The organism is Fontimonas sp. SYSU GA230001 (assembly GCF_040066175.1).
GTDB lineage: Bacteria > Pseudomonadota > Gammaproteobacteria > Nevskiales > Nevskiaceae > Solimonas.
Genome location: NZ_JBEAAM010000020.1, coordinates 1 through 57,270 on the forward strand (window position 1 = coordinate 1; position 57,270 = coordinate 57,270).

A 57,270-nucleotide genomic window follows, 5' to 3' on the forward strand; every position below is an offset into this window, starting at 1 on the left:
TGGCGTGAAGCCATGAATCAGTTCGCGATCGCCTACGGCGATCGCTTCGTCCGAGGTACCGTGTGAAATCGCTTCACACACAAAAATTCAGACAGGCCCCCATTGGACGCACTGCGGCATACCTGCACAAGGCCCCAGCGTTGCCGGACAACCATGTCACGATTTTGCGTCCGAACGGCGATCTGGACCCGGTTTATCTGGCGATCTTCCTGAACTCGTTGGCGGGACAACTTCAAGTCGAACAGCGGCTTCGGGGCTCATCGGGACAGATCGAGCTTTATCCGAACGACATCGCCGAGTTTCTGGTTTGGGTAGCACCCCAATCGCTGCAACAGCATGTTCGAGCGTTGGTGGAGCAAAGCTTCGCGCAGCGCCAGCGCGCAACCCGTCTCCTCGACGCCGCCAAACGCGCGGTCGAGATCGCCATCGAGGACTCGGAAGCCGCGGCACTGGCGTATCTGGCCGCCGCCAACCCGGCCGAGGCGGCCACGTAATCCTGGTCCATGGACCACGCCACCCTCAGCGCCTTGCGCGACCGCCATCCCGCCTGGCGCTTGCTGGTTTCGCCGCACGCGCCGCTGGTGGCGAGCTTCCTGCATCGGGTGTTCGTGGCGCCGAATGTGCGGGTGATGAGCGAGGCCGATCTTGCGGAAGCTTTGGAGGACGAGCTGTTCACCCTGCGTGAGCAGTTGGGGACCGAGGCCTACCCCAAGGGCGCGCAGGACTACCTGAACGACTGGGCCGCGCCCGACAAGGGCTGGCTGCGCAAGTTCTACAAGCCGGGCACGGACGAGGCGCAGTTCGACCTGACGCCGGCCACCGAGAAGGCCATCGCCTGGTTGCTGACGCTGACCGAGCGCCCCTTCGTCGGCACCGAATCGCGCCTGCTCACGCTGTTCGCGTTGCTGGAGCAGATCAGCGCCGGCACCGAGGCCGACCCGATCAAGCGCGTGACCGACCTGCGCAAGAAGCGCGACGAGCTGGATGCCGAAATCGCCCGCGTGCTGGCGGGCGACGTACCGCTGCTGGACGACACGGCGGTCAAGGACCGCTTCCAGCAGTTCCAGCAACTGGCGCGCGAGCTGCTGGCCGACTTCCGCGAGGTGGAACACAACTTCCGCCTGCTCGACCGGAAGGTGCGCGAGAAGATCGCGCTGTGGGAAGGCGCCAAGGGTGCGCTGCTCGACGAGATCATGGGCGAGCGCGATGCCATCGGCGACTCCGACCAGGGCCGCAGCTTCCGCGCCTTTTGGGACTTCCTGATGTCCAGCCGGCGGCAGGAGGAGCTCTCCGAGCGGCTGGATCAGGTGCTGGCGCTGCCCGCCGTCGCTCAGCTTTCGCCCGACCCCCGCACCCGCCGCGTGCATCACGACTGGCTGGAGGCAGGCGAACACACGCAGCGCACGGTGGCCCAGCTGTCGCAGCAGTTGCGCCGCTTTCTGGACGACCGGGCCTTTCTGGAGAACCGCCGCATCCTGGACCTGCTGCACGGCGTCGAGAACAAGGCACTGGCGCTACGCACTGCTGCGCCCGCTGGCACCGTGATGCACATCGACGCCATGGGCGCGGACATCGAACTGCCGCTGGAGAGGCCGCTGTTCACGCCGAGCGTGAAGCCGCGCCTGGTTGATCTGGCGCTCGTCGCTGGCGAGAACGACATCGATACCGCACGCCTGTTCGAGCAGATCGTGGTGGACAAGGCGCGTCTGCGCGCCGCCGTGCAACGCGCCCTGCGCCAAAAGGCACAGATCACGCTGCGCGAGCTGGTGGAAACCGAGCCGCTCAAACAAGGCTTGGCCGAACTGGTGGCCTACCTGGAGCTGGCCCACGCCGGAGTCGGTGGCGACGGTCTGGAAGGCCTGCGCGCGCTGGTGGACGATGCTGTGCAGGAGCCCATCCGCTGGCAGGCCGAGAGCGCCGCGGGCGAGGCCGTGGTGCGCGAGGCGCACTTGCCGCGCGTGATTTTCACGCGCTGACGGGATCGGGCGGTCAAAGGGAGAAAAGAACATGGACGAGGCGCGCGACGAGAACGATTCGGTAGAGCCGCCGCCCAGCGCGCTGCCGGCGGTGCCAGAGTTGTCGCAGCTGATGGTGCACCTGCTCAAGGGTGTGCTCTACCGTGACGACGACGAGCGCCTGTGGGCCAGCCTGCTGCGCCTGCAGGCACGGGTGCGGGAACAGGCCGCCGTGCTGCTGCTCGACCTGGTGCTGGACGAGGCCGAAGGCCACGCCTTTCTGAAGAGCCGCCCGGACCCGGACGAGGCAGAGGGCGCGCCGCGCCTGCCACGGCTCGTCGCACGCCGGCCGCTTTCCTATCCGGTGAGCCTGATGCTGGCGCTGCTGCGCAAGCGCATGGCCGAGTTCGACGCCGGTGGTGGGGACACCCGACTGGTGCTCTCGCGTGACGACATCGCCGAGCTGATGCGGGTGTTTCTGCCCGATGGCACGAACGAGGCTCGGCTGATCGACCAGGTGGACGCGACCATCACCAAGGTGGTCGATCTGGGCTTTCTGCGCCGGCTCAAGCCTGCCGCCGGCAGTGCGCAGGACCGAGGCCACTACGAGGTGCGGCGCATCCTGAAGGCTTTCGTCGACGCGCAGTGGCTGGCGGAGTTCGACGCGCGGCTGGAGGTCTACCGCAAGGCGCTGTCGGGCGGCGCGGGTCTGGGTACCGGCCACGAGAAGGCCGATGCGTGAGGCACCGATGGACGCTGGGACATTGGGGCTGGACTTCGTGGCCGACGACACCCGGGTGGGCTTTCGGCTGCAGCGGCTGGAAGTTCTGAACTGGGGCACCTTCGACAAGCGTGTCTGGCGCTACGAGCTCGACGGGCGCAATGGCCTGCTCACGGGCGACATCGGTTCGGGCAAGTCCACGCTGGTCGATGCCATCACCACCCTGCTCGTGCCGGCGCATCGCGTGGCCTACAACAAGGCGGCAGGGGCAGACTCCCGCGAGCGCTCCTTGCGGTCCTACGTGCTGGGCCACTACAAGAGCGAGCGCAATGAGGTCACGGGGAGTAGCAGGCCCGTGGCGCTGCGCGATGCGTCGAGCTACTCGGTCATCCTCGGTGTCTTCCGCAACGAGGGCTATGACCAGGCCGTGACGCTGGCCCAGGTCTTCTGGCTGAAGGACCCGCAGGGCCAACCCGCACGCCTGTTTGTGACGGCTGAGCGGGCGCTGACCATCACGGATGACTTCAGCGGCTTCGGCAGTGACATCACTGCCCTGCGCAAGAAGCTGCGGGGCGCGGGCTGCGAACTGTTCGACAGCTTCCCGCCGTATGGGGCTTGGTTCCGCCGGCGCTTCGGCATCGAGCACGAGCAGGCCTTGGAGCTGTTCCACCAGACGGTCTCGATGAAGTCGGTGGGCAACCTCACTGACTTCGTGCGCAGCCACATGCTGGAACCCTTCGACGTGGGCAGCCGCATCGAGGCCCTGATCCGCCACTTCGACGACCTGGACCGGGCGCATCAGGCCGTGCTCAAGGCCAAGCGGCAGGTGGACTTGCTGACGCCCTTGGTCGATGACGGCGCACGCCATAAGCTACTCGTGGCCGAGATTCAAGGCTGGCGGGATGCACGCGATCAGCTCCGGCCTTACTTCGCCCGGCTCAAGGGCGAGCTGCTGGACCGCCGCCTAGGCTTGCTGGCGCAAGACGCGGCCCGGCTCGATGCGCACATCGAGCGCCTTGAGGCGCAGCGCGAGGCCGAGCGCATCGAGCTTGGCCGCCTGGAGCGGGCGCTACGCGACAACGGCGGCGACCGCCTGGAGGAGCTGGCGGCGGAGATTCGCCGGCTGGAAGAGGACAAGCTCCAGCGCCAGAAAAAATCCGACCGCTTCCACGCGCTGCTGGCCCGCATCGATCCCAAGGCGCCCGAGGATGAGGCGGGCTTCCTTGCCCTGCAACAAAGCATCACCCAGCGTGCCGAAGGCTTGCGTGAGCGCGTTGCCGACTTGGACAACCGCGAGCGCGAAGAGGACTTTGCTTTTCGCAAGGGGCGTGAAGAACACACTGCCCTGTCGGAGGAAATCGAGAGTCTGGCACGGCGCAAGAGCAATATCGACGCCGCCCAGGTCCGCATCCGCGCTGCGCTATGTGCGGCCCTCGCCATCCCTGAAGATGAGCTGCCTTTCGCGGGCGAGCTCATCCAGGTGCGCGACGATGAGCGCGACTGGGAGGGCGCTGCCGAGCGTCTGCTGCGCGGATTCGGCCTCTCGTTGCTGGTGCCGGATGCGCACTATCAGGCCGTGGCGGACTGGGTGGACCGTCAGCATCTGGGCACGCGGCTGGTGTACTTCCATGTGCGGCCGAGGAAGGCGGTTCCTGGCGCGACCCTGCATCCGCAGTCGCTGGTAAAGAAACTCGTCATCAGGCCGGATTCACCCCATTACGAGTGGCTGGAACAGGAGCTTCGCCAGCGCTTCGACGTGGCCTGCTGCGACAGTATCGAGCAGTTTCGCCGCGAGCTGCGCGCCATCACCCGCGCCGGACAAATCAAGGACCCGAGCGGACGCCACGAGAAGGACGACCGCCACGCTATCTCCGACCGCAGCCGCTATGTGCTGGGCTGGAGCAATGCCGATAAGCTGCGGGTGCTGCGCGAGCAGCGGCAGCGTCTTGAAGCCAAGCTCGGCCTGCTGGCGCAGCGCATCGGGGAAATCCAACAGGCGCGCAATGAGCTGCGGGGTCGGCTGGATGCACTCAGCAAGCTGGAAGAGTTCACCCGCTTTGCGGACATCGACTGGAGGAGCCTGGCCCGGCGCATTGCCGAACTGGCCGGGGAGCGCGCACGGCTGGAAGCCGCATCCGACACCCTGCAAGAGCTGGGGCGCCAGCTCAAGGCCGCGCAGGAACGGCTGGGCGAACTGGAAGCGAAGCGCTCCGACGCCTTGGGCAAGCGGGGCGAGATCAAGAGCAAGCGCGAGACGGCCCAGGCGATGCGCGATCAGGCCGCAGGCGTATGGAACGCTGCGCCGCTGACCGATGCGCAGATCGCGCTTCTGGATGGCTTACGCTCGCAGGCGCTGGGCGAGCATCAACTGTCGGTCGAGTCTTGCGACAACCGCGAGCAGGACATGCGCCAATGGTTGCAGCAGCGCATCGACGCCGAGGACAAAAAGCTGGCGCGGCTCGTCGAGCGCATCGTCAATGCCATGCGCGGCTTCAAGGAGGAATTCAAGGCGGAGACGGTCGAGATGGACGTCGCGCTTGCGACGCTGCCCGAATACGAGCGGCTGCTCACCGATTTGAAGCGCGATGACCTGCCGCGCTTCGAGGCGCGCTTCAAGGAGCTGTTGAACGTCAACACCATCAACGAAATCGCCAACTTCAACGCCCAGCTCGCGCGCGAGCGCGAGATCATCAAAGAGCGCATCGACGTCATCAACCGCTCCCTCGAAGCCATCGACTACAACCCCGGCCGGTTCATCCGCCTGATGGCGCAGCCAAACCCCGATGCCGAGATCCGCGACTTTCTGCAGGACTTGCGCGCATGTACCGAGGGCGTGCTGACGGGATCAAACGATGAACAGTATTCGGAGGCCAAGTTCCTGCAGGTCAAGGCCATCATCGTCCGCTTCCGGGGTCGTGAAGGACTGGCGGATGCCGACCGGCGCTGGACGGCCAAGGTCAGCGACGTGCGCAACTGGTTCCAGTTCTCGGCCAGCGAGCGCTGGCGCGCCGACGGCACCGAGCACGAACACTATTCGGACTCGGGCGGCAAGTCGGGCGGTCAGAAGGAGAAGCTGGCCTACACCGTGCTGGCTGCAAGCCTGGCTTACCAATTCGGATTGGAGTCGGGCGAGGTCCGCTCGCGCAGTTTCCGCTTCGTCGTGATCGACGAAGCTTTTGGGCGTGGGTCGGACGAGTCGGCGCAATACGGCTTGCGCCTATTCCAAGAGCTCCATCTGCAGCTGTTGATCGTCACGCCGCTACAGAAGATCCACATCATCGAGCCCTTCGTGGCCAGCGTCGGCTTCGTGCACAACGAGGGCGGGCGCGACTCGCGGCTGCGCTGCCTGTCGATCGAGGAATACCGGGCGCAGAAGGCGGAAGCCATGGGTGAAACCAGGGCTGATAGAGAGGGCGCGGCACCATGAGCTGGACTACGCAGGTCGATCTGCGCGCCCAGGTCCAGCGTTTGTGGGACCGGGGCGACTTGCTGCGGGCGGCGGTGACGGACTCCGTATCGTGGCCGCTGCACCTTACCCTGAAGGCCCCCTCGGCGGCCGACCTGTCCGATCGCTTCGAGGCCGTGCGCGACTGGGTGCGCACCATCGCTGACACGCCGCAGGTGCGCATCGAATGGCGCGAGTGGAAGCACCGTGTCCAGGGCCTGCAGCGGCTCCCGGCGGCGGTCTGGATCGACACCCTGCAAAACGCCTTGGCCTTCATCGGTAAGGCTGGCCAAGCGCAGAGCTTCGTGGCGCTGTGGCAGCAGACGGCGGACGCGCAGCCGGCGCTGCTGGCGTGGCTGTCTCGGCGGCCGATTCAGGCGCTGGATCTGGCCGACCGCTGGGATCGTTTGCTGGCCGTCGTCGCATGGCTGCAGGCCCATCCTCGGCCGGCCGTGTACCTGCGCCAGGTCGATGTGCCTGGCGTGGACAGCAAGTTCATCGAGGCCAATCGCGGCGTGTTGACCGAGCTGCTCGATCTGGCCCTGCCCCCCGAAGTCATCGAGCGTGACGCCACCGGCGTCGCCCAGTTCACGCGCCGATTCGGCTTTCTGGAAAAACCCGTGCGGATTCGATTGCGCCTGCTCGACCCCGCGCTTCCCAGCCTTCCAGGCTGCGGAGGGCTGCCCGACATCACGCTGGACACGGCGAGCTTCGCGGCGCTGGCGCTCCCCGCACGGCGCGTCTTCATCACCGAAAACGAGACCAACTTCCTCGCCTTCCCGCCGGCTGCGGGCGCCATCGTCATCTTCGGCGCGGGCTACGGCTGGGAAGCGCTGGCGCGCGCCGCATGGCTTTATCGCTGCGATCTGCATTACTGGGGCGACATCGACACCCACGGATTCGCCATCCTCGACCAACTGCGCGGCTACTTTCCCAGCGTGGCCTCTTTCCTCATGGACCGGGAGACGCTCGTTGCCCACCGCCAGCACTGGGGCGAGGAGCCCGACCCAGCGCGCCACGACCTGGCGCGTCTCACGCCCGCGGAGGCCGCCGTCTATGACGACCTTCGGTTCGATCGCCTCCAGCCCTGGCTGCGTCTGGAGCAAGAGCGGGTGGGATTTGGCTGGCTGTGCGAGCGGCTGGCGGGAATCCTCTCGGAAGCCCACGTAGATCCGCCTCCTGACTCGTAAGCTCGGGAGGCTGGTCACTGCATGGTCAGCCACCCACCGCCCATAACAAAACCCCAACCGCTCCCGGTTGGGGTTTTTCTTGCTGATCGCGCCGATCCCCTCGCGCTGTTGGGGGCATGCGGAAGCCGGCGGACTACTTGATCGGCCAGTTGATCCGCGTGATCCGTTCGGCTGCGGGTGTAGTGCCGGGGTCGGAGACGTATTCCTCCCAGGAGTCGCCGTTGTCCTCGAAGCCGGCGACGGTGCGCCACGCGGTCAGTGCGCCGTATGTGGTTTCCATCGTCGCGTAAGGTCCGACGTGGGTGACGCGCAGGATATCGCCGGCGTAGCTGCGGCCGGACTGGATGCCGGATTCGGGTGCGCCGGGCGGGTCGTCGCGATCGACCATCAGCGCGGCGTCGAAGCGCCAGTTCCGCGTTTCTTCGTTGAATGCGCGGGTGATGGCGATCGGTGGCGCGACCTGTTTCAGACCATGGGCGGCCAGATGCGCGGACAGCTTGGCGTAGGCCGCGTTGAGCAGTCCGGCGGCCTCGTCGATCGGTGCCGCCGCCGACACATACACGATCGGCTGCGCCTGGACACGCAGCACCTCGGCGCGGATCGCGGACAGGTCGTCCCTGGGCAGATTCTCGACCAGCGTCTTGAGCTCGGCGAGTCCGCGTTCGTAGTCCGGGCCGAGCATGCGGTCCAGCATCAGTCCGAAATAGCGCGCGAGCAGATCGCCTTTGAACGTGCTGTCGTAGCTCCAGGTGATGCGCGTGCCCTCGCCTTCCGGCCGCAGCGTGTACACGGCGAGGTTGTCGCTGTCGAAGCCCTCGAACACCAGCTTGACCACGATGCGCTCGAACGGCACCGCTTCGAGGATCTCCTGGCTGCCGGCGCCAACCGATGGGTCTTCGCTGCGCCAGCTCTGCTTGGCACCCGGTCCGACCAGCGGTCCTTCGACGGTGTAGGTCGTGCGCGGATCGAGTGCCGCCCACGGCGACCACTTGTTGAATTGCTTGAAACCGTTGAGCACGGTGAACACCGTCGCCGGCTTCGCGTCGATCACGATCGAGCGTTCCACATGCGCCTGGTCCGGCAGGACCAGGCCGACGGCGACGGCCCCGACGATCAGCACGACGATGGCGATCAACAGCCACTTGAGCAGACGCACGTCACTTCCCCCGGTTCTTCGTGATGTCCTGCGTGCGGGCACCTTAGCGATGCGGCAGTCGCGACTCAAGTCGATCAGATCCGTGAGGCCCCGAGCTGGACATCGGCATGCGCCCAGGCGCGCTCGAAACGGCGCTGCACCTGCTCGGCATCGGCGTCACGGCCCTGGCGGCGCAGGCTCTGCGCGAGTCCGAACAGCGACCAGCCGTTGTCCGGATGGCGGCGCAGGTCCTCGCGATAGATGCGTTCCGCGTCCGCGGCACGGCCGTCCTGCAGCAGCGCCTCGCCCAGCGTCGCGCGCAGCGGTGCGTGCCACAGTGGCGGCTCGAAGTAGGCTGTGGCGTCCTCGAGTGCGACGCCGGCTTCGAGTGCGGCGATCGCAGCGGCGTGGTCGCCGTCGGCCAGGGCCACGGTGCCGGCAAGCAGCCGTTCGGCGATCTTGAGCGTCGCCGACAGGGGGTGTTGTGGACCGACCATCAGACTGTCGAAGGCCGGGTCGGCGGCGGCGCGCGCGAGCGCTTCGAGATGCGCCTGCGCCGTGTCCGGCAGACCGGTGCGCGCCGCCGCCATGCCGCGCGCGAAATGCCAGATCGCGATCGGGTAGCGCAGATCCTCCGGCGGCACCGGCGTGGCCATGATCTCGTCCCAGCGTCCGAACTGGACCCTGGCCTTGAGTGGCGTCACCCAGTAGTCCTGCAGGACGGCGAGTTCCGGCGTGCGGATCAGATCGGGGATCCACGCCCGCTTCGCCGTCTCCTCGGCCGCGGCCAGCGCCGTCGCGCTCGCGCCCTGCATCGATGCCGCCCACCACAGGAAATGGTGGTTGTGCGGCACGTAGCCGAGTGGATAGACGCCGGGCGCGGGGCGGCAGACCGCCAGATAGGCGTCGTCCGCCGCGATCGCCTTGCGGTTGGCGGTGACCGCGTCGTGGTAACGGCCGACGCGGGTATAGATGTGCGCCGGCATGTGCACCAGGTGCCCGGCGCCGGGCAGCAGGTCGCGCAGGCGATCGGCGGCTTCGGCGCCGCGCTGCGGGTCGGTCGAGGCCTCCACCGCGTGCACGTACAGGTGCAAGGCGCCGGGATGGCGCGGATCGCGGGCGATCACCGATTCCAGCGTGGCGACGATCTCCGCCGTCGCGCCCTTGGGCAGGCCGTCGCGGTCGTAGTAGTCCCAGGGCTGCAGGTCCATCAGTGCTTCGGCGTGCAGCGTCGCGGCGTCCAGATCGTCCGGGAAGCGTGCGACCAGCAGCGCCGTCGCTTCCGCCCAGGCGCGGTCGAGGGCACTGCGGTCGGCGTCGGCATCGGGCGCGTAGCGCTGCGCGAGTGCTTCGATATAGGCACGTTCCCGTGCGGACACCTTGTCGGCCAGCCGGAGCGCGTTCTGCACGCGCGCCCAGGCCCTGGGCACGTCGCCGGGTTCCATCGTCGCGTTCACGTGCGGGCCGAGCACCAGTGCGGCACCCCACCAGCACATCGCGCAGTCCGGATCGGCGCGGACCCCCATCAGGAAAGAGCGTGCGGCCGCATCGTGGTTGAAGCCCCAGGTCAGCACCATGCCCTGGTCGAACCAGCGCTGCGCCTCGGCGGTGGCGGTGATCGGATAGTGGAAGCCGCCGAGGCCGTCGAGCAGCACCGCGCCGGGAATCGAACCGTCCGGCACGGTGTCGGGTTGGGTTCTGGGTTGCAGCAGATACCACAGCAGGCCGGCGACGAGGCACGACACCGCCAGCAGACCGACCGCGCGCCGACCGTCCATGGAATGTCTCCGCAGAGGCGGATTCTCTTACTCCGAAGCGCGGCCGGCCGCAAGCCGTGCGGCAAATTGAACTTCGGTGGGCTGCGGCGTCTAATGCCGGCATGCGCCGTCCCGCGTCCGCGATTTTCATGTTGCTGTTGGCGTGCTGCCTCGCCGTGCAGCCGTCTGCCGTGGCCGGCGCCTGCGCGCATCGCCCGCCGGTGCAGTCCGGTGAAACCGCGCCGGTGCATCAGGCCCATCAGCATCATCAGGCGACGGGCGGTGCGGTGGATTCCGGCGCCGCGGCAGGGGCTGCGACGGTGACCGATCCCGGCTGTCATTGCGGCTGTCCCTGCAGCGACGGCGGCTGCTTCTACGCCGCACCGGCGCTGCCGTTGGCCACGGCGGCCGACACCCTCGTGTCACGGGGGACGGGCGGCCACGCCGCCGAACGCGTCGTGCGCCGGCGCCCGGCACACGCGATTGACCTGCTCCGACCTCCCCGCGCCGCCTGAGTCGGTGGCTGCCGTGCGCAGCCGCGTCTGTCGTCGCGCGTCGCGCGACCTTCCACTCACGGCTTCCGGGAGGTGTCGAGGTGTCCCGAATTCGTTCTGTCGTTTTCTCCGTGTCGTGCGCGGCGCTGGGCGCCTGCGCCGGCCTGCCGCCCGATCATGGCCGCGGCGAGGTCGCGCGGCTGGTGGGCGCGCGCGGTGTCGATCTGCCGGTCACGGCCGATGCGCGCGCCGACACCGAGGCCGCGCTCCAGTCCCCGCTGACGGTCGCTGCCGCGGTACAGCTGGCGCTGATCAACAATCCCCAGCTGCGCATCGAACTGGCGCGCCTGGGCTTCGCCGCGGCTGAGGTCTATGAGGCCGCCCGCCTCGCCAACCCGGTGCTGTCGGCTGCGCGGCTGGCGTCCGCCGACGGCGCGCCGCATGCACAGCTGACGCTGGGGCTTGCCTTCGACTTCGTCCACCTGCTGTTCCTGCCGGCACGGCGCCGTTTCGCGGAAGCCGGCTACGAAGCCGCACGGCTCGACGCCGCCGCGGCGATCTACGACCTCGCCACCGAGGTCGAGTCGGCGTGGTACCGGACCGCCGGCGCGGAACAGCGGGCGCAGCTGCGCGAGCGGATCGCGCAGGCGGCGACGGCGTCGGCGGATCTCGCGCAACGCTATGTCGATGCCGGCAACCTGGGCCGGCGCGCGCTGGCGGCCGAGAGGGCGGCGGCGAGCCAGGCCAGCCTGGCGGCGCTCGCCGCGCGTGCCCAGGCGGTCGAGGAGCGCGCGACGCTCAATCGCCTGATGGGACTCGATGCCGGACAGAACCGCTGGACGCTCGCGGGACCGCTGGCAGAGCCGTTGCCGCAGGACGACGGGCTGGAAGTCTTGCTGCCGATGGCCCGCGACAACCGCCTCGATGTCGCGGCACTGAGGCGCCGTGCGCAGCTGCTCGCCGACCGCCATGGCCTGGTCCGCCGTACCCGGCTGGTCGGGGGAATCGAGCTGGGGGTCGAGCGCGAACGCGATTTCGATGGCGCGCTCAGCGCCGGTCCGACGCTGTCGCTGGAACTGCCGCTGTTCAACTGGGGCGGCGGGCGCACCGCCGCTGCGCAGGCCGCGCTGGATCTCGCCGAAGCGGAACTCGATGCGCGGATGCTGGACGTCGCCAACGCCGTCCAGCTCGGTGTCGCCCGCGTCGCGGCGGCGCGCGCGCAGGCGCTGGAGCACCGGGACACGCTGATTCCCCAGCGCGAGGCCGTCGTCGCGCAGATGCAGCTCGAACACAACTACATGCTGGCGGGCGTGTTCGATCTACTGCTGGCCCGGCAGCAGGCGTACGACGCCTATGCCGGCTACATCGACGCCGTGCGCGACTACTGGGTCGCGCGCGCGCAGCTGGCGCGTGCCGTCGGCCACAGCCTGCCGAGCAGCGCGCAGACGGCCCAGCCGATCGATACGCCGCCGCCGGCGCTGCCGCAGGCAGACGAGGCCGATCACGGCCGGCATCCGCACCACGGAGGACACCACTGATGCTTTCCCGACGCAATCTGCTCCAGGCGCTGACGCTCAGCGGCGCCGGCCTGCTCGCCGGCGCACCGCGTCGCGCGCGCGCCCAGCACGGCGGCCACACGCCGACCGCAGCCGCTTCCGGCGCAGGCCCCGTCTATCAGCCGGTGCGCACGCTCAACGGCTGGACCCTGCCCCATCGCATGAAGGATGGCGTCAAGGAGTTCCACCTGGTCGCCGAGGAGATCGAACACGAGTTCGCGCCCGGCTGCCGCGCCAGGTGCTGGGGCTACAACGGCACGACGCCGGGCCCGACCATCGAGGCGGTCGAGGGCGACCGCGTGCGCATCTACGTGACCAACCGGCTCGGCGAATGGACCAGCGTGCACTGGCACGGCATCGACCTGCCGTCCGGCTACGACGGTGTCGGCGGGCTCAACCAGCCGCACATCAAGCCCGGCGAGACCTACGTCTATGAGTTCACGCTGCGCCAGCACGGCACGCACATGTACCACCCGCACGCCGACGAGATGACGCAGCTCGCCTTCGGCATGATGGGCCTGTTCGTCATCCATCCGCGGGATGGCGAGGAGGTACGCATCGACCGCGACTATGCCTTCCTGCTGCACAACTGGGCGCTGCATCCGGGCACCTACCGCCCGGATCCGTCGATCATGCAGGAGTTCGACCTGTGGACCTTCAACAGCAAGGTCTTCCCCGCGATCGAGCACCTGGTGATGCGCACCGGCGAACGCCTGCGCCTCCGCATCGGCAACCTGTCGATGTGGAATCACCCGATCCACCTGCACAGCAACCCGTTCTGGGTCACCGGCAGCGACGGCGGACGCTGGCCGCAGTCGCAGTGGCGCCGCGAAGTCACCGAGATCATCGGCGTCGGCCAGATGCGCGACATCGAGTTCGTCGCGACCGAACCCGGCGACTGGGCGCTGCACTGCCACATGTCGCACCACACGATGGGGCCGATGGGACACGGTCTGCCCAATCCCGTCGGCGTGGATCAGAGCGGGCTGGAGTCGCAGATCCGCGCGCTGCTGCCGGGCTACATGGCCATGGGCGCGAACGGCATGGCCGAGCATGGACAGCACGTCGCGATGGGCATGCCGGGGCCGGACAACACGCTGCCGATGATGGCCGGAGAAGGTCCGTTCGGTCCGCTCGAGATGGGCGGCATGTTCACGATCGTCAAGGTGCGCGACGACCAGAAGCCCGGCGACTACACCGATCCCGGCTGGTACCGTTCTCCGGAAGGGCGACGCGCGCGCCGCGTCAGCAGCGACCCCGATTTCGGCAGTCCGCCGCGCCGCCATCCCTACGGCACCGGCCGCGTGGACCGCGCGCCTCCGGTCGCGCCGGCCGATCACGCGCATCACGGCGGCTGAGCGGCGCAAAGCAGAAGGGGGCATCGCTCGCGCGACGCCCCCTTCGGACTGCTCATTCCACCCTCACCCGCACCGGCGTGACGGTGGCCGACTTTGGCTTCAGTGGAACTGTTCCTCTTCCGTCGAGCCGGTCAGCGCCTTGACCGAGGAGCTGCCGCCCTGGATCACGGTGGTGACGTCGTCGAAGTAGCCGGCGCCGACTTCCTGCTGGTGCGACACGAAGGTGTAACCCTGCTCGCGCGCCTTGAACTCCGGCTCCTGCACCATGTTCACGTAGTGCTTCATGCCTTCGCCGCGCGCGTAGTTGTACGCGAACTGGAAGGTGTTGAACCAGTTGATGTGGATGCCCGCCAGCGTGATGAACTGGTACTTGTAGCCCAGCGCGGACAGCTCGTCCTGGAACTTGGCGATGGTCTTGTCGTCCAGGTTCTTCTTCCAGTTGAACGACGGCGAGCAGTTGTACGACAGCAGCTTGCCGGGGCAGGCCTTGTGCACGGCCTGCGCGAACTCGCGGGCGAAGCCCAGGTCCGGCGTGCCGGTCTCGCACCACACCAGATCCGCGTACGGTGCGTAGGCGACCCCGCGCGAGATCGCCTGTTCGAGGCCGTTCTTCACGCGGTAGAAGCCTTCCTGGGTGCGCTCGCCGGTGAGGAAAGGCTTGTCGTTCGGGTGATAGTCGGAGGTCAGCAGGTTGGACGCTTCCGCGTCGGTGCGCGCGAGCACGATGGTCGGCACGCCCATGACGTCGGCGGCGAAGCGCGCGGCGATCAGCTTTTCGATCGCCTCCTGCGTCGGCACCAGCACCTTGCCGCCCATGTGGCCGCACTTCTTCACGGCCGCGAGCTGGTCTTCGAAGTGCACACCGGCGGCACCGGCGGCGATCATGTTCTTCATCAGCTCGAAGGCGTTGAGCACGCCGCCGAAACCGGCTTCCGCGTCGGCGACGATCGGCAGGAAGTAGTCGATGTAGTCCTTGTCGCCGGGGCCGACGCCGCGCGACCACTGGATCTCGTCGGCGCGCTTGAAGGTGTTGTTGATGCGACGGACCATCGTCGGCACCGAGTCATACGCATACAGCGACTGGTCCGGGTACATGGTCTCGGAGGTGTTGCCGTCGGCGGCGACCTGCCAGCCCGACAGATACACGGCCTCGAGGCCAGCCTTGGCCTGCTGCATCGCCTGGCCGGCGGTGATCGCACCAAAGGCATTGACGTAGCCCTTCTTGGCGCCGCCGTTGACCAGCTTCCAGAGCTTCTCGGCGCCACGCTTGGCGAGCGTGTACTCGACCTGCACGCTGCCGCGCAGGCGGACGACGTCGGCCGCGGAGTAACCGCGCTTGACGTTCTTCCAGCGGGGGTTGGTCGCCCAGTCCTGTTCCAGGGCCTTGATTTGCTCGTCGCGAGTCATGTGCAGCAGTCCTCTCGGGGTGAAAGAAACCGATCGCGGCCTCTATCCAAACGAGGCCTTGCGGCGACCGACCGAGCGTTCAGGCTGAACGGCGGACCGGGGGGTGCCGCTTTTAGGGGGCGCGATTATAGCGGCAATCATTTTGCGCTGCACAAGGAATTGCCGGGGTCTGCGCGCCTCACTCCGCAGCGGGCTTGGACCCGGTGTCACCGTCGCCGGCACGGGCCGCGCGCACGCGCCGGTCCTGCATCGCCTGCAGTTCTTCCGGTGACAGTGCGCCATCGCCGTCGGTGTCGATCTCGTCGAAGTGGCGCAGCAGCGACGTCGGCAGTCCGGCTGCCTCGATCTCCGCTCGGCTCAGCGAGCGGCTTTGATCGCGGTCCGCGTCGCGGAACTGCTGTTCCCGTTTCTGCCGCAGCCGCTCGCGGCGCTGTTCGACCGCAGCATCGCTCGCGGCGTGAACCGGTGGCGCCGGCAGCGCCGCCAAAACTGGCAGAATGATTGCAATCAGACGTTTCATCGGATGGGCTCGGCGGCCGCCGAACCCATCGTCTGGGTCGCGATGGGCTTGGCCGGCCCGGCCCATGCTACGCCAACCCACTCGTCCCGTAGTCAGCGCGTGATCGACATCGAGCAACTGCACAAACGGTATCCCGGTGCGGCACGCCCCGCGCTGGCCGGACTCGATCTGCGCGTGCCCGACGGCTGCGTGTTCGGCCTGCTCGGCCCCAACGGCGCCGGCAAGACCACGCTGATTTCGATCCTGACCACCACGCTGTCCGCCGATCGCGGCCGCGTCGTCATCGACGGATGCGATGTCGCGACCCAGGCCGCTGCCGTGCGCGCGCGTGTGGCCTATGCGCCGCAGGAGCTGGCCTTCTATCCGGGCCTGAGCGTGAGCGAGAACCTGGAGCTGTTCGCGGCGCTGACGCCGGGCGCGAGCGCGGAGACCGTGGCTGCGGCGATCCGCATCGGCGATCTGTCGGCGCATCTGGACAAGCGCGCGCTGTCGCTGTCCGGCGGACTCAAGCGGCGCCTGAACTTCTGCATCGCCCTGCTCGGCAAACCGCGGCTGCTGTGCCTGGACGAGCCCACCGCGGGTGTGGATCCGCAGTCGCGCAACTTCCTGCTCGACGCCGTGCTGCGCCTGCGTGCGACCGGCGTGACCGTGCTGTACAGCACGCATTACATGGAAGAGGTCGAGCGCGTCTGTGACCGCGTGGCGATCCTCGACGAAGGCCGGCTGCTGGCCTGCGACACGCCAGATGCGTTGCGCGCCCGCCCCGACGAGCGCCTCGAATCGGTCTTCCTGCGCCTGACCGACACGGCGCTGAGGGACGGCTGATGCACGGTTTCGTCGCGCTGTGTCGCAAGGAGCTGCTGCTGCTGTCGCGCGACCGCCACGGCCTGCTCGTGCTGTTCGCGGTGCCGACGCTGTTCATCCTGTTGATGTCGCTGGCGCTGCGCGATGCCTTCCGTGCCGATGCCGCGCTCGGGCTGCCGCTGACCATCATCGACCGCGACGGCGGTCATCTGGCGCAGGACTTCGCCGCCGCACTGCTGCGGTCGGGTGCGTTCGTCGTGCAGGACCGAGCCGACGTGCGCGTGATCGTGCACGCGGGATTCTCGGAGCTGCTGGCGACGCGCAACGAACTGGCCGCCGACTTCCGCGGCGGCGAGCCGGAGCCGGCGTTGATCGATGTCGAGATCTCGCCGGGCGTGCCGCCGCAGATCAAGGCTGCGGCGAGTCTCGCGGTCCGTCAGGCCCTGCTCGCGGTGCAGTCCGAGTTCCTGCTTGAGCACGTCCTCGCAACGCCGCCGGACGAGCGCGACAACCTGCGCTATCTGACCGACCCGCGCCATCTGCCAGTCATGGAGCGCTTCGTCGGCAGTGACGGCACGACGATCGAGGCCCCCACGTCCGTGCAGCAGAACGTGCCGGCCTGGCTGATCTTCGCGATGTTCTTCGCCGTGATTCCGCTGGCGACCGCCTTCGTCATCGAGCGTTCGGAAGGCAGCCTGCTGCGGCTGCGCGCGCTGGGCGTGCGCGGCGGCGTCCTGCTGGCGTCCAAGGCCCTGCCTTATTACCTGGTCAACCTGACGCAGATGGTGCTGATGCTGGCGATCGGCGTGTGGATCGTGCCGCTGCTCGGCGGCGACCGTCTGACGCTGGGAGACAGCCCGTTCGGACTGTGGCTGATCGGCAGCGCAACCAGCCTGGCGGCGATCGGGCTGGCGCTGTGCGTGGCCGTGGCAGTCCGCTCGACGCTGCAGGCCACCGTCGCCGGCGGCGCGATCAGCCTGCTGCTCGCGGCGGTCGGCGGCGTGATGGTGCCGAAGATGGTCATGCCGGACACGATGCAGGCGCTCACCCGGCTGTCGCCGATGGCTTGGAGCCTCGAAGGCTTTTGGGATATCGTCCTGCGCCGCGGCGGCTGGCGCGAGGCACTGCCGGAGGCGCTGGCGCTGTCGGCGTTCGGACTGGTCTGCCTGGGCCTCGCCGCCCTGCAGCTGCGCCGCAGCGAGACAACCATGCACAGGACACCATGAAGGGCTCCGAGGACGCCGCGCTCAAGGCGCGGCTCAAGCAGCTGATCGTCACCGAGACCGACAAGCAGGTCGATCCCGAGCAGATTCCGGACGATCAGCCGCTGTTCGGTCCCAGGTCGGCGCTCGAACTCGATTCGGTGGACGGCCTGCAGATCTCGATGGCCTTGCAGATGCAGTTCGGCCTGCGCATCGAGGATCCCAAGGAGATGCGCCGCGTGCTGGCCAGCGTGAACACCCTGGCCGACTTCATCCAGCCGGCCTGACGTGACGAGTGCATCGTCCATGGCGCCCGGCGCGCGTCCCGTCTATCTGCGCGCCGGCGACGTGCTGTGCGCGGCCGGCCGCGGAGCGGCCGCGGCCGCCGAGGCGTGCCTGCAGCAATCGACGCACCCGGCCCGGATCGAGTTCAGCAGCCTGGGCGTTCCGGTCCAGCTGCCCTACTTCCGCATTGACGGTGCCCGTGGTGCGCCCGACGCCGATCTGCTGCGCCTGGCCCGCGACGTGATCGATGCCGCGCAGATCGACGACGCGCGGCGCCGGCGCATGGGCCTGTTCCTCGGCACCTCGTCGGGTGGCATCGCCCAGCACGAGCATGACTACGCGGAGGCGGTCGCACGCGACCCCGATGCGCTGGCGATCTTCAACCCGGACCAGTCCCGCTCGGCGACGCGCCTGTACTCCGCGCTCGGGCTGCAGGGCCCCAATTTCACGCTCAGCACGGCCTGCTCCAGTGCCGCGAACGCCCTGCTCTATGCGACCTGGGCGGTGCGCGAGGGCCACGTCGATGATGCCCTGGTGGTCGGAATCGAGTTCGAGAACCGCGTGTCGCAGCAGGGCTTCCACAGCTTGCTGCTGGCCACGCGCGAGCTGTCGCGGCCGTTCGACCTGCGCCGCGACGGCATCATGCTCGGCGAAGGCGCGGCGGTGGCAGTCATCAGCCGCGATCCGCCGCGCCGTGGACCCGTCTGGCGCCTGCGCGGCGGCGGCACCTTCTGCGACACGACGCATCCGACCAACCCGTCCGCTGCGCAGATCGCGCACACCATCCGCCTGGCGCTGACCGATGCCGGCGTCGCGGCGGAGCAGATCGGCGCGATCAAGGCGCACGGCACCGGTACGCGCGCCAACGACCTGTCCGAGGGTCTGGGCCTGCGCGAGGTCTTCGGCGAGCGGGTGCCGCCGTTCACGACGATCAAGCCGGTACTGGGCCACACGCTCGGCGCCTGCGGCCTGCTGGAGACGCTGGCCTTCGCGGCCTGCCTCGATCGCGGCCGGATCCCGGCGACCCGCCACTTCGAGCAACCCGATCCCGAGATCGGCATCGCCCCCCTGACGGCGCCGGCGCCGTGGACCGGCGGCCCGGTGCTGCTCAACACCTTTGGCTTCGGCGGCAACAACTGCGCACTGGTGCTGGAGCGCGACGGATGCTGAAGATCGCCGCGGTGTATCACCACGAGCGGCTGCTGACCGAGGTGTCGGCCGATCTGCGCGCCGAGCTGCAGGCGCTGACCGGCCAGGCGTTCCGGCGCATCAACCGCTTCATCGAGCTGGCGATCTTCGGCGCACTGCACTGCGGCCGCAGCGGCGGAGGTGTTGGCGCCGATACCGCGTTGTATCTGGCCTCGGAAGCACCGATGCTGGTCGATTGCGTGCGCGCGCTGCGCGGTGTCGTCGCCGAGGGCCGCCCGCCCAAACCATTCGAGTTCATGAATATCTCCGGCAACATGGCCGGGTTCTACATCGCCCAGCACCTGCGCATGAGCGGTCCGCAGCTGGCCACGCACCGCAAGGGCGCGGCACTGGAGGCCGTCTGCGAACTGCTGCAGCTGGGCAGCGCCCACCACCGCCGCGCACTGCTCGGCTATGTCGAGGAAGGCGTCTGGCCACTGAACGAACAGCGCGTGCGCCTGAACCTGCCGGCAGATGCGCCGATCCTGGAATGCAGCCACTGGTTCTATGTCGATGCCGACTGCGTGCAGCCGAAGGCGTTGCTCCGGGTCGCCCCGCGCTGCGCGCGTCTCGATGAAGCCGCGGACGTGCTGCGCCAGCTCCCCGCCGGATGGCGCGTGATCGCCGGCCATGGCTGCGGTGATGCTGAACTCGACCGCCTCGTGGCGGCGGGCATCGCCGCATCCGGTCTCCCTGCGCAACGGCCGTACAGCACCGGCGAAACCGCTGGCCTGATCGCGCGTTTCGTGGAACGGCCCGACGCGCCGGGGCTGGCGCACCTGAGCCGTGGCGGCGACGGGGGGTACTATCCCGTGCTGGTGCAGGCGTGCTGAGCCGCGGCGACGCTCAGTGCAGCAGCACGAAGTACGCGAAGATGTAAACCACCAGCAGCAGCATGATCATCGCCGCGGTGACGATGACGATGTCGAGCAGATCCTGGACCCAGCGCGCCGACTCGCCGAGCCGCATGGCGAATTCCGTTTCCAGCGGATCGATCGCGGCGCTGATGCGGCTGATCTCCGCATCGAGCGCGCGCAGTTGCTCGGGCGCGATGGCCCCCGCCGCGTGGCGCTGGCGGATGTCCAGGCCGAGCCGTTCGAGTTCGAGGATGTGGACGTCGGCCGCAACCCAGACCTCGACGACCCGCTGCAGGCGTTCGTGCCAGCCGAGCCAGCGGTAGAGCCGGATCAGTGCCGGCACGTCGGCCGGGTGATTGCGGCCGGCAACGAAGGACGAGAAGGCCCTCTCGTAGTCGAAATCGGCACGGTCCATTTCCAGCCGCGCCGCGCGGTCGGCCAGCGGCACCGCGAGTCCGGTCTGGTAGTCGAGCCAGTGCTTGTCCTCGCCGCTGAACAGGTACAGCTCCAGGGCGTGGATGGCGTCCTTGCGGCCCTTGGACCAGAGGCTCTCGCCCGTCGCATAGGCGCGCACGCCCTTGTCGATGACGAAGGCCGAGTACATCAACCCGACCAGCGCACCGATCAACAGGCACAGCGCCGCGAACGGCCACACGGGGCGCCGGACCGCCGTGCGTGCGGGCTGCATCAGGTCTCCCTTGGGCACCGTGTCTCGACTCCTGCCATCCGTGGCCGACGAGATTAGACCATGGGGCGGGCCGCGCCAGCATGGGCCGGCGAGGGGCGGCATCTCGCGCGATGAACGGCCAGTCCGCGGCCGGCTGCGCGTATCATCCGGACACGTTTTTGCGTGATTCCTCCCGTGTGGATCTCCGACACCTCCGTCAAGCGCCCGGTCCTGGCCACCGTGATCAATCTGCTGCTGATCGTGTTCGGCCTGTTCGGCCTGCAGAACACATCGGTGCGCGAGTACCCCGACATCGACCCGCCCGTGGTCTCGGTGCGCACGACCTATGCCGGGGCCTCCGCGCAGATCATCGAAAGCCAGATCACGCAGATCCTCGAGGACGGGATCTCCGGGATTGAAGGTATCCGCTCGATCTCGTCGTCGTCGCGTGCCGGCAGTTCGCAGATCACCATCGAGTTCACCCTGGCGCGCGACATCGACGCCGCCGCCAATGACGTGCGCGACCGCGTCTCCCGCCTGCTCAGTCGCCTGCCCGACCAGGCCGACCCGCCGGAAGTCGTCAAGGCCGACAGCGATGCGACACCGATCCTGTGGATGGTCCTGACCAGCGATCGCCTCGACCAGCTGGCGCTGACCGATTACGCGGACCGCTATCTGGTCGATCGCTTCACTTCGATCAGCGGCGTATCGGAGCTGCGCCTCGGCGGTGCGCAGCGTTACGCGATGCGCGTCTGGCTCGACCGCAGCCGCCTCGCCGCGCGCGGCCTGACCGCCGAGGACGTCGAAACCGCGCTGCGCCAGCAGAACATCGAGCGCCCGGCCGGTCGCATCGAGTCCGCCGACCGGGAGTTCAGCCTGCGCGCGCGGCGCCCGTTCCAGTCGGTCGAGGACTTCCGGGACCTGGTCGTCGCGCGCGGTGCCGACGGTTTCCCGGTGCGCCTGGGTGACATCGCCCGAATCGACCTCGGCGCGGAGGATCCGCGCGGATCGTTCCGGGCCAACGGCGTCAATTCCCTGGGCCTGGGCATCGTCAAGACTTCCAAGGCCAACACGCTGGAGGTCGCCGAGGCGGTCAAGGAGCGGATGCGCCAGCTGCAGGCCACGCTGCCGGCGGGCATGCGCCTGCAGGTGAACTACGATTCGTCCGAGTTCATCGCCGCCTCGCTGGACGAGGTCGTCCGCACGCTGTTCATCGCCGCGCTGAGCGTGATCGCGGTGCTGTTCCTGTTTCTCGGCAGCCCGCGCGCGACGCTGATCCCGGCGGTCACGGTGCCGATCTCGCTGATCGCGTCGTTCCTGTTCCTGTACCTGTTCGGCTTCTCGATCAACATCCTGACCCTGCTGGCGCTGGTGCTGGCGATCGGCCTGGTGGTGGACGACGCCATCGTCGTCGTCGAGAACATCCACCGTCGCCTGGAGCTCGGCGAGCCGCCGCTGCTGGCGGCGTTTCGCGGCACGCGCGAAGTGGGATTCGCGGTCGTCGCGACGACCGTCGTGCTGTGCGCGGTATTCGTGCCGATCGGCTTCCTGCAGGGCAATGTCGGGCGCCTGTTCCGCGAGTTCGCGCTGTCGCTGGCCAGCGCGGTGATCTGTTCGTCGATCGTCGCACTGACGCTGTCGCCGGTGCTGTCGGCGGCGCTGCTGCGGAAGTCGGACCGGCGCAACCGGCTGCTCGATGCGCTGGATCAAGGCTTCAACCGCCTGTCGGCGCTGTACCAGGCCTCGCTGCGCGCGTCGCTGCCGCATCCGGTGCTGCCGGTGACGCTGCTGCTCGTGCTCGCCGCCGGGGTGTTCTGGGTGGCGCAGAAGGTGCCGCGCGAGTTCACGCCGGTCGAGGATCGCGGCGGGTTCTTCATCCGTGTGCTGGCGCCGGAGGGCGCGAGCCTGGGATACACCCAGTCCTACGTCGAGCGCATCGAGGCGCAGGTCACCCCGCAGCTCGGCAAGGGCGAGATCGCCCGGGTGCTGGCGCGCGTGCCCGACTTCGGCGCCGGCGAGGAGGTCAACACGGCGCGTTTCATCATCAGCCTGACCCCGTGGAAGGAACGCGTCCGCAGCTCCGAGCAGATCGCCGCGGACTACACGCACGCGCTGGCCGATCTGACCGGCGTGCGCACCTCGATCTTCCAGCGCGCCGGCTTCGGCATGGGCGGCAACGCCGGCCTGCCCTTGCAGATCGCCATCGGTGGCGGCAGCTACGACGAACTCGCCGCGTGGCGTGACCGCATCCTGCAGCGCGCCCGGGAGAACCCGAGGCTGCTGCGGCTCGATTCCGACTACCACGAAACCAAGCCGCAGATCGATCTGACAGTCGATCTCCAGCGCGCCGCCGACCTCGGCGTGCGGGTGAGCGCGGTGGCGGCGGCACTGGAAACCTACATGGGCGGCCGGCGGGTCACGCGCTTCGAGCGCGGTGGCGAAGAATACGACGTCATCCTGCAATCCCCGGACGCCGAGCGGCGCACGCCGGACGATCTGTCCGCGATCTACGTGCGCGTCCCGTCCGACGGCTCGCTGGTGCCGCTGTCGAGCCTGGTTCGTGCGCGCGAGTCGGCCTCGTCGGCGACCTACAACCGGCTCGACCGGGTGCGCTCGATCACGCTGTCCGCCGGCCTGGCGCCCGGCTACTCGCTCGGCGAGGCGCTGGATTACATGGAAACCCTGATCCGCGAGGAACTGCCGGACTCCGTGCAGATCGGCTACCGCGGCGACTCGCGCGAGTTCCGCGATGCCGGCGCGGCCATCGTGCTGACCTTCGCGATGGCGCTGCTGATCGTCTATCTCGCGCTGGCGGCGCAGTTCGAGAGCTTCGTCCACCCGCTGGTGATCATGACCACCGTGCCGCTGGCCGTGTTCGGCGCGCTGCTGGCGCTGTGGGGTCTGGGCATGACGCTCAACGTCTATTCGCAGATCGGCATCGTCATGCTGATCGGACTGGCCGCGAAGAACGGCATTCTCATCGTCGAGTTCGCCAACCAGCTGCGTGACGCCGGATACGCCTTCGACGAGGCGCTGGTCGAAGCCGGGCGCATCCGCCTGCGCCCGATCCTGATGACCTCGGTCTCGACGATTGCCGGCTCGATCCCGCTGATGCTGGCGAGCGGTGCCGGCTCCGAGGCACGCACGATCCTGGGTGTCGTGATCTTCTTCGGCGTCGCGTTCTCCACCGTCCTCACGCTCTATGTCGTGCCGACGTTCTACGGCCTGCTGTGCCGCCGCACCGGCTCGCCCGAGCGCCACGCGGCCGAGCTGCATGCGCAGGCCGAGCGTATCCGCGAAAAGGTGTGAGTGCTCGCGCGCCCCTCAGCGAGCGGCCGATTCGGCCGCCGTCCCGGTCTCGGCGTCGAGCAGGCGGTACTTGCGCAGCAGTCCGCGCAGTTGGTGATAGCTCAGGCCGAGCAGCTCGGCGGCCCGCTTCTGGCTGAAGCGCGCCTCGCCGAGCGCGCGGCGCAGCAGGCCGGTCTCGAATGCCGCCACCGCCGCCTCGAAATCCAGCGGCAGCGCCGGATCACTGTCGGTCACGGCGCGGTCCTCCCGGCCCGGCCCAAGCGGTACCGTTGCACGCGCCTCGTCGGTGCCGGCGCGCGCGCGCGGCCGATAGGGGGATTCGAACGGATCGAGCTCGATGCGTTCGACGACCTGCCGCGCGTGTTCGAGCCGATAGACGGCACGCTCGACCACGTTGCGCAGCTCGCGGACGTTGCCCGGCCACTCGTAATCGAGCAGCACGCGTTGCGCCCCCGGCGCGAATCCGGCGAAGTACTCGCGGCCCAGCTGCGTCGCCATGCCTTCGGCAAACTTCTCGGCGAGCAGCAGGATGTCTTCCTTGCGTTCGCGCAGCGGCGGGATCGTGATGACGTCGAAGGACAGACGATCGAGCAGGTCCTCGCGGAACCTGCCGGCGCGTGCCGCCGCGGGCAGATCGACGTTGGCCGCGCCGAGCAGGCGCACATCGACCTTGATCGTCTCGCTGGAGCCGACGCGCTCGAACTCGCCGTATTCGACGACACGCAGCAGCTTCTCCTGCAGGCGCAGGGACATCGATGCCAGTTCGTCGAGGAAGATCGTGCCGCCGTTGGCCAGCTCGAAACGGCCGGTGCGGGCGCGCGCGGCGCCGGTGTAGGCGCCGGCGACGTGGCCGAACAGCTCCGACTCCAGCAGCTCCTCGTTGAGCGCGGCGCAGTTGAACTTGACGAAGGGCCGCGCCCAGCGCTCCGACAGGAAATGCAGGCGCGCGGCGATGAGCTCCTTGCCGGCGCCGCGCTCGCCGATGATCAGGACGGGCTTGGACAGCGGTGCGACCCGCGACACGCGCTCCAGCACCGCGAGGAAGTTGTCAGCCTGGCCGAGGATGGGTTCCAGCGCGGTTCTTTCGTCCATGTGGCCGAGTTTGCTATAGCGTGGCGATATTGACCAGTCGGCGGTGAGAACCGCCAGCGCCGAAATGTCCACAACTTCGGCCCTGCTCCATTAATTATCAACATATCAATGACATAAGCCAGATCGACCGACTTGGCACGGCGCTCGCAACAATCAGGGCACACACCCCCGGCTCACAGGAGTTCGCCATGACCCAGCTGATCCACAACACCAACAAGAACGTTCTGCGCGCGGCGGCGCTCGCCGCCCTGCTCGGTTTCAGCGGCCTGGCCGCCGCCGACGACGGCCTGACCCAGCGCGTGGCCACGGGCGTGGGCCGCGTGATCGCCGCACAGGGCAATGCCGCCCTGACGCTGATCCGCGAAGAGCTGGATCAAACCATCCAGAAGACCATCCAGCCGTGGCTGCCGACCCCGGACGTGCAGGCTTCGACCACCGCGAGGCCCGAGCTTGCGCCGTCCGCCCCCGCGGCACTGTGAGCGTCCAGCCGTCACCCGATCGTTTCACGAGGACAGAACCATGGGCATCTTTTCCCGCCTCTCCGACGTCATCAACTCCAACATCCACGCCATGCTCGACAAGGCCGAGGATCCCGAGAAGATGGTGCGCCTGATCATCCAGGAGATGGAGGACACGCTGGTCGAGGTGCGCTCGACCGCCGTGCGCACGCTGGCGCGCAAGAAGGAACTGCAGCGCAGCATCGGCCAGCTGGAAGCCGACGTCGCCGACTGGTCGCGCAAGGCCGAGCTGGCGATGAGCAAGGGGCGCGAGGACCTCGCGCGCGGCGCGCTGGCTGCCCGCCAGCGCTTGATGGACCATCAGGCGGCGGTCGAGAAGGAGCTCGTCCATGTCAACGACGAGATCGTCAAGCTCGACGACGACACCGCCAAGCTCAAGGCCAAGCTCGCCGATGCGCGCCAGCGCCAGAAGTCGATCATCCTGCGCCAGCAGTCGGTGGCCTCGCGGCTGAAGGTCAAGACGCAGATCAACGACCGCAAGATGACCGACACGATGCTGCGCATGGAGCAGTACGAGGGCAAGATCGACCGCATGGAGGCCGAACTCGAGGCCTACGATCTGGGCACGCGCACGGTCGCCGACGAGTTCGCGCAGCTCGAATCCAACGACAAGGTCGAGGCGGAACTGGCAAAATTGCGGGCGAAGTTCGGCAAGTCGGGGGCCAAGCCAGACGAGTCGGATTCCTGATCGCGCGGGGAAACGGGAGTGCTCTGTGGAAGCTTTAGTGCCCCTGCTGGCAATCTTCATGGTGTTCGGCACACCGGTCGCCATCATCTGGCTGATTCTGCGCCACAGGGAGCGGCGCCATGGCCTTCAGCAGGCCGAGGGTCTGGGCGCCAGCGGCGCGCAGCTGATGGCCCTGGCGGATCGCATGGAGAAGCGCATCGACGCGCTGGAGCAGATTCTGGATACGGAGTCGCCGGGCTGGAGGAAGAAATATCATGAGCATCCGTGACCACGTGCGCGAAGGCACGTTCTTCGAGCGTCTGCGCCGCTATCCGCAGCGCGGCTGGGTCGCCGGCGTGTGCGCCGGCCTGGCGGAGTTCTTCGACTGGAACGTCAAGCTGATCCGAGTGCTGTTCGTCGTCGGGCTCATCTTCAGCGGCTTCTTCCCGCTCGGCGTGATCTATCTGGTGCTGTGGTACCTGATGGACCCCGCGGACGCCGACACGCGACGCGAAGCAGCGCACGACGACGCCCGTCGCGGCACGAACCACGGCGCGTCCACCGCCGACCTCAAGGCCCGGTTCGCCCGCCTGGAAGAACGCCTGCGCAACATGGAAGCCTGCGTCACCAGCGACGAATTCGAGCTGCGCCGCGAGCTCAGGAAGCTGGAAGGCTAAAGGCGCTCAGCCGCCACTCAGCGGCGCGCCGGTCATGCGACGCAGCGCGCGCTGGATGTTGGAGCGCGCCATCGCTTCGTAACGGGCGCGGAACCAGTCGGTCCAGTAGATGTGCGGGCGCAGCAGCGCGTCGCGCAGGTCTTTCTTGCGCACGCTCTGGTAGAGCGACTGCGGCACGTGCCGGTGTTCCTGGCGGATCTGGCGTTCGTACTCCGCGTAGCGCGCCGGCCGCGCGCCGAAGATCGCCTGGTCGATGTCGATCATCAGGCATTCGTCGTCGGTCTGGGGTTCTGCCTGTGCTGCGGTCGCCAGCACCAGTCCGTAGATGCGCTCGACGACGTCCGCGGAGGCGCCGGCAGCGGTCAGCGCACTCGCCGCCCATTCGGCGCTGCGCAGCTCGTTGTCGGCGCGGCGCACGTCGTAGTAGCCATCGTGGAACCAGATCGCCAGCTCCAGCTCGCGCGGGTGCCGGGCGAAGCCGCCGACCAGCTCGAACAGGTCGAGACATTCGGCGACATGGTGCAGGGTATGGTAGGCACGACTCGGTTCGCTGTAGTGACGGCGCAGCTCCGCATGCGTCAGCGGATCGCCGCGCAAGCCCATTTCCGCGAAGATTTCCGACCACCGCGCCAGGTTGCTCATGCTCCCGCATATTAGCGGTGGCTGCGCATCGGTTCGAGTTCGCGGACAATACCGCGCCTGATCCACTGCCTTCCGGACATGCCGCGCAAGCCTGCTCACGAGCGCTTCGACACCCTCGCCGCGATCGAGACCCGCGCCTTCGAGCTGTTCGGCCGCTTCGGCTACGAGGGTGTGTCGATCGGTGACATCGCCAAGGCGGCGCGGATTTCCAAGGGTGCGCTGTACTGGCACTTCAGCGGCAAGGAGGAGCTCTACCTCGACTGCCTGAAGCGGCTGCACGCCATCTTCGACAGCTACATCCTCGAACCGATGCGCCGTGAACCCGACCCGATCCGGTCGATCATGCTGTTGTTCTCCGGGCTGCAGCGCATGCTGCAGGATCCCCGTGTCGAGAACGGCATCGCCGGGTACTGGCTGACGCCATCGACCCCGGAGACGGCGCAGATCGATGCCGCCCAACGCGCGTTCGAGGCCGGCGCGATCGCGATCCTGCGCGACGTCCTGCAGCGCGGCGTGGACCGGCGGCAGCTGGATTTCGCCGGCGACCTCGACGAGCTGGCGCGCGCCACGATCTCGTTGGTCGAGGCCTGCGTGCTGCCGCTGCGTCACCGCAGCGCCGACGAGGTTCATGGCATGCTTGCGGTCATGGCACGCACGATGTTCCGTGCCTACGCGCGCTCCGACGACGTCCTGCGTCTGGCGTTTCCGTGACCGCGACTTCAGACCATGCCTGACTGTCCATGAATCCGCGCCACCGCGCACTCTGGCTGATCCTGTGCCTGACCGCCTGCTCCGGCGGACATGCCCCTTCCGCGGAATCCGCGCGTGCCGCACCGGCCGACGCGGTGCCGGTCGAAGTGCAGCGTGTCGCGCCCGGAGCGGTCCGCGAGGAACTCACGGCGGTCGGCAGTCTGCGCGCCGATGAATCGGTGGTCGTGCGCCCCGAGATCGCGGGCCGGATCGTCCGCATCGGTTTCACCGAGGGACAGGCCGTCGCGCGCGGGCAACTGCTGTTCGAACTCGATGACGCGGTGCAGCGCGCCGAGGTGGACCAGGCCCGCGCCAATCTGCAGCTCGCGCAACGCAGCTTCGACCGGGCCGGCGAGCTGTACGGCCGCCAGCTGCTGTCGCAGTCCGATCGCGACCAGGCGGCCGCAAGCCGCGACCAGGCGGCGGCGACCCTGGCATTGGCGCAGGCGCGCCTCGACAAGACACGCATCGTCGCGCCGTTTGCGGGCATCGCCGGCATCCGGCTGGTCAGCCCCGGCGACTACGTCGCCGCGGGCCAGGATCTGGTCAATCTCGAGTCCATGCAGTCCCTGAAGGTCGATTTCCGGGTGGACGAAAGCGCGCTGCCGCGCATCGCCGCGGGCCAGAAGATCGAGGTGGAGGTGGATGCCTATCCGCGCCGGCGCTTCGAGGGCGAGGTGTATGCGATCGACCCGCGCATCGCCGATGCCACGCGCTCGCTGGCCCTGCGCGCCCGGCTGCCCAACCCCGGTGGCGAACTGCGCCCAGGGCAGTTCGCCCGCATCCGCCTCGCCGTGGCGCAACGGCAGGACGCCGTCGTCGTTCCCGAGCAGGCGATCTTTCCGCGCGGCGACCGTCTGTTCGTGTACGTCGTCGAGTCCGGATCGGCACGCCTGCGCGAAGTCCGCGTCGGCCAGCGCAGTCCGGGTCAGGCGGAGATCGTGGAGGGTCTCGCCGTCGGCGAGACTCTGGTCGTGACCGGATTGCAGCGCCTCGGCGACGGTACGCCGGTGAAAGACAACTGAGCCGGTCATCTGAAGTTCGGGGATAAGGATGTCCCCGTCTTGCGCAGGATGCGCACCAGGACGCGCATACGGAGGAGACGGTGGGACCTGTCGCAGAACGGATACTCGGCTTCTTCATCGCGGTGGTCTATGGTCGTCGCTGGCTGACCTTCGCGGTGCTCGCGGCCTTCACGGTCTGGATGGCGGTGCTGGCCACCCGACTGCAGCCGAGCGCGGGCTTCGAGAAGCAGATCCCGCTCGGCCACCCTTACATGCAGGTGTTCAAGCAGTACGAACAGGCCTTCGGTGGTGCCAACCTGATCTCGCTGGCGCTGATCAACCGCAGCGGCGACATCTACGACGCCCGTTTCCTCGAAACGCTGCGCAAGGTCACCGACGAGGTGTTCTTCCTGCCCGGCGTGGATCGGTCGCGCGTCACCTCGCTGTTCACGCCCGGGGTGCGCTACATCGAGATCGTCGAAGGTGGCTTCGAGTCCGGCGACGTCGTGCCGCGCAACTACACGCCGTCGCCGGACATGCTCGCGCTGATCCGCGAGAACGTCGGCAAGGCGGGCATCATCGGCCGCCTGGTGTCGGCGGACCAGCACGGCGCGATGATCGTCGCCGAACTGCTGGAGATCCACCCGGAAACCGGCGAACGGCTCGATTACGCCGCCGTCGCCCGGCAGCTCGAAGACATCCGCAGCCGCTTCGCCGGCGATGGCATCGACATCCACATCATCGGCTTCGCCAAGGTCGTGGGCGATGTCACCGACGCCAGCCTGGAAGTGGTCGGCTTCTTCGCGTTCGCGCTGTTCTCGACCGTGCTGCTGCTGTGGCTGTTCTGCGGCTCGTTCCGCCTGTCGCTGCTGCCCCTGTCGGCGGCCCTCACGGCGGTGGTCTGGGAACTGGGCCTGCTGCGCCTGACCGGCTTCGGACTGGATCCTTTCGCGATCCTCGTGCCTTTCCTGATCCTGTCGATCGGCGTGTCGCACGGCGTCCAGTACATCAACGCCTGGGGTCACGAGGTCGCGGAGAACGGACGCAACTCCTTCGATGCCTCGGTGCAGACGTTCCGTCAGCTGTTCATTCCGGGCACGGTCGCGATCGTCACCGATGTCATCGGCTTCGCGACGCTGGGGTTCATCAAGATCGACATCGTGCGCGAGATGGCGTTCAACGCAGCGATGGGCATGGCCGCGGTGATCGTCACCAACAAGATGATGCTGCCGATCGTGCTGTCCTGGGTCGGATTGCCGGACGTGGAGAAGTTCCGGCGCCGCGCCCAGCTGCGCATCGCCCTCGCCGACCGGCTGTGGCAGCGGCTCTCCGCGTTCGCCACGCGCGGCTACGCGATGACGGCACTGCTCGCCGCATTGCTGGCACTGGGCTGGGCCCTGGCCAAGTACCCGGAGCTGACCGTCGGCGATCGCCAAGTCGGTGTGCCGGAACTGCGTCCCGACAGCCGCTACAACATCGATTCGCGGCGCATCGCCGAGAACTTCGCGATCGGCGTCGATCTGCTCAAGGTGCTGGCCGTGGCCGGCGAATACGGCTGTGTCGCGCCGGAGAAGATGGAAGTCATCGACCGCTTCAGCTGGCACATGGAGAACACGCCAGGCGTGCAGTCGGTGATGTCGCTGCCGCAGCTGGCGCGGCAGGTGCGGGCGGCCTGGTACGAGGGCTCGATCAAGTGGCGCGTGCTGCCGCGCAATGAAGGCGGCCTTGCCCACCTCGTGTCGCCGGTACCGACCTCGCTGGGTCTCAACAACCCGGATTGCAGCGTGATGCCGGTGCTGGTCTTCACGGCCGATCACCGCGCCGAGACCATCGACCGCATCGTCGCGGCGGTCAAGCGCTTCAACACGGACAATGCCGATGCCGGCGTCGATTTCAAGCTCGCGTCCGGCAACGTCGGCGTGATGGCCGCGACCAACGAGGAAATCCGGGCGCGCGAGCTGCTGGTGATCATCTGGGTGCACGCGACGCTGGGTCTGTTCGCCTGGCTGTCGTTCCGCACACTGGCCAGCGTGGTCTGCATCCTGACGCCGCTGGTGTTGTGCTCGTTGCTGACCTACGGCCTGATGGCGACGCTCGGCATCGGCATGAAGCCGGCCACCTTGCCGGTGGCGGCCTTCGGCGTCGGCATCGGCGTGGATTACAGCATCTACCTGTGGAGCGTGTTCGCCCGGCACATCGAGACCGGCGAGCCGCTGCGCGCGGCGTACTTCCAGGCCCTGCGCCATACCGGCAAGGCCGTGGTGTTCACCTCGGCCTCGCTACTGATCAGCGTCTGTACCTGGCTGTTCTCCGGCCTGCAGTTCCAGGCGGACATGGGCCTGCTGCTGCTGTTCATGTTCAGCACCAACCTGCTTGGCGCGATCGTGCTGCTGCCGGCGCTGGCCTGGCTGGTCCTGCCGGCGCGCCGGTCCGCGGATTCAGGTCAAGGCGCGGCGCCGCGGGCATAATCGAAACACACTGAGGAGAGGTGCCGTGGGTGCACGGCACACGACGACCATGCGAGATGCCCGATTCGAGTTCCGTTCCGCGACTGCGCTGGTCGCGCTCTGTGCATACCTGGTCGCGCCTTTGCTGCAGGCCAAGGTGCCGGCCGCCGAGGCGCAGCGGCTGGACAAGGAGCTGACGCCGATCGGCGCGGAGCGTGCCGGCAGCGCCGACGGCGTGATCCCGGCGTGGAGCGGCGGCCTGCCGCAGCGCGACATGCCGCGCGGCGACAACCCCTTCGCCGCTGACAAGCCGCTGTACACGATCACGGCGCAGAACCTACAGCAGTACGCGCCGCTGCTCAGCGAGGGCTACAAGGCACTGTTCAAGACCTTCCCCGACTACAAGATGATCGTGTACCCGACGCGGCGTTCCGCGTCGTATCCGCAATGGTTCTACGACGCCACGCGCGCCAATGCCACGAAGGTGGAACTGACCAATCAGGGCTACGGCTTCTGCTGTGCGGCGCAGGGCTATCCCTTCCCCATCCCCGGCAATGGCACCGAGGTGATGTGGAATCACATCATGCGCTACAACACCAAGGGCTATAAGGGCTTCGTCAACGTCGCCGCGACCGCGGCCGACGGCTCTTACGTGGTCGAGCGCAATTACCTGGAGCTGACCTACGTCTACAACAACGTGAAGTCCACGGTGGATTCGCTCAAGGGCATGAACCTGTATGCCCTGGTCAAGACCATCTCGCCGCCGAACAAGGCCGGTGAGGCGAATCTCCTGCACGTACCGATCGACCGCATCAAGGACCAGACTGGCGTCTGGGTGTACAACAACAGCATCGGTCGCTCGCGGCGCATCGGCGAGGTCGGCTACGACAACCCCCTGTTCGACGGTCTGATGACGCACGACCAGCTCGACATGTTCAACGGGCCGCTGGACCGCTACACGATCAAGCTGGTGGGCAAGAAGGAGATGCTGATCCCGTACAACAGCTACCGGCTGTACGACCCGAAGCTGAAGTACAAGGACATCCTGCAGAAGGGCCACATCAATCAGGATCTCGCGCGCTACGAACGCCATCGTGTCTGGGTGATCGAGGCCGAGGTGCGCGCGGGCTACGCGCATCGCTACAAGAAGCGCACGTTCTACCTGGACGAGGATTCGTGGATCGTGCACCTGCAGGACATGTACGACGAACGCGACCAGTTCTGGCGCACGGCCGAGTCGCACTCGATCACCTTCGCCAACGTCCCGGTCGTGATCAACGGCGTGCAGGTCCACTACGACCTGCAGTCGCGGCGCTACGTGGCGATCAACCTCACCAACGAGGAGCGCAAGCTGATCGAGTACGACTGGGAGATGGATCCGTCCTACTTCTCCCCCGCAACCCTCAAGCGCTTCGCCACGACCTCGCAGAAGTAAAGGACGAGCAGCGTGGAGGGCGATGGACCCGGCGAGACCTGACTCGATGTCATCGGGTTCATCCATCGCCGGCGCATGGTGCCGCCACCCGGCGGTAGCGCAGCCGCCGGAGTTCAGTACGAATTCAGCTCGCGAGCCTAGGCTCGGACACACACACCTGAGCGTGGGCAATCGCGGAGTCCGCCATGAAACAACCGAGCCTCGTCGCCATTTTCGCGTTGGCTTTCGTGACCCCCGCGGCGTTCGCCGATCACGGCCGGTACGGTCGTGACGATCTCGAATTCGCGCGTGTGGTCAGCGCAACGCCGGTCTATCGGACGGTTCGCATCGAGGAACCCAGCCGCGAGTGCTGGGATGAACGGGTCGTCTATCCGGGCGGGTATCGCCGCGAGGATCTCGCGGCCGGAACCGTCGTCGGCGCGATCGCCGGCGGTGTCGCCGGGCATCAGTTCGGCAAGGGGCGCGGGCGTGACGCCGCCACGGTGCTCGGCGTGCTGGTCGGCGCGAGCCTCGGACAGCAGGCGATGGCCGCGCAGAGGCCGCCGCGCGCCGAGCGCGTCACCTACGAGCAGCGCTGCCGTCCGGTCCAGGCAGTCCGCTACGAGCAACGACTCGACGGCTACGACGTCGCCTACCGCTACAACGGCCGCATCTACCACACACGCATGCCCTACGATCCCGGCCATCGCATCGCGGTGCAGGTCGACGTGCGGCCGGCGGGCTACTAAAGTTGTAGGATGCGACGCCCCGTATTGATGCTGTGCCTGCTGGCTGCGATCGGAACGACGCCGGCGCAGGCGCGGCCCGACGCGGACCGCGACCCGCCCGGACGTATCGTCGAGCCGGTCGCGCCTGGGCCGGCGCGCGATCCGCTGGCGGCAGAGCTGAATGGTCACCGCTCGCTGTCGCCAGCCGAGGCGGCGCGGCTCGCGCAGCGCCGCTACGGTGGCCGTGTGCTGGCCGTCGAACCGGAGGGGCGCGGGTACCGCGTCAAGCTGCTGCGCAACGGCGAAGTCCGCAGCTATCAGGTCGATCCATAGGAAGACATCCATGCGTGCACTGGTCATCGAGGACGACGCCGCGCTGCGCGAACAGGTCGTGCGCTTTCTGGCCGAGGACGGCTTCGCGGTGGATGCCGCCGCCGACGGCAACCAGGGCGCCTACATGGCGGAGGAGTATCCCACCGACATTGCCGTCATCGATCTCGGCCTGCCCGGCGTGCCGGGCATCGACATCATCCGCCGCGCGCGTGCCAGCGGGCGCAAGTATCCGGTCCTGATCCTGACCGCGCGGGACGGCTGGCAGTCGAAGGTCGAAGGACTGGAAGCCGGCGCCGACGACTATCTCGTCAAGCCCTTCCACCGCGAGGAGTTCCTGGCACGCGTGCGCGCGCTGCTGCGCCGCTCCGGTGGCTGGGCATCGGCGCAGCTGGTCTCCGGCCCCTATGTCGTCGATCTCGGTGCCAAGACCGTCGCGGCCGACGGCAAGCCGGTGGAGCTGACCAGCTACGAGTTCCGCGTGCTCGAACACTTGCTGACCCGCGCCGGCAAGGTCGTCTCCAAGACCGAGCTGACCGAGCACCTGTACCCGGAGAACGAAGAGCGCGACAGCAACGTCATCGAGGTGTTCATCCGCCGCCTGCGCGCCAAGCTCGATCCGAACGGCCAGTACAACCCGATCACGACGCTGCGCGGCGCCGGCTACCGCTGGGACTTGCCGCGCAGTTGAATCGCCGAAGGCCGCGAGTCGGGCGATGAACTCGCTGCGCGCACGCCTGCTCGCCGCCGCCGCGCTGTTGGTCGCGGCCTTCGGCAGTCTCGCCGGTCTGGTGCTCGAACGCGCGTTCCAGGGCGGTCTGCAGCAGGCGCAGCAGGACAAGCTGCAGACGCTGGTCTATTCCCTGCTCGGCGCCGCGTCGATCAACGCCGACGGCGACCTGACGATCGCGCTGGACGCAGTACCCGATCCGCGCCTGCGTCAGCCGTTGTCGGGACTGGAAGCGGCGCTGTTCAACGAAAGTGGACAGGTGATCTGGAGCTCGGCCGACTTCCTGCAACTGAGCACGGCGGAGATTCCGGAGGTCGGCGAATGGTCGTTCCACCGGCTGCGGGAACCCAACGCCTTCGCGCTGAGTTTCGGCGTGCGCTGGATCGACCTGGCCAAGGATCCGCGGCGCTACACAATCGTCGTGCTCGAGGATGCCGCCGCCTACGACCGCCAGGTGGCCGTGTTCCGCAGGACGCTGTGGATCTGGCTCGGGGCGATGCTCGGTGGCCTGCTGCTGGCCCTGCTGCTGCTGTTGCGCTGGGGACTCGCGCCACTGCGCCGACTCGGTCGGGAGCTCCACGACATCGAGGCCGGGCGCCAGGTGCAGATCCAGGGCAGCTATCCCGACGAGCTCGTGCCGCTGGCGCGCGACTTGAACGCGATGATCGTCAGCGAGCGCAATCAGCAGACCCGCTATCGCAATGCGCTGGCCGACCTCGCTCACACGCTGAAGACACCGCTGGCGGTGCTGCGCGGCCTGGCCGACGAAACCACGCTGCGCGCCGAACAGCGCGGACAACTGCACGAGCAGATCGACCGCATGCAGAAGATCATCGATCACCAGCTCGGCCGCGCTGCCGCCGCCGGCACGCGCACGCTGACCGAGCCGGTGGCGCTCCGGCCGCTGGTGGACAAGCTGCTCGCCGCGATCGGCAAGGTCTATGCCGACAAGTCGATCCGGCCGGAGAATGCGGTCGCCGACTCGATGCGGCTGCGTATCGACCAGGGCGATCTCTACGAGCTGCTCGGCAACCTGCTCGAAAACGCCGCGAAGTACGGCAAGGAGCGCATCCGCGTCAGTGCACTGACCGGACAGAAGCAGTGCCTGATCATCGTCGAGGACGATGGCAGTGGCTTCCCGCCCGGCGCGGAACAACTGCTGCTGCGCGGCGTGCGTGCCGACACGCACACGCCGGGTCAGGGTCTGGGTCTGGCCGCCGCCGCCGAGATCGTCCAGGCCTATTCCGGACGGCTGCTGCTGGATCGCTCCGGACTGGGCGGTGCGAAGGTCGTGGTCGCCCTGCCCTTACGCTGATCCGGGCACGCGCAGGAAGGTGCGCCGGTAGTACGCCAGCTCGGCGATCGAATCGCGGATGTCGTCCAGCGCGAGATGGCTCGATTCCTTGCTGAAGCCTTGCGCGATCTGCGGCGCCCAGCGCAGGCACAATTCCTTGACCGTGCTGACGTCGAGATTGCGGTAATGGAAATGGCGTTCCAGTGCAGGCATCCAGCGCGCCAGGAAGCGCCGGTCCTGGCAGATCGAATTGCCGCACATCGGCGACTTGCCGGGCGGCACCCAGCGCGCGAGAAACTCCAGGGTCAACGCCTGCGCCTCGTCTTCGCCGATGCGGCTCTCACGCACCCGCTGCGTGAGACCGGAAGCACCGTGCTGACGGGTGTTCCACTCGTCCATCGCATCGAGTTCGGCGTCCGCTTGCTTGATCGCGATGACCGGCCCTTCGGCGAGGACCTTGAGCTGCGCATCGGTGACGATGGTCGCGATCTCGATGATGCGGTGGCGCTCCGGCACCAGCCCGGTCATTTCCAGGTCGATCCAGATCAGGTGACTGGGATCTGCACTCATGTCAAACGCTCGTTCGGTACGAGTAGTATCTTGGGACGACCGCCTGACGACGGCAAGACGCGCGGAGAACGACCATGCACAGCGGCGCGGGTATCCTCGCGACCATCGGCAACACGCCGCTGGTCGAGTTGACGAAGTTCGATACCGGCCTGTGCCGGTTGTTCGTCAAGCTGGAGAACCAGAACCCGACGGGCAGCATCAAGGACCGCATCGGTCTGTCGATGGTCGAGGCGGCCGAGCGCGAGGGCCGTATCCGTCCGGGCGCAACGCCGCCATCGACCCTGATCGAGGCGACTGCCGGCAACACCGGCCTGGGACTGGCGCTGGCAGCATCGCAGAAGGGCTATCGCCTGATCCTGGTGATCCCCGACAAGATGGCGCAGGAGAAAGTCCTGCATCTCAAGGCGCTCGGTGCCGAGTGCCGGATCACCCGCAGCGACGTCGGCAAGGGCCATCCCGACTACTACCAGGACGTCGCCGAACGGCTGGCGCGCGAGATCCCGGGGAGCTTCTACGTCAACCAGTTCGCCAATCCGGCGAATCCGCTGGCGCACGAAGCGACCACCGGGCCGGAGATCTGGGCACAGATGGACCAGATGGTCGATGCCGTCGTCTGCGGCGTCGGCAGCGGCGGCACGCTCACCGGTCTGTCGCGCTATTTCGCCCGGGTCGCGCCACACGTCGAGATGGTGCTGGCCGATCCGCTCGGCTCGGTGCTGACCGACGTCGTGCGCACCGGCAGCATCCAGAAAGAAGCCGGCAGCTGGCTGGTCGAGGGCATCGGCGAGGACTTCGTGCCGCCCAACTGCGATCTCGGCCGCGTGCGCAGCGCCTACTCCATCAGCGATGCCGACAGCTTCTTCCACGCGCGCGAGTTGCTGCGGCGTGAAGGCATACTCGGCGGATCGAGCACCGGCACCCTGCTCGCCGCCGCGCTGCGCTACTGCCGCGAGCAGACCTCGCCCAAGCGCGTCGTCACCTTCGTCTGCGACAGCGGCAACAAGTATCTGTCGAAGATGTACAACGATGTCTGGATGTTCGACCAGGGGCTGCTCGATCGGCCCAGCGAGGGCACGCTGGTCGATCTGATCGTGCGTCGTTACGCCGAGGGCTCTGCGGTGACGGTGCGGCCGGACGACACGCTGCTGCTGGCTTACCGGCGCATGAAGCTGTTCGACGTGTCGCAGGTGCCGGTCATGGATGGTGACCGGCTGGTCGGCATCGTCGATGAGTCGGACATCGTCCAGCACGTGCACATGGATCCCGCGCGCTTCAAGGACCGTGTCGATACCGCGATGGTCACGAAGCTGGAGACGGTGAGTCCGGGCGCGCCGATCGGCGAACTGATGCCGATCTTCGCCCGCGACCACGTCGCCATCGTTGCCGATCAGGGGCGTTTCCTCGGCCTGGTCACCCGCATCGACCTGCTCAATTACCTGCGCAAGCAACTCTGAGGCGTCATGCACGAAACCATCGCCGTCGTTTTCGATTTCGACGACACGCTGGCGCCGGATACCACGACCGGCTTTCTGCGTCACAGCGGCATGGTGGATGTCGGCCGTTTCTGGAAGGAGGATGTCGATCCGCTGATCACGCGCGCCGACTGGGATCCGGTGCCGGCCTATCTGTACCGGATGATCGAGGCGGGCCGCGCCGGCCGCATTCCGCCGATCACGCGCGAGCGGCTCGCCGACTGGGGCCGGCGCGCACCGCTGCATCCCGGGGTCGAGACCCTGTTCGCGCGCCTGCGTCAGGCCGCACACGACGCCAACTCGCGGGCCAAGATCGAGTTCTACGTGATTTCCAGCGGCATCGGCGACGTGCTGCGCGGCACGCGCATCGCGCACGAATTCACCGACATCTGGGCGTCCGAGTTCCACTACGACGACAGCGGCGCGGCGGCATTCCCGCGCCGCGTCATCAGCTTCACCGACAAGACGCGCTACCTCTTCCACGTGCAGAAGGGCCTGGTCGGTGCGGCCCATCGCGGCAAGCCTTTCGAAGTCAACCGCAAGCTGCCGTCGGACCAGATCCGCGTCCCGCTCCGGCAGATGATCTTCGTCGGCGACGGCTATACCGACATTCCCTGCTTCTCGCTGCTCAAGCAGCACGGCGGGATGCCGATCGCCGTCTATGACAAGCACCGCGAGGACAAGTGGGGCAACGCGTTCCAGTTCGTGCGCGACGGCCGCGTCGCCAACCTGCACTCGGCCAATTACGCGGAGGATTCCGACCTCTCCACCTTCCTCGTCATGGCCGTGCGCAGTCTGGCCACTGACGTGGCGCTCGCCGCCCGGACCTACCAGGGGTGAGCGGGCACGGCCTTGTGAATGTCCAGTGGACATTCGCGGTGACCGCGAACGCCCGGCCATGGATGGCTGGGCCGGGCGATCCAACAGACATAACGTCGCGCCAGGGACGGCGTCACCCAGGTAGACAGATATGAGCCACAGCAAGAACCAGGGATTCTCGACGCGCTGCATCCACGCCGGCCAGGCACCCGACCCGACGACCGGCGCGATCATGCAGCCGATCTACGCCACTTCGACCTACGTGCAGGACAGCCCCGGGGTGCACAAGGGCTACGAGTATTCGCGCACGCACAATCCGACACGCTTCGCCTATGAGCGCTGCGTCGCCGACCTGGAGGGCGGCACACGCGGCTTCGCGTTCGCGTCCGGCATGGCGGCCACGGCGACCTTCCTCGACGCGCTCGACAGCGGTGCGCACGTCATCGCCTCCGACGACATGTATGGCGGCACCTACCGCCTGTTCGCGCGCGTGCGCGAGAGGAGTGCCGGTCTGACGTTCAGTTACGTGGACATGCGCGACCCGGGAAATATCGAGGCCGCGATCACGCCGCAGACGCGCGCGATCTGGGTCGAGACGCCCAGCAATCCGATGCTCAAGCTCGCCGACCTGTCGGCGATCGCGGCGATTGCGCACCGTCGCGGCCTGATCGCCGTGGCCGACAACACCTTCGCCAGCCCCTGTCTGCAGCGTCCGCTCGAACACGGTTTCGACGTGGTGATGCACTCGGCGACCAAGTACATCAATGGCCACTCGGATGTCGTCGGCGGCCTGCTGATCGTCGGTGGCAACGCCGAACTGGCCGAGCGCCTGCGCTTCCTGCAGAACGCGGTGGGCGCCGTCGCCGGTCCCTTCGACAGCTTCCTCGCGCTGCGCGGCGTCAAGACGCTGGAGGTGCGCATGCAGCGGCATTGCGAGAACGCGCTGGCGCTGGCGCAGTGGCTGGAGCATCACCCGAAGATTGCGCGCGTGCACTACCCCGGCCTGGTCTCGCATCCGCAGCACGCGCTGGCGCAGCGGCAGATGCCACACGGCTGCGGCGGCATGATCACGATCGAGCTCAAGGGCGGCCTCGACGATGCGCGCCGCTTTCTCGAACGCTGCGAGCTGTTCGCCCTGGCCGAGTCGCTGGGCGGTGTCGAGAGCCTGATCGAACACCCGGCGATCATGACGCACGCCAGCGTGCCGGCGGCGACCCGCGCGGCGCTGGGGATCAGCGACACGCTGTGCCGCCTGTCGGTCGGCATCGAGAACTTCGAGGACCTGCGCGCCGACCTCGACCGGGCGCTGCGGGCGTAAACTGGATGCCCCGAACCGAAATGGAATTCCGACGGTGTCCGAACTGAGCAAGAAGAAATGCGTGCCCTGCGAGGGTGGCGTGCCGCCGCTCGACCTGGCTGCGGCGACGACGCTGAAGAACCAGTTGCACACGCGCTGGAAGCTGGTGCAGGACGGCAAGGCGCTGCAGGCTGCATTCAGCTTCGACAACTACTGGCAGACCACCGCCTTCGTCAACGCGGTCGCGTGGATCGCGCACACGCAGGACCACCATCCCGACATCCGCTTCGGTTACAAGGAAGCGACGGTGCATTACTGGACGCACGCGGTCGATGGCCTGACCGAGAACGACTTCATCTGCGCGGCGAAGATCGACGAACTGCTGGCCTGACGCTAGACCGCGGTGCGCCCCGACAGCGCGTGCGCCAGCGTGCCGGCATCGACGTACTCGAGTTCTCCGCCCATCGGCACGCCGTGGGCGATGCGCGTGACCTTGATGCCGCGCGGTTTGGCCATCTCGGCGATGTAATAGGCCGTCGCTTCGCCTTCGACGGTCGGATTGGTTGCGATGATCAGCTCGCGTACCCAACCTTCGTCGAGCAGTGTAGCGAGCTGCGGCAGGCCCAGTTCATCCGGGCCGATGCCTTCGATCGGTGACAGGCGGCCCATCAGCACGAAGTAGCGGCCGCGATACGGCGTGTTGTGCTCGATGGCGACCAGGTCCGCCGGCCCTTCGACCACGCACAACTGGCCGCTCTCGGCGCGCTGCACGCTGCAGTAGCGGCAGGCGCCGTCCTCGCAGAACATGCGGCAGGTCGGGCAGCGGCCGATGCCGTCCAGCGCTTCGGCCAGTACGCGGCTCAGCCGCCGCGCGCCGTCGCGCTCGCGCTCGAGCAGGTGGAAGGCCATGCGCTGCGCGGACTTGGGACCGACGCCGGGCAGGCAGCGCAGCGCTTCGATCAGCTGATTCAGGCGTGGGGAATAGACGCTCACGGCGGTTGGACGGTCAACGCGGCCGCATAGCATAGCGGCCCGCTCGGACCGGGTTCATGGCGCGAACGGCGGCGGATCGTCCTTCGGCGTGGTCTGCGTGCCGGCGACCAGGCGGTTGCTGCCGGCGGCGACTTCGAACGCGATGCCGAACTGCTCGGCGGCGCCGGCCTGCTCGATGCTGTCCACGTACCAGTGCTCGCCGACCAGCCGCTGCGGCGTCAGATCGAGCAGCAGATAGCCCTTCTGCGCGAGATCGACGTACTTGATGTGCGGATTGTTCGGCCGGATCACGTCGGCGATCGCATTGAGCTGTTCGAGCCCCGGCGAAGTGATCGAGGTGGCGACGAATTCCACCGCGAGCGAGCCGCTGCCGGTCAGCGGGTTGTAAGCCAGCGGATTGTTCGGATCGGGCGTGATGTCCATCGCCCACGAGGTATGGATGTCCCCGGTGAGCACGACGACGTTGTCCACCTTGGCCCCGCTGCTGCCGTCGATCATCGCATAGACCCGCTCGCGCGCCCGCGGGTAGCCGTCCCACTGGTCCGGGTTCAGGTACAGGCTCGTGCCGAGCGCATTGGGCGCGCCGACGACCTTGAGCTGACCGAACATCACCTGCTGGCCGAGCAGCTTCCACGTCGCACTCGAAGACTGCAGCTGCTGCGAGAGCCATTGCTCCTGCTCCGGTCCAAGCAGCTGGCGGTCGGCGGCGGCCACTGCGCCGGCGTCGGGGAAGACCGCGATCGCCGACGGCAGCGGCGGTGGCGCCTGGACCAGCGGCGTGGCCTGCTCGCTGCGCGCCAGCAGACGGGTTTCGGTCATGATCAGGTCGGCCAGGTCGCCCAGCGCGAAACGCCGGTAGCTGGCGCGACGGTCGGCGCTGACCGGCCGGATCGGCAGCCACTCGTAGAACGCCTGCAAGGCCACGCCGACGCGTGCGTTCCAGTCGCCCTCGTCGCCGTTCTCGTTGTGGTTGACCGCCCCTCCCATCCACGAGTTGTCGGCCGTCTCGTGATCGTCCCAGACGTTGATCATCGGATGCTGGCGGTGCAGTGCCTGCAGGTCGGGATCGCGCCGGTACTGCGCGTAGCGTGTGCGGTAATCGGACAGCGTGAGGATCTCGGTCGGCGGCTCGTAGCGGCGGAAATCGCCGTACACCTCCTTGCCGTCGTCGCCGGAGCTGTACTCGTAGATGTAGTCGCCCAGATGCACGACCAGGTCGAGGTCCTGCCGCTCGGCCAGGCGCCCGTAGGCATTGAACAGGCCGTGCGCGTAGCTGGCGCAGCTGACCACGCCGATGCGCAGGCGATCGACGCTGCCGACCGGCAAGGTGCGCGTGCGGCCCACCGGCGACTTCATGCCCGAGGACTCAAACTGGTAGTAATAGCTCGTGCCCGGCTGCAGCCCGGTGACATCGACCTTGACGGTGAAGTCGCGCGCCGCGTCGGTTTCCACTGACCCGCTGCGCACCGCCTGCGTCAGCTGCGGATCGGCGTACACGCCGTAGTTCACCGTCACGCGCCCGCTGTCCAGGCCGCTGACCCGCGTCCACAGCATGACACGGTCGGCGAGTGGATCACCGCTGGCCACGCCATGCAGGAACTGCAGCGGCTGGCCACCACCGCCAGCCGGCGTCTCGCTGCGCGATCCGCAGCCGGGCAACAGTGGCAGCACACCCAGCGCCGCCGAGCCCAGGCCGGCCCGGCGCAGGAAATCACGTCGCGTGAGCGCAGTGCGGCGGCGGTTGGTTCGGCGGGGTCCGGCCATGTTCGGTCTCGTCGGTGGGACTGCGATATTACGGCAGAGCAGCGGGATTTCAGGTGCGCTTGCGCAGCTGCTTTTCCTGCATCGCGACGGCGGCGATTTCCTCGATCGACATGTTGGCCGAGTTGACGTAGGGAATGCCGATACGCCGGTACAGCTGCTCGGCCTGGCGCAGTTCATAGGCGCATTGCGCGAGCGAGGCATAACGCGAGCCGGGACGCCGCTCGGTGCGGATCTGCGACAGGCGCTCCGGGTCGGAGGTCAGACCGAAGCAGCGACGCTCCAGGCCCTTGAGGGCCGTCGGCAGGCGCAGGCTCTCCAGGTCGTCCTCGGTCAGCGGGAAATTGGTTGCGTACAGGCCGTACTGCAGCGCGAGGTACATGGTCGTCGGCGTCTTGCCGCAGCGCGAGGGCGCGACCAGGATCAGGTCGGCCTTGCTCAGATCGCGGGTGGATGCACCGTCGTCGTGTTCCATCGCATAGTTCACGGCCTCCATGCGCTCGTGATACTTGCGCCGGTCGGCCAGGCCGTGGGCCCGTCCCTGCGCATGCGTGGAGCCGACGTGCAGCTCCTTCTCCATCTCGGCGACGAACAGGTCGAACAGGTCCATGAACAGGCCCTTGACGGTGCGCAGGATCGCGCGCACCTCGTCGTTGACCGTGGTGCTGAACACCAGCGGCCGCTGACCCGTCTGGTCGCCGACGAAATTGATATAGTCCACGGTGCTTTTCGCCCGCTCCGCCGTGTTGACAAAGGGCAGGATGGTCTTGTCGAAGTCGAGGCCGTCGAACTGGGTCAGGAGTGTGTTCCCCAGGGTTTCGGCGGTGATGCCGGTCCCATCGGACACGAAGAACACGGGGCGGGCGCTGGGCATGTCGGATTCCCTGGCAGCGGCAACGCTGCGACCTCAACACTTTACCCGCAAGAAGCGCATGAGCAAGAACGTTCTCTGGTACTCGGAGCTGGGCATGCACGACGTCGAGATCGTCGGCGGCAAGAATGCCTCGCTGGGCGAGATGATCCGCAACCTCGCCGAGTCCGGAGTGTCGGTGCCCAACGGCTTCGCCACCACGGCCGCCGCCTACCGGCAGTTCCTCGCGCACGAGGACCTGGCGAACCGCATCAACCGGATGCTCGCCGGGCTGGACATCGACGACGTGCAGAAACTCGCGCGGGTGGGTCGCTCGATCCGCGAGCTGGTGGCGGCGGCCCCCTTCCCCGCCGATCTGGAGCGCGAGATCCGCGCCCATTACGAGCAACTCGTCGCCGAGTCAGGAGTGGACGTGTCGGTGGCCGTGCGCTCGTCGGCCACCGCCGAAGACCTGCCGGACGCGTCGTTCGCCGGACAGCAGGAGACCTTCCTCAACGTGCACGGCATCGACAACGTCCTGCACGCGATCAAGGAAGTGTTCGCGTCGCTCTACAACGACCGTGCCATCGCCTACCGCGTGCACCACGGTTTCGAGCATGCCGCCGTCGCGCTGTCCGCCGGCGTGCAGCGCATGGTGCGCTCCGACCAGGGCGCCAGCGGCGTGATGTTCACGATGGACACCGAGTCCGGCTTCAAGGACGCGATCTTCATCACCGCCTCCTACGGCCTGGGCGAAGCCGTCGTGCAGGGCGCCGTCAATCCGGACGAGTTCTACGTGTACAAGCCGGCACTGCGCGCCGGACGCCCGGCCGTGCTGCGCCGCGGACTCGGCGAGAAGGCGCGCAAGATGGTCTATACGGCGGACCGCACGGTCGGCAAGACCATCGAGTTCGTCGATGTCGCGGCTGCGGATCGGGCGAGGTTCAGCCTCTCCGACGACGAAATCCAGCTACTGGCGCGCCAGGCACTGACCATCGAAGAGCACTACGGCCGGCCGATGGACATCGAATGGGGCAAGGACGGCATCGACGGCAAGCTCTACATCCTGCAGGCGCGCCCGGAAACGGTGAAATCGCGTACCTCGGCCAACGTGCTGCGTCGCTACAAGCTGAAGAACAAGGGCAAGGTGCTGAGCTCGGGCCGTGCGATCGGCCAGAAGATCGGCGCGGGAACGGTGCGGCTGCTCAGCTCGATCGACCAGATGAGCCGCGTGCGCGAAGGCGACGTACTCGTCACCGATATGACCGACCCCGACTGGGAACCGATCATGAAGCGCGCCAGCGCCATCGTCACCAACCGCGGCGGCCGGACCTGCCACGCCGCGATCATCGCGCGCGAGCTGGGCATCCCCGCGGTCGTCGGCTGCGGCGATGCAACGTCCCGTCTCGTCGATGGCACGCCGGTCACCGTGTCCTGCGCCGAGGGTGACACCGGCTACATCTATGAGGGTCATATCGACTATGCCGTCGATGAGATCGCGCTCGACAAGATGCCGGAGCTCCCGGTCAAGATCATGATGAACGTCGGTACGCCGGAGCAGGCCTTCGATTTCGCCGCGCTGCCGCACAAGGGGGTCGGTCTCGCACGCCTGGAGTTCATCATCAACCGCCAGATCGGCATCCATCCGCAGGCGCTGCTGGAGCACGACAAACTGCCGGCGGACGAGCGCCGCATCATCGATCCGATGATCGCGCCCTACGGCTCGCCGACGGACTATTTCGTCAAGCGCCTGGCCGAGGGGGTCGCGACGATCGCCGCGGCGTTCGCGCCCGAGCCGGTGATCGTGCGCCTGTCGGACTTCAAGTCGAACGAGTACGCAAACCTGATCGCCGGCAAGCGCTACGAGCCGCACGAGGAAAATCCGATGCTCGGCTTCCGCGGCGCGTCGCGCTATATCGCCGAATCGTTCCGCCCCTGCTTCGAGATGGAGTGCCGCGCGCTCAAGTACGTGCGCGACGAGATGGGGCTGACCAACGTCAAGGTGATGGTGCCCTTCGTGCGCACGGTCGATGAAGCGCGCCAGGTCGTCGAGATCCTGGCCGCCAATGGCCTGAAGCGTGGCGTCAACGGGCTGCAGCTGATCATGATGTGCGAGCTGCCGTCGAACGCCGTGCTCGCCGAACAGTTCCTCGAACACTTCGACGGCTTCTCGATCGGCTCCAACGACATGACCCAGCTGACGCTCGGCCTGGATCGCGACTCCGGCCTGATCGCGCACCTGTTCGACGAACGCAACGCGGCAGTCAAGGCGATGCTGAGCATGGCGATCCAGGCCTGTCGCAAGCAGAACAAGTACATCGGCATCTGCGGCCAGGGCCCCTCCGATCATCCGGATCTGGCGCGCTGGTTGCTGGATCAGGGCATCGAATCGATCTCGCTCAATCCCGACACGGTGGTCGAGACATGGCTGTTCCTCGCCGGGCAGAAAGCCTGATCCGCAGTCTGGCGATACTCGCCGGTGCCGTACTGGCGGGGCTCGCCGGTCTGCCCGCCAAGCCGGCCGTGGCGGCGGACCGGCCCGGCGAGTTCGACTACTGGGTGCTGGCGTTGTCGTGGTCGCCGCAATACTGCCGCGGCGCGCCGTCGAATCCGCAGTGCACGCAACCCCGCGGCTTTGTCGTCCACGGCCTGTGGCCACAGTACGAAAGCGGCGCTCCGACGTACTGCGGCAAGCGCGAGCGCGTTCCCGATGCCCTGGTCGAACGCATGTTGCCGCTGATGCCCGACCGCGAGCTGGTCCAGCAGCAGTGGCGCAAGCATGGCAGCTGCAGCGGTCTGGACATGGCGGAGTACTTTCTCAACGTCGAGCGCGCCTGGCGCCGCATCGTCGTGCCGTCACGGTTCGACGACAGCGGCGATTTCTACGAACTCAGCACGCCGGAGCTCGAGCGGGCGTTCACGGACGTCAATCCCGGGATCGGAGCCGATGCGATCGCCCTGCAATGCAGTGGCCGGTGGCTGCGCGAGGCCCGCTTCTGCTTCGACCGCGAATTCCAGCCGCGCAGCTGCGGCGAGGACGTGACCGATCGTTGCCGCGGCAAGACCGCCGTGCGTCCGGTGCGCGCGCAGCCACAGCCGCTGGTCCGCTGAGCCGGGCAACGGTCGGGACAATTTTCGATTCCATTCGGAAATCGTTTGGGTATAATGCGCGCCCCTAGCGTGTGGGGCTATAGCTCAGCTGGGAGAGCGCTTGCATGGCATGCAAGAGGTCGTCGGTTCGATCCCGACTAGCTCCACCAAGTTTTTTTGTTTCGAGTCGAGTCATCACGAGCCGTCCTTGGCGCCTGGTTCCAGCCTCGCCATCCATGGTTCGCCGACTTGCCGGATCCGATGTCCTCGTGACATCGGACAAACCCCGTCAAGTCCCCATCGTCTAGAGGCCTAGGACATCGCCCTTTCACGGCGGTAACCGGGGTTCGAATCCCCGTGGGGACGCCATATGAGTCAACGAGTTAGCCCGCATTTCTGCGGGCGATTCCGTTTCTGGGCAGGGCTTGGAGGATGACGCCCGCCAGCGGCGGCAGCGTCAGGCTCAGCTCTGCCCCAGCGGCTGTGTCGGCCGTCAGGATTTCTGCGGAATTGACCACGCCGGAGCCGCCGTACCGTGTGGCGTCGGAGTTGAAGATCTCGCGGTAGCGGCCGGCCTGCGGCACGCGCAGACGGTAATGGGCGTGCACGCCCGGGGTGAAGTTGAGAATCACGATGACCTCGGACGGACCATCGCTGCGCCGGTACGCGAGCAGCGAGCGCACGGCGTCGTCGCAGTCGATCCAGGTGAAGCCGCCCGGCTCGAAGTCGAGGCGATGCAGTGCCGGCCTGTCACGGTACAGATGGTTCAGCTCGCGCAGCGCGTTCTGCACGCCACGGTGCATCGGATCCTGCAGCGCGGCCCAGTCGAGTTCGCGGTCGTGATTCCATTCGCGCGACTGCGCGATGTCCGCGCCCATGAACAGCAGTTTCTTGCCGGGATAGGTGGCGAGGTAGGTGTAGAGCAGGCGCAGGTTGGCGAAGCGCTGCCAGCGGTCGCCCGGCATCTTGTCGAGCAGCGAACGCTTGCCGTGGACGACTTCGTCGTGCGACAGCGCCAGCACATAGTTTTCGCTGTAGCGATACAGCATGCCGAAGGTCAGGCGGCGATGCTGGTGGACGCGAAAGATCGGGTCGGTGCGGAAATAGTCGAGCGTGTCGTGCATCCAGCCCATGTCCCACTTCATCGAAAAGCCGAGGCCACCGGTGTGCGTGGGCCGCGACACCTGCGGCCATGCGGTCGATTCCTCGGCGATCGTCAGCACGCCCGGATGGTACTGGTGGATGACGGCGTTCAGCTCCTGTAGAAACGCGACCGCTTCGAGATTCTGGTTGCCGCCTTCGCGGTTGGGCAGCCACTCGCCGTGCCGGCGTGAGTAGTCGAGGTACAGCATCGACGCCACGGCATCGAGCCTGAGCCCGTCGGCATGGAATTCCTCGATCCAGTACAGCGCGCTCGACAGCAGGTAGTTGCGCACCTCGGGCCTGCCGTAGTCATACACCAGCGTGCCCCAGTCCGGGTGCTCGCCGCGGCGCGGATCGGGATACTCGTATAGCGGCTCGCCGTCGAAACGCGCCAGGCCATGCGCGTCGCGCGGGAAGTGCGCCGGGACCCAGTCGAGAATCACGCCGATGCCCTGGGCATGGCAGGCGTCGATGAAGCACCGGAAATCGTCCGGTGATCCGTAGCGGCTGGTCGGCGCGAAGTTGCCGAGCGTCTGGTAGCCCCAGGAGCCGTCGAACGGATGCTCGCTGACCGGCAACAGCTCGATGTGCGTGAATCCCATCTCGTGCGCGTAGCGTGGCAGTTCCGCGGCGAGCTCGCGGTAATTCCAGCTGCGCCCGTCCGGGTGGCGCTTCCACGAACCGAGATGGACTTCGTAAATGGACAAAGGGGCGTGCAGCCAGTCGCGCTGGCGCCGTGCCGCGATCCAGTCCGTGTCGGTCCAGCGATGCCGACCCGGTGCGGTGACGACCGAGGCGGTTTCCGGACGGACCTGGCACTGCTTGGCATAGGGATCTGCCTTGAGGAACAGCGTGCCGTCGGCACCGCGGATTGCGAACTTGTACAGGCAGCCGGCGCCGACGTTCGGGACGAACAGTTCCCAGATGCCGCCCGGATGCGGGTGCATGGGGTGGCGGCGGCCATCCCACTGGTTGAAATCGGCAACGACGCTGACCGACCGTGCACGCGGCGCCCAGGTGGCGAACAGCGTGCCCTCGACGTCGCCGATACGATGCGCGTTGGCGCCGAGGAAGCGCCAGGCGTGCCAGTGGTGCCCCTCGCCGAACACCTGGCGATCGAAATCGCCGATCTGCAGCGGGAAGACGCCGGTGCCGGACGTGCGATTCCGGCTCATGCGCGCAAACGCCGGTGCTGCCGCAGGGACTCGCGCAGGCGCTGCGCGCGTGCGGGATCCAGTGCACCGGGATCCATCCGCCAGCGCCAGTTGCCCTCCATCACGCCGGGGCGGTTCATGCGCGCCGCACTGCCCAGGCCGAGCAGGTCCTGCATCGGCACGATCGCCAGCGGTGCGGGTGAGGCCCAGGCGAGCTCGATCAGCGACTCGGGCATGGGCGGATCCTCACGGCCGAGAAACGTGCAGACTCGGTCGCGTTGCCACGCCGGCAGTGCCTGCCACCAGCCCAGCGTCGTGTCGTTGTCATGCGTGCCGGTGTAGCACACGCAGTCGTCGCCGTGATGCGCCGGCAGATGCGGATTGGCCGCGTCGCCGTCGAAAGCGAACTGCAGCACGCGCATGCCGGGAATGCCGAGGGCGTGCCGCAAGGCGACGACGTCCGGCGTGATGTGCCCCAGATCCTCGGCGACGAGCCGCGTGCCGCCGAGTACGGGCTTGAGCGATTCGACCGCAGCGTGTCCCGGCGCGGGCACCCACTGTCCGTCCACGGCGGACGCGGCACCCTGCGGAATGCGCCACCACGCGGCCAGGCCGCGGAAGTGGTCGAGCCGCACCAGGTCGTATCGCGCCGCCTGTACCTCGAAGCGGCGCCGCCACCAGCGGAAGTCCTGCGCGGCGATGCGATCCCAGCGGTACGGCGGATAGCCCCAGCTCTGCCCGGTCTCGGAATACGCATCGGGCGGCACGCCCACGGTCGCGCGCACGTGCCCGTCGTCGTCCACCTCGAACAGCTCGCGGTGCCGCCAGACGTCCACCGAATCGTGTGCGACGAACAGCGGCACGTCGCCGAACAGCAGGATGCCGCGCGCATTGGCGTAGGTCTTCAACGCGGTCCACATCCGGTGGAAGCGGAACTGTGCACGGCGCGCCGTCTCGATCGCGTCGCGCAGCCGCAGCCGCGCATCCGCGAGTGTGCCGGCGTCGCCGTGCCGGAGCGCGTCCGGCCATTCGTACCAGGGCCGGTCCCCCTGCTCGGCGCGCAGCGCGACGAACAGCGCCCAGTCATCGAGCCAGTCGGCTTCGCGCCGGCAGAACGCGCGGTAGTCGTCGCCGCTGCAAGGACCGTCGTCATCCGGCAGCAGGCCCGTGTCGCCCGCGCAGGCCGAAGCGGGCTGGAACGGGTTGCCGTGCGCGTCGCCCGGCCCCAGCGGCAGCAGCTGCCAGACCCGCAGGCCCGCGTGCGCCGCAAAGTCGATGAAGCGGAAGGCGTCGGCATCGAGCCGGCCGGATGGCAGCGCGCGCAGCGGCAGCAGCACGCCGGCGCTGCGCTCGATCCATTCTGGTGTCGGTGCACTCGGTCGCATCACGCCGCCGGCCGCGACCGGCCCTTCGACACCGCGCGCGAACGGGTGCAGCAGCACCTCCGGCGGCGCTTCGCCCAGACTGGTGTACAGGGCGCGCAGGTGGCCGCGGAACAGCGCATCGAAGTCTGCGACCGCCGGTGAAGGATTGACCGATCCCGGCCACCAGAACCAGTCCGAGGCCTCGCAGACCGCAAGCCGCCGTGCACTGTCGGCACCGGCGCGACCGGCGGCGGCAGCCCGGTCGTAGCGGCGCTTGGCGGCGACCAGCAGGTCCCAGGCGCGATTCTTCTCGGCGTCACCGATCCAGGTCAGCAGCTGCCCGTGGACCCAGCTGCCGGCCCGCACGGGCGGCAGCGTCGGCCGCTGCGCGTCGGCGGCGGCCAGTTCGCCCAGCGTCGCCAGACGCAGCCGCGGATGCGTCCCCAAACGCCGGTAGAGGCCGCGGATGAAGTCAGTGCCATTGTTCGCGTAATGCGCCCAGGCGTTCTCGCCGTCGAGCGCGATCAGGATCATGCGGTTGCCGGGCGTCGCGGCGATGCGTTCCAGATGGCCGACGAGATCGTCGATCGCCTGCGCGGACGGCCAGTCCTTGTAAACGAAACCGATCCGGTCGGACAGACCGTCGTCACGAAAGTAGATATCGATTCCATCGCTGCGATAGCCCAGATGCGGATTGGCTTCGTTCCGACCCGCACGGCGCAGCGTGTTGCCGAGCACGGCATGGCTGCTCGCGGTCCAGCGCAGGCCGGCCTGCGCCAGCAGACGCAGCGTGTCCTGCGACAGTGCGGCCTCGGACGGCCAGCAGCCCGCCGGACGCAGGCCCAGGATGCGCTCGAAGCAGCGCAGACCTTCGGCGATCTGCCAGGCTGCACGCTCGGCGCCGCCGGGGTACGGCTCCGCCGGCAGGGGGGCACCCGGTGCTGCGTCGCGTGCCGCGCCGAAGTCGATCAGCAGCGGCAGCAGCGCGTGCTGGTACGGCGACAGGCTCAATTCGACCCGCCCGCTGTCGGCCAGTGCGCGGTAACGCGCCAGCAGCCCGCGGACGACGCGATCGATGACCCGCAGCAGCGCGGCGCGGTGTTCGGGTCCGAAATCCCGCTGCCGCGCATGCAGGCCGGCGGCCTCGACATCGTCCTGCAGCACGCTGGGCGCGGTCCAGGCCAGAAACCAGCCCACCAAGAGATCGCTGAGCTCGGCGTCGTCGAGCTGGCCGGCGCCGTCCCCGTCCGCCGTCCGGTCACGCAGGCGCTCGGCCATCTTGCGGTAAGCTGGCAGCGTCGCGGTCTGCTGTGCCGAGTCGGTACGCAACGCCATGCGCACCACGTGCGCACGCGCCGGCCCGCGGGGCGGCAGCAGGTGCAGCGCATCGAGCATGACATCGCCGAATGCCTCGCCGCGGGCCGCATAACGTTCAAAGCGCCCCGCGTAGTCGGCGATCTGCTCCAGCAGCACCGGCACGAAGTTGACGACGGCGCGCGCGTCGCTCACCGCCTCCAGGTGCGCGGCCATGTCGCTGTAGTCCTTCAGCGCATGCAGCAGGGTCCACGGCAACTGGAACTCGCCGCCGAGCCGGTAATCCGGCTGGTGCATGTGCCAGAGCAGGACCACCGGGAACCGAGCATCCTCGTTCATGCTTGCACCCGCCGTGCGCGCAACTGTCGTCGCGGCTCATTCTGAGCCAGCGGCCACGTAGATAAGAAGTGGGATCGCGGCACATCCGGGTTTCGCGGATGGCGGCCGGCACGTAGAGTAGCCGCTGGTCGCATGCAGGAGTTCCAGCGCGCATGAGCGAGACTTCGGAGAGTCGCTACGTCAGCCGCCTGACCCGGCAGACGCTGGCCCTGATCCTTGCCGGCGGTCGCGGCGCGCGCCTGGGACCCTTGACCGACTGGCGTGCCAAGCCGGCGGTGCCCTTCGGCGGCAAGTTCCGCATCATCGATTTTCCGCTGTCCAACTGCATCAACTCCGGCATCCGCCGGATCGGCGTGCTGACGCAGTACAAGTCGCACTCGCTGATCCGTCACATCCAGCGCGGCTGGGGCTTCCTGCGCGGCGAGTTCCATGAATTCATCGAACTGCTGCCGGCGCAGCAGCGCATCAGCGAGACGGCCTGGTACGCAGGGACCGCCGACGCGATCTACCAGAACCTCGACATCATCCGCCACCACGCGCCCAGCTACGTGCTGGTGCTGGCGGCGGATCACGTCTACAAGATGGACTATGGCCCGATGCTGGCCGCGCATGTCGATCGTGGAGCCGACATCACCGTCGGCTGCATCGAGGTCCCGCTCGACCGTGCCCGCAGCTTCGGGATCATGCAGATCGATGCCGACCAGCGCATCGTCAGCTTCGTCGAGAAGCCCATGCAGGCCGAGCCGATGCCCGGACGGAGCGACGCCGCCCTGGCGTCGATGGGGATCTATGTATTCTCGACCGGCTTCCTGCTCGACGTGCTCAGACGCGACGCCGTGCAGATGGACTCGTCGCACGATTTCGGCAAGGACATCATCCCGGCGTCGATCGGCCGCGTGCCGGTCTTCGCCTATCCGTTCCGCGACGTACAGAAGGGACAGCTCGGCTACTGGCGCGACGTCGGCACCGTCGATGCGTTCTGGGAGGCGAACATGGAGCTGCTCGACGTGGTTCCCGCCCTGAATCTATACGACCGCGACTGGCCGATCTGGACCTACCAGGAGCAGCTGCCGCCGGCCAAGTTCGTGTTCGACGATCCGGACCGCCGCGGCGTCGCGATCAGCTCGATGGTTTCCGGCGGCTGCATCGTCGCCGGCGCGCGGCTCTGGCGCAGCCTGTTGTTCTCGAACGTGCGCGTCGAGTCGCACTCGGAAATCGAGGAATCCGTGGTTCTGCCCAACGTCGAGATCGGTCCGCACTGCCGCATCCGTCGCGCGATCATCGACAAGGGTTGCATCCTGCCGGAACGCACGACGATCGGTTTCGACCGTGAGGATGACGCGCGCCGCTTCCATGTCACCGCCGGCGGCCTGACGCTGGTCACGCCCGACATGCTCGGCCAGCCGCTGCACACCGGGGAGTGAGCATCCATGGACACGAGTCCCGCCCACCGCCTCAGTGCGACGAACGACCTGGTGGCCTACTTCTGCGCCGAGTACGCGGTCGATCCGCGCCTGCCGATCTACTCGGGCGGCCTGGGCGTGCTCGCCGGCGACCATCTGAAGACCGCCAGCGACATGAGCGTTCCGCTGATCGCCGTCGGCCTGCTGTACTCGGAGGGCTATTTCACGCAGCGCATCGATGCGAGCGGCCAGCAGCACGCCGACCCGATGCCGGTGGACCCGCAGCGCAGCGGCCTGTCGCCGGTGCTCGACGTGCTCGGCCGTGAGCTGATGCTCCAGGTGCCGATGGCCGACCACGCCGTGAAGCTGCGCCTGTGGCGCAAGGACGTCGGCCGCGTGCCGCTGTTCCTGCTCGATGCCGATGTGGCCGCGAACGCCGCCGAGGACCGTGCGATCACTGCGCGGCTGTACGGCACCGGCCACGACCTGCGGCTGCGCCAGGAGATCGTGCTCGGCATCGGCGGGGTGCGCGCGGTGCGCGCGCTGGGCCTGACGCCCAGCGTCTGGCACATCAACGAGGGTCACGCCGCCTTCCTGATCCTGGAGCGCATGCGCGAGCGCATCGCCTATGGCTACAGCTTCGATGCCGCACTGGAGGCGGTGGCGGCATGCACCGTGTTCACGACGCACACGCCGGTCCCGGCCGGTCACGACGTCTTCGACCAGGGGCAGCTGCGCCATTGGCTCGGCGACTACGCGGGCACCCTGCATACCACCGAGCGGCGCCTGTTCGCGCTCGGCGGTGACGGCGGCAACAACAACCGCTTCAACATGACCACGCTGGCGATCCGCGGCTCGCGCTTCCGCAACGGCGTTTCGCGCCTGCACGGCAAGGTCGCCGCGCAGATGGAACGCGCCGAATGGCCACAGATTCCGCCGGAAGACAACCCGATCACCGGTATCACCAACGGCGTGCACCTGCCGACCTTCCTCGCGGCCCCGTGGCAGGCGCTGCTGGACCGGCATGCGGAGGGCTGGCGCACGCGCGCGCCCGGCGAGCGTGCGTTGCGGTTCCTCGACGAGATCAGCGACGCGGAGCTGTCGGTCTTGCGCGCCGACCTGCGCGCGACGCTGCTCGCCGAGCTGCGCGCCCGCCTGCGCAGCCAGCACCTGCGCATCGGCACGCCCCTCGACGTCATCGACCGCCTGCTGCACGTGCTCGACGACGCCGACCAGCGCGGTGCGCCGCTGCTGGGCTTCGCCAGGCGGTTCGCCACGTACAAGCGCGCGACCCTGTTGCTGCACGACACCGAGCGGCTGCACCGCCTGCTGGCGCATCCAGAACGTCCGGCGCTGCTGGTCTTCGCCGGCAAGGCCCATCCGAACGACGGCGCCGGCCAGGACATGATCCGCCACCTGTACCAGTGTTCGATGCGGCCGGAGTTTCTCGGACGCTTGCTGGTGCTGGAGGGCTACGACCTGGCGCTGGCGCGTCTGCTCGTCCAGGGCTGTGACGTCTGGCTCAACACACCCGAGTATCCGATGGAAGCGAGCGGCACGTCGGGCATGAAGGCCGGTGCCAACGGCTGCATCAACGTCTCGATCCTCGATGGCTGGTGGGCCGAGGGTCACGACGGCGCCAACGGATTCGCGATTCCCCACGTCGCACACGCCGATGCAGGCCAGCGTGATGCCGCCGAGGCCGGGCACCTGTACGAGCTGCTCGAACAGCAGGTGCTCCCCGAGTACTACGGCGCCGAAGGCAGGCCGCCCTCATCGGCGTGGCTGCGGCGCGTGCGCCGTTCGGTGCAGACGATCGCTTCGCGGTTCAGCGCGGTGCGCATGGTCAACGACTACATCGGCCGGCTGTACCTGCCCGCGGCGGAATTCGGCCGCCGCGCGAATGCGGGCGCCGGCAAGATCGCGACCAATCTGGCGCGCTGGAAGAGCCTGGTGCGCCAGCACTGGCATGAAGTCCGCATCGAGCCGGTCGTGCCGGCACAGCCGCTGCGGGTCTGCGTGCACGCCGCGGGCCTGCCCGCGGACCTGCTCGCGGCCGAGGCGGTGATCGGCAGCGAGCTGCGCCTGCCGCTGCGCATGGAATCGCACGACCACGACCGCGTGCGCTTCGTCCTCGACGGTCCAGTCTCCAAGCCGCCGCACGAGCTGCGCATCTATCCGCGGCATCCGCTGCTGCCGCATCCCTACGAGATGGGGCTGATGACGACGGTGGCGGTGCCGGCGGCGTGAGTCTGAAGGTCCTGTACGCCGCCAGCGAGGCCCTGCCGTTCTCGAAGACCGGCGGGCTGGCCGATGTCGCGCACGCGCTGCCGGAAGCACTGGCGCAATCCGGCGCCAATGTCCGCCTGGTGACGCCGGCGTACCGCGGCGCGCTCGACCGGCTGCGCGAGCCGTTGCTCAGGGCGACACTCACGGTCTGCGGCCAGCGGTTCGCGGTCTGGGAGGGCCATCCCGCGCACGAGCGCCTGCGGGTGTGGCTGATCGACTGCCCGTCGCTGTACGCGCGCGACGGCACGCCCTACGTCGATGCCAGCGGCCGCGATCATGCCGACAATGCCTGGCGCTTCGGCTGCTTCTGCGAGGCGGTGGCGCGGCTGGCGATGGGCGAGGCCTGCGACTGGCGCGCCGACGTGCTGCACCTCAACGACTGGCAGACCGGACTCGCGCCGCTGTGGCTGCCGCGCGGCGACCCGTCGCGCGAGGCGCCGCGCACGCTGTTCACGATCCACAACCTCGCCTATCAAGGTGTCTTCGATCGCCGGGAGTTCGACGCGCTGGGAGTCGGCGCCGATCTGTGGCATCCCGATGGCATCGAGTTTCATGGCATGGGTTCCTTCCTCAAGGCGGGGCTGACGCAGTGCGAATGGCTGACCACCGTCAGCCCGAGCTACGCACGCGAAATCCAGACACCGGCATTCGGGCATGGCCTCGATGGCCTGCTGCGCCACCGCCGTGACCGACTGTGCGGCATTCTCAACGGCATCCACGAGGAGCACTGGGATCCGCAGTGCGACCCGTATCTGCCGTTCCGCTACGGCTTTGCGACCGTCAAGGACGGCAAGCGCCGCAACCGGCTGGTCCTGCGCACCGAGTTGGGTCTGCCGGACGACGAACGTCCGCTGGTCGGGATCGTCTCGCGTTTCGCCGAACAGAAAGGCATCGATCTGCTGCTCGCCGCCGCCGCCGAGATCCGCCGCCTGCCCCTGCAGTTCGCGATTCTCGGCGCCGGCGATGCGGCGCTCGAACGCCGGTTTGAGGACTGGGCGCGGTCGGAACCGCAGCAGCTTGCCGTGCGCATCGGCTACGACGAAGGTCTGGCGCACCGCATCGAGGCCGGTGCGGACATGTTCCTGATGCCCTCGCGCTACGAGCCCTGCGGACTCAACCAGATGTACAGCCAGCGCTACGGCACCGTCCCCATCGTGCGCCGCGTCGGCGGACTCGCTGACAGTGTCATCGACGCCACGCCCGACGCGCTGGCCGCGCACCGTGCGACCGGCATCGTCTTCGAGCACGCGGACACGGGCGGCGTGCTCT

The 57,270-nt window shown here is 67.9% G+C and carries 48 protein-coding genes and 2 tRNA genes (1 of these 50 only partly in view); 37 read left to right on the top strand and 13 right to left on the bottom strand.

The annotated features are described in order from the left end of the window. Positions 1–140 precede the first annotated feature (140 nt). The 5 genes from AAG565_RS11200 to AAG565_RS11220 are packed head-to-tail and all read left to right on the top strand — an operon-like array spanning position 141 to position 7,311. Complete coding sequence (locus AAG565_RS11200) at positions 141–494, top strand: hypothetical protein (protein WP_348819681.1); 354 nt, start codon at positions 141–143, stop codon at positions 492–494. A 9-nt stretch (positions 495–503) separates the two neighbouring features. Beyond that, positions 504–1,976, top strand: coding sequence for a DUF3375 domain-containing protein (locus AAG565_RS11205; RefSeq protein ID WP_348819682.1), 1,473 nt, complete (start codon positions 504–506; stop codon positions 1,974–1,976). A gap of 31 nt (positions 1,977–2,007) precedes the next feature. Continuing rightward, the gene (locus AAG565_RS11210) at positions 2,008–2,697 is read left to right on the top strand and encodes a DUF4194 domain-containing protein (RefSeq protein WP_348819683.1); all 690 of its coding nucleotides are present in this window, start codon (positions 2,008–2,010) and stop codon (positions 2,695–2,697) included. Beyond that, positions 2,690–6,103: an ATP-binding protein gene (locus AAG565_RS11215; protein ID WP_348819684.1), complete on the top strand. Its 3,414-nt coding sequence runs from the start codon at positions 2,690–2,692 to the stop codon at positions 6,101–6,103. The genes AAG565_RS11210 and AAG565_RS11215 overlap by 8 nt, the downstream gene beginning before the upstream one ends. Continuing rightward, complete coding sequence (locus tag AAG565_RS11220; protein ID WP_348819685.1) at positions 6,100–7,311, top strand: DUF3322 domain-containing protein; 1,212 nt, start codon at positions 6,100–6,102, stop codon at positions 7,309–7,311. The genes AAG565_RS11215 and AAG565_RS11220 overlap by 4 nt, the downstream gene beginning before the upstream one ends. 133 nt (positions 7,312–7,444) lie before the next feature. Here the strand turns inward: AAG565_RS11220 and AAG565_RS11225 are convergent, their stop codons facing one another. Then, entirely contained in the window at positions 7,445–8,467 is a 1,023-nt protein-coding gene (locus AAG565_RS11225; protein WP_348819686.1) for an SRPBCC family protein, read from the bottom strand. A gap of 74 nt (positions 8,468–8,541) precedes the next feature. Further along, complete coding sequence (locus tag AAG565_RS11230) at positions 8,542–10,224, bottom strand: hypothetical protein (RefSeq protein WP_348819687.1); 1,683 nt, start codon at positions 10,222–10,224, stop codon at positions 8,542–8,544. A 101-nt stretch (positions 10,225–10,325) separates the two neighbouring features. Here AAG565_RS11230 and AAG565_RS11235 point away from each other — a divergent pair, with 101 nt between their 5' ends. From AAG565_RS11235 to AAG565_RS11245, 3 genes are all read left to right on the top strand, one after another. After that, a complete protein-coding gene (locus AAG565_RS11235) occupies positions 10,326–10,718 on the top strand; it encodes a hypothetical protein (RefSeq protein ID WP_348819688.1) in 393 nt (130 codons plus the stop codon). Positions 10,719–10,798: 80 nt separating this feature from the next. Beyond that, on the top strand, positions 10,799–12,235 hold the full coding sequence (locus AAG565_RS11240; RefSeq protein WP_348819689.1) for a TolC family protein: 1,437 nt from the start codon (positions 10,799–10,801) through the stop codon (positions 12,233–12,235). Beyond that, a complete protein-coding gene (locus AAG565_RS11245; protein ID WP_348819690.1) occupies positions 12,235–13,611 on the top strand; it encodes a copper oxidase in 1,377 nt (458 codons plus the stop codon). The genes AAG565_RS11240 and AAG565_RS11245 overlap by 1 nt, the downstream gene beginning before the upstream one ends. Before the next feature lie 99 nt (positions 13,612–13,710). On the opposite strand, the gene aceA is transcribed toward AAG565_RS11245, so the two are convergent. Then, complete coding sequence (gene aceA, locus AAG565_RS11250) at positions 13,711–15,018, bottom strand: isocitrate lyase (RefSeq protein WP_348819691.1); 1,308 nt, start codon at positions 15,016–15,018, stop codon at positions 13,711–13,713. Positions 15,019–15,196: 178 nt separating this feature from the next. After that, the gene (locus AAG565_RS11255; RefSeq protein WP_348819692.1) at positions 15,197–15,661 is read right to left on the bottom strand and encodes an EF-hand domain-containing protein; all 465 of its coding nucleotides are present in this window, start codon (positions 15,659–15,661) and stop codon (positions 15,197–15,199) included. Here AAG565_RS11255 and AAG565_RS11260 point away from each other — a divergent pair. Genes AAG565_RS11260 through AAG565_RS11280 form a run of 5 tightly spaced genes read left to right on the top strand, consistent with a single transcriptional unit; the run spans position 15,638 to position 19,850 of the window. Then, a complete protein-coding gene (locus AAG565_RS11260; RefSeq protein WP_348819693.1) occupies positions 15,638–16,363 on the top strand; it encodes an ABC transporter ATP-binding protein in 726 nt (241 codons plus the stop codon). The genes AAG565_RS11255 and AAG565_RS11260 overlap by 24 nt on opposite strands. Then, positions 16,363–17,568 carry an ABC transporter permease gene (locus tag AAG565_RS11265; protein ID WP_348819694.1) on the top strand — a complete coding sequence of 402 codons (1,206 nt, stop codon included), beginning with the start codon at positions 16,363–16,365 and terminating at the stop codon, positions 17,566–17,568. The genes AAG565_RS11260 and AAG565_RS11265 overlap by 1 nt, the downstream gene beginning before the upstream one ends. Further along, on the top strand, positions 17,565–17,831 hold the full coding sequence (locus tag AAG565_RS11270; protein WP_348819695.1) for an acyl carrier protein: 267 nt from the start codon (positions 17,565–17,567) through the stop codon (positions 17,829–17,831). The genes AAG565_RS11265 and AAG565_RS11270 overlap by 4 nt, the downstream gene beginning before the upstream one ends. A gap of 19 nt (positions 17,832–17,850) precedes the next feature. Continuing rightward, the gene (locus tag AAG565_RS11275) at positions 17,851–18,999 is read left to right on the top strand and encodes a beta-ketoacyl synthase N-terminal-like domain-containing protein (protein ID WP_348819696.1); all 1,149 of its coding nucleotides are present in this window, start codon (positions 17,851–17,853) and stop codon (positions 18,997–18,999) included. Continuing rightward, on the top strand, positions 18,993–19,850 hold the full coding sequence (locus AAG565_RS11280; RefSeq protein ID WP_348819697.1) for a hypothetical protein: 858 nt from the start codon (positions 18,993–18,995) through the stop codon (positions 19,848–19,850). The genes AAG565_RS11275 and AAG565_RS11280 overlap by 7 nt, the downstream gene beginning before the upstream one ends. A 13-nt stretch (positions 19,851–19,863) precedes the next feature. Here the strand turns inward: AAG565_RS11280 and AAG565_RS11285 are convergent, their stop codons facing one another. Next, complete coding sequence (locus AAG565_RS11285; RefSeq protein WP_348819698.1) at positions 19,864–20,580, bottom strand: hypothetical protein; 717 nt, start codon at positions 20,578–20,580, stop codon at positions 19,864–19,866. Positions 20,581–20,736: 156 nt separating this feature from the next. On the opposite strand from AAG565_RS11285, the gene AAG565_RS11290 reads away from it, so the two are divergent. Next, positions 20,737–23,850, top strand: a complete 3,114-nt coding sequence (locus tag AAG565_RS11290; RefSeq protein WP_348819699.1) for an efflux RND transporter permease subunit — start codon at positions 20,737–20,739, stop codon at positions 23,848–23,850. Positions 23,851–23,865: 15 nt separating this feature from the next. Here the strand turns inward: AAG565_RS11290 and pspF are convergent, their stop codons facing one another. Further along, positions 23,866–24,942 (bottom strand): phage shock protein operon transcriptional activator, encoded by a 1,077-nt coding sequence (pspF, locus tag AAG565_RS11295; protein ID WP_348819700.1) that lies wholly within the window; start codon positions 24,940–24,942, stop codon positions 23,866–23,868. A 188-nt stretch (positions 24,943–25,130) separates the two neighbouring features. On the opposite strand from pspF, the gene AAG565_RS11300 reads away from it, so the two are divergent. The 4 genes from AAG565_RS11300 to pspC are packed head-to-tail and all read left to right on the top strand — an operon-like array spanning position 25,131 to position 26,804. Continuing rightward, positions 25,131–25,421: a hypothetical protein gene (locus tag AAG565_RS11300; RefSeq protein ID WP_348819701.1), complete on the top strand. Its 291-nt coding sequence runs from the start codon at positions 25,131–25,133 to the stop codon at positions 25,419–25,421. A 40-nt stretch (positions 25,422–25,461) separates the two neighbouring features. Further along, a complete protein-coding gene (pspA, locus tag AAG565_RS11305) occupies positions 25,462–26,148 on the top strand; it encodes a phage shock protein PspA (RefSeq protein ID WP_348819702.1) in 687 nt (228 codons plus the stop codon). 37 nt (positions 26,149–26,185) lie between these two features. Further along, entirely contained in the window at positions 26,186–26,416 is a 231-nt protein-coding gene (pspB, locus tag AAG565_RS11310) for an envelope stress response membrane protein PspB (protein WP_348819703.1), read from the top strand. After that, positions 26,403–26,804: an envelope stress response membrane protein PspC gene (gene pspC / locus AAG565_RS11315; protein WP_348819704.1), complete on the top strand. Its 402-nt coding sequence runs from the start codon at positions 26,403–26,405 to the stop codon at positions 26,802–26,804. The genes pspB and pspC overlap by 14 nt, the downstream gene beginning before the upstream one ends. A gap of 6 nt (positions 26,805–26,810) precedes the next feature. Here pspC and AAG565_RS11320 read toward each other — a convergent pair whose 3' ends face one another. Continuing rightward, positions 26,811–27,446, bottom strand: coding sequence for an N-methyl-D-aspartate receptor NMDAR2C subunit (locus tag AAG565_RS11320; RefSeq protein WP_348819705.1), 636 nt, complete (start codon positions 27,444–27,446; stop codon positions 26,811–26,813). Between the two features lie 78 nt (positions 27,447–27,524). Between AAG565_RS11320 and AAG565_RS11325 the strand changes: the two genes are divergently transcribed. From AAG565_RS11325 to AAG565_RS11360, 8 genes are all read left to right on the top strand, one after another. Beyond that, positions 27,525–28,157 (top strand): helix-turn-helix domain-containing protein, encoded by a 633-nt coding sequence (locus tag AAG565_RS11325; protein ID WP_348819706.1) that lies wholly within the window; start codon positions 27,525–27,527, stop codon positions 28,155–28,157. Positions 28,158–28,186: 29 nt separating this feature from the next. Further along, the gene (locus AAG565_RS11330) at positions 28,187–29,221 is read left to right on the top strand and encodes an efflux RND transporter periplasmic adaptor subunit (RefSeq protein ID WP_348819707.1); all 1,035 of its coding nucleotides are present in this window, start codon (positions 28,187–28,189) and stop codon (positions 29,219–29,221) included. Positions 29,222–29,301: 80 nt separating this feature from the next. Further along, the gene (locus tag AAG565_RS11335) at positions 29,302–31,668 is read left to right on the top strand and encodes an efflux RND transporter permease subunit (RefSeq protein ID WP_348819708.1); all 2,367 of its coding nucleotides are present in this window, start codon (positions 29,302–29,304) and stop codon (positions 31,666–31,668) included. 49 nt (positions 31,669–31,717) lie between these two features. Then, complete coding sequence (locus tag AAG565_RS11340; protein WP_348819709.1) at positions 31,718–33,082, top strand: DUF1329 domain-containing protein; 1,365 nt, start codon at positions 31,718–31,720, stop codon at positions 33,080–33,082. A gap of 185 nt (positions 33,083–33,267) precedes the next feature. Next, a complete protein-coding gene (locus tag AAG565_RS11345; protein WP_348819710.1) occupies positions 33,268–33,810 on the top strand; it encodes a glycine zipper 2TM domain-containing protein in 543 nt (180 codons plus the stop codon). A 9-nt stretch (positions 33,811–33,819) separates the two neighbouring features. Further along, positions 33,820–34,122, top strand: a complete 303-nt coding sequence (locus tag AAG565_RS11350) for a PepSY domain-containing protein (protein WP_348819711.1) — start codon at positions 33,820–33,822, stop codon at positions 34,120–34,122. 10 nt (positions 34,123–34,132) lie between these two features. Then, entirely contained in the window at positions 34,133–34,810 is a 678-nt protein-coding gene (locus tag AAG565_RS11355) for a response regulator transcription factor (protein ID WP_348819712.1), read from the top strand. A 25-nt stretch (positions 34,811–34,835) separates the two neighbouring features. Next, entirely contained in the window at positions 34,836–36,164 is a 1,329-nt protein-coding gene (locus AAG565_RS11360; protein WP_348819713.1) for an ATP-binding protein, read from the top strand. Here the strand turns inward: AAG565_RS11360 and orn are convergent. Further along, positions 36,156–36,713 carry an oligoribonuclease gene (gene orn / locus AAG565_RS11365; protein WP_348819714.1) on the bottom strand — a complete coding sequence of 186 codons (558 nt, stop codon included), beginning with the start codon at positions 36,711–36,713 and terminating at the stop codon, positions 36,156–36,158. The genes AAG565_RS11360 and orn overlap by 9 nt on opposite strands. A gap of 74 nt (positions 36,714–36,787) precedes the next feature. Between orn and AAG565_RS11370 the strand changes: the two genes are divergently transcribed. From AAG565_RS11370 to AAG565_RS11385, 4 genes are all read left to right on the top strand, one after another. After that, positions 36,788–38,167 (top strand): pyridoxal-phosphate dependent enzyme, encoded by a 1,380-nt coding sequence (locus tag AAG565_RS11370; RefSeq protein WP_348819715.1) that lies wholly within the window; start codon positions 36,788–36,790, stop codon positions 38,165–38,167. A gap of 6 nt (positions 38,168–38,173) precedes the next feature. Further along, positions 38,174–39,025, top strand: coding sequence for an HAD family hydrolase (locus tag AAG565_RS11375; protein ID WP_348819716.1), 852 nt, complete (start codon positions 38,174–38,176; stop codon positions 39,023–39,025). Between the two features lie 130 nt (positions 39,026–39,155). Further along, positions 39,156–40,322: a cystathionine gamma-synthase gene (locus AAG565_RS11380; RefSeq protein WP_348819717.1), complete on the top strand. Its 1,167-nt coding sequence runs from the start codon at positions 39,156–39,158 to the stop codon at positions 40,320–40,322. Positions 40,323–40,356: 34 nt separating this feature from the next. Beyond that, positions 40,357–40,692 carry a 4a-hydroxytetrahydrobiopterin dehydratase gene (locus tag AAG565_RS11385; protein ID WP_348819718.1) on the top strand — a complete coding sequence of 112 codons (336 nt, stop codon included), beginning with the start codon at positions 40,357–40,359 and terminating at the stop codon, positions 40,690–40,692. A gap of 2 nt (positions 40,693–40,694) precedes the next feature. Here AAG565_RS11385 and recR read toward each other — a convergent pair whose 3' ends face one another. From recR to AAG565_RS11400, 3 genes are read right to left on the bottom strand one after another with little or no spacing between them, the layout of a single operon-like run. Further along, positions 40,695–41,294, bottom strand: coding sequence for a recombination mediator RecR (gene recR, locus AAG565_RS11390; RefSeq protein WP_348819719.1), 600 nt, complete (start codon positions 41,292–41,294; stop codon positions 40,695–40,697). 54 nt (positions 41,295–41,348) lie between these two features. Next, positions 41,349–43,058, bottom strand: a complete 1,710-nt coding sequence (locus tag AAG565_RS11395; protein WP_348819720.1) for an alkaline phosphatase D family protein — start codon at positions 43,056–43,058, stop codon at positions 41,349–41,351. Between the two features lie 49 nt (positions 43,059–43,107). Continuing rightward, a complete protein-coding gene (locus AAG565_RS11400) occupies positions 43,108–43,929 on the bottom strand; it encodes a pyruvate, water dikinase regulatory protein (protein WP_348819721.1) in 822 nt (273 codons plus the stop codon). Positions 43,930–43,987: 58 nt separating this feature from the next. On the opposite strand from AAG565_RS11400, the gene ppsA reads away from it, so the two are divergent. The 4 genes from ppsA (at position 43,988) to AAG565_RS11420 (ending at position 47,364) form a co-directional block, all read left to right on the top strand. Then, positions 43,988–46,360, top strand: coding sequence for a phosphoenolpyruvate synthase (gene ppsA / locus AAG565_RS11405; protein WP_348819722.1), 2,373 nt, complete (start codon positions 43,988–43,990; stop codon positions 46,358–46,360). Then, on the top strand, positions 46,330–47,016 hold the full coding sequence (locus tag AAG565_RS11410) for a ribonuclease T (protein ID WP_348819723.1): 687 nt from the start codon (positions 46,330–46,332) through the stop codon (positions 47,014–47,016). Before ppsA ends, AAG565_RS11410 begins: the two co-directional genes overlap by 31 nt. Positions 47,017–47,089: 73 nt before the next feature. Continuing rightward, positions 47,090–47,165, top strand: a tRNA-Ala gene (locus AAG565_RS11415). Between the two features lie 123 nt (positions 47,166–47,288). Beyond that, positions 47,289–47,364 (top strand) — tRNA-Glu (locus AAG565_RS11420). A 14-nt stretch (positions 47,365–47,378) separates the two neighbouring features. Here the strand turns inward: AAG565_RS11420 and glgB are convergent. Together glgB and malQ are read right to left on the bottom strand one after the other, a co-directional pair. Further along, a complete protein-coding gene (gene glgB / locus AAG565_RS11425) occupies positions 47,379–49,313 on the bottom strand; it encodes a 1,4-alpha-glucan branching protein GlgB (RefSeq protein WP_348819724.1) in 1,935 nt (644 codons plus the stop codon). Next, positions 49,310–52,309 carry a 4-alpha-glucanotransferase gene (malQ, locus tag AAG565_RS11430; RefSeq protein ID WP_348819725.1) on the bottom strand — a complete coding sequence of 1,000 codons (3,000 nt, stop codon included), beginning with the start codon at positions 52,307–52,309 and terminating at the stop codon, positions 49,310–49,312. The genes glgB and malQ overlap by 4 nt, the downstream gene beginning before the upstream one ends. A gap of 152 nt (positions 52,310–52,461) precedes the next feature. Between malQ and glgC the strand changes: the two genes are divergently transcribed. The 3 genes in view from glgC to glgA are tightly spaced (at most 6 nt apart) and all read left to right on the top strand, a layout consistent with a single transcriptional unit that may run on beyond the window. After that, positions 52,462–53,733 carry a glucose-1-phosphate adenylyltransferase gene (glgC, locus tag AAG565_RS11435; protein ID WP_348819726.1) on the top strand — a complete coding sequence of 424 codons (1,272 nt, stop codon included), beginning with the start codon at positions 52,462–52,464 and terminating at the stop codon, positions 53,731–53,733. 6 nt (positions 53,734–53,739) lie between these two features. Continuing rightward, entirely contained in the window at positions 53,740–55,962 is a 2,223-nt protein-coding gene (glgP, locus tag AAG565_RS11440; protein ID WP_348819727.1) for an alpha-glucan family phosphorylase, read from the top strand. After that, positions 55,959–57,270 carry the 5' portion of a glycogen synthase GlgA gene (glgA, locus tag AAG565_RS11445; RefSeq protein WP_348819728.1) on the top strand. It continues 137 nt past the right edge of the window, so the window shows 1,312 of its 1,449 coding nt (coding positions 1–1,312); it begins with the start codon at positions 55,959–55,961; its stop codon lies beyond the right edge, outside the window. Before glgP ends, glgA begins: the two co-directional genes overlap by 4 nt.

Excerpts from the sequence above, each read along its gene's own strand:
- AAG565_RS11205 (WP_348819682.1), top strand. The coding sequence starts at position 504 with ATGGACCACGCCACCCTCAGCGCCTTGCGCGACCGCCATCCCGCCTGG.
- AAG565_RS11210 (WP_348819683.1), top strand. The coding sequence starts at position 2,008 with ATGGACGAGGCGCGCGACGAGAACGATTCGGTAGAGCCGCCGCCCAGC.
- AAG565_RS11215 (WP_348819684.1), top strand. The coding sequence starts at position 2,690 with ATGCGTGAGGCACCGATGGACGCTGGGACATTGGGGCTGGACTTCGTG.
- AAG565_RS11220 (WP_348819685.1), top strand. The coding sequence starts at position 6,100 with ATGAGCTGGACTACGCAGGTCGATCTGCGCGCCCAGGTCCAGCGTTTG.
- AAG565_RS11230 (WP_348819687.1), bottom strand. The coding sequence starts at position 10,224 with ATGGACGGTCGGCGCGCGGTCGGTCTGCTGGCGGTGTCGTGCCTCGTC.
- AAG565_RS11235 (WP_348819688.1), top strand. The coding sequence starts at position 10,326 with ATGCGCCGTCCCGCGTCCGCGATTTTCATGTTGCTGTTGGCGTGCTGC.
- AAG565_RS11245 (WP_348819690.1), top strand. The coding sequence starts at position 12,235 with ATGCTTTCCCGACGCAATCTGCTCCAGGCGCTGACGCTCAGCGGCGCC.
- aceA (WP_348819691.1), bottom strand. The coding sequence starts at position 15,018 with ATGACTCGCGACGAGCAAATCAAGGCCCTGGAACAGGACTGGGCGACC.
- AAG565_RS11265 (WP_348819694.1), top strand. The coding sequence starts at position 16,363 with ATGCACGGTTTCGTCGCGCTGTGTCGCAAGGAGCTGCTGCTGCTGTCG.
- AAG565_RS11270 (WP_348819695.1), top strand. The coding sequence starts at position 17,565 with ATGAAGGGCTCCGAGGACGCCGCGCTCAAGGCGCGGCTCAAGCAGCTG.
- AAG565_RS11275 (WP_348819696.1), top strand. The coding sequence starts at position 17,851 with ATGGCGCCCGGCGCGCGTCCCGTCTATCTGCGCGCCGGCGACGTGCTG.
- AAG565_RS11280 (WP_348819697.1), top strand. The coding sequence starts at position 18,993 with ATGCTGAAGATCGCCGCGGTGTATCACCACGAGCGGCTGCTGACCGAG.
- pspF (WP_348819700.1), bottom strand. The coding sequence starts at position 24,942 with ATGGACGAAAGAACCGCGCTGGAACCCATCCTCGGCCAGGCTGACAAC.
- AAG565_RS11300 (WP_348819701.1), top strand. The coding sequence starts at position 25,131 with ATGACCCAGCTGATCCACAACACCAACAAGAACGTTCTGCGCGCGGCG.
- pspA (WP_348819702.1), top strand. The coding sequence starts at position 25,462 with ATGGGCATCTTTTCCCGCCTCTCCGACGTCATCAACTCCAACATCCAC.
- pspC (WP_348819704.1), top strand. The coding sequence starts at position 26,403 with ATGAGCATCCGTGACCACGTGCGCGAAGGCACGTTCTTCGAGCGTCTG.
- AAG565_RS11320 (WP_348819705.1), bottom strand. The coding sequence starts at position 27,446 with ATGAGCAACCTGGCGCGGTGGTCGGAAATCTTCGCGGAAATGGGCTTG.
- AAG565_RS11325 (WP_348819706.1), top strand. The coding sequence starts at position 27,525 with ATGCCGCGCAAGCCTGCTCACGAGCGCTTCGACACCCTCGCCGCGATC.
- AAG565_RS11330 (WP_348819707.1), top strand. The coding sequence starts at position 28,187 with ATGAATCCGCGCCACCGCGCACTCTGGCTGATCCTGTGCCTGACCGCC.
- AAG565_RS11340 (WP_348819709.1), top strand. The coding sequence starts at position 31,718 with ATGCGAGATGCCCGATTCGAGTTCCGTTCCGCGACTGCGCTGGTCGCG.
- AAG565_RS11345 (WP_348819710.1), top strand. The coding sequence starts at position 33,268 with ATGAAACAACCGAGCCTCGTCGCCATTTTCGCGTTGGCTTTCGTGACC.
- AAG565_RS11350 (WP_348819711.1), top strand. The coding sequence starts at position 33,820 with ATGCGACGCCCCGTATTGATGCTGTGCCTGCTGGCTGCGATCGGAACG.
- AAG565_RS11355 (WP_348819712.1), top strand. The coding sequence starts at position 34,133 with ATGCGTGCACTGGTCATCGAGGACGACGCCGCGCTGCGCGAACAGGTC.
- AAG565_RS11360 (WP_348819713.1), top strand. The coding sequence starts at position 34,836 with ATGAACTCGCTGCGCGCACGCCTGCTCGCCGCCGCCGCGCTGTTGGTC.
- orn (WP_348819714.1), bottom strand. The coding sequence starts at position 36,713 with ATGAGTGCAGATCCCAGTCACCTGATCTGGATCGACCTGGAAATGACC.
- AAG565_RS11370 (WP_348819715.1), top strand. The coding sequence starts at position 36,788 with ATGCACAGCGGCGCGGGTATCCTCGCGACCATCGGCAACACGCCGCTG.
- AAG565_RS11375 (WP_348819716.1), top strand. The coding sequence starts at position 38,174 with ATGCACGAAACCATCGCCGTCGTTTTCGATTTCGACGACACGCTGGCG.
- AAG565_RS11380 (WP_348819717.1), top strand. The coding sequence starts at position 39,156 with ATGAGCCACAGCAAGAACCAGGGATTCTCGACGCGCTGCATCCACGCC.
- AAG565_RS11395 (WP_348819720.1), bottom strand. The coding sequence starts at position 43,058 with ATGGCCGGACCCCGCCGAACCAACCGCCGCCGCACTGCGCTCACGCGA.
- AAG565_RS11400 (WP_348819721.1), bottom strand. The coding sequence starts at position 43,929 with ATGCCCAGCGCCCGCCCCGTGTTCTTCGTGTCCGATGGGACCGGCATC.
- ppsA (WP_348819722.1), top strand. The coding sequence starts at position 43,988 with ATGAGCAAGAACGTTCTCTGGTACTCGGAGCTGGGCATGCACGACGTC.
- AAG565_RS11410 (WP_348819723.1), top strand. The coding sequence starts at position 46,330 with ATGGCTGTTCCTCGCCGGGCAGAAAGCCTGATCCGCAGTCTGGCGATA.
- glgB (WP_348819724.1), bottom strand. The coding sequence starts at position 49,313 with ATGAGCCGGAATCGCACGTCCGGCACCGGCGTCTTCCCGCTGCAGATC.
- malQ (WP_348819725.1), bottom strand. The coding sequence starts at position 52,309 with ATGAACGAGGATGCTCGGTTCCCGGTGGTCCTGCTCTGGCACATGCAC.
- glgC (WP_348819726.1), top strand. The coding sequence starts at position 52,462 with ATGAGCGAGACTTCGGAGAGTCGCTACGTCAGCCGCCTGACCCGGCAG.
- glgP (WP_348819727.1), top strand. The coding sequence starts at position 53,740 with ATGGACACGAGTCCCGCCCACCGCCTCAGTGCGACGAACGACCTGGTG.